This is a genomic window from Nonomuraea sp. NPDC026600, from assembly GCF_040638335.1.
In the GTDB taxonomy this organism is placed as follows: domain Bacteria; phylum Actinomycetota; class Actinomycetes; order Streptosporangiales; family Streptosporangiaceae; genus Nonomuraea.
In genome coordinates, this window is sequence record NZ_JBEZYD010000039.1 from 1 (window position 1) to 57,671 (window position 57,671).

At 69.6% G+C, this 57,671-nt stretch carries 48 protein-coding genes (1 of these 48 running past the window's edge); 25 read left to right on the top strand and 23 right to left on the bottom strand.

Translation table 11 applies throughout. The features are described from left to right. Nucleotides 1-608 precede the first annotated feature (608 nt). The gene (locus AB0F17_RS52475; protein WP_358040285.1) at nt 609-989 is read left to right on the top strand and encodes a hypothetical protein; all 381 of its coding nucleotides are present in this window, start codon (nt 609-611) and stop codon (nt 987-989) included. 116 nt (nt 990-1,105) lie between these two features. Here the strand turns inward: AB0F17_RS52475 and AB0F17_RS52480 are convergent, their stop codons facing one another. Genes AB0F17_RS52480 through AB0F17_RS52495 form a run of 4 tightly spaced genes read right to left on the bottom strand, consistent with a single transcriptional unit; the run spans nt 1,106 to nt 15,838 of the window. Next, on the bottom strand, nt 1,106-6,445 hold the full coding sequence (locus AB0F17_RS52480; RefSeq protein WP_358040287.1) for an amino acid adenylation domain-containing protein: 5,340 nt from the start codon (nt 6,443-6,445) through the stop codon (nt 1,106-1,108). Beyond that, nucleotides 6,442-12,897, bottom strand: a complete 6,456-nt coding sequence (locus AB0F17_RS52485) for an amino acid adenylation domain-containing protein (RefSeq protein WP_358040291.1) — start codon at nt 12,895-12,897, stop codon at nt 6,442-6,444. Before AB0F17_RS52485 ends, AB0F17_RS52480 begins: the two co-directional genes overlap by 4 nt. Next, a complete protein-coding gene (locus AB0F17_RS52490) occupies nt 12,894-14,426 on the bottom strand; it encodes a condensation domain-containing protein (protein ID WP_358040294.1) in 1,533 nt (510 codons plus the stop codon). Before AB0F17_RS52490 ends, AB0F17_RS52485 begins: the two co-directional genes overlap by 4 nt. Before the next feature lie 2 nt (nt 14,427-14,428). Beyond that, nucleotides 14,429-15,838: an AMP-binding protein gene (locus tag AB0F17_RS52495; protein WP_358040296.1), complete on the bottom strand. Its 1,410-nt coding sequence runs from the start codon at nt 15,836-15,838 to the stop codon at nt 14,429-14,431. 145 nt (nt 15,839-15,983) lie between these two features. On the opposite strand from AB0F17_RS52495, the gene AB0F17_RS52500 reads away from it, so the two are divergent. From AB0F17_RS52500 to AB0F17_RS52510, 3 genes are read left to right on the top strand one after another with little or no spacing between them, the layout of a single operon-like run. Next, nucleotides 15,984-16,223, top strand: coding sequence for an acyl carrier protein (locus tag AB0F17_RS52500; RefSeq protein ID WP_308168521.1), 240 nt, complete (start codon nt 15,984-15,986; stop codon nt 16,221-16,223). Further along, nucleotides 16,216-17,460, top strand: coding sequence for a condensation domain-containing protein (locus tag AB0F17_RS52505; protein ID WP_358040299.1), 1,245 nt, complete (start codon nt 16,216-16,218; stop codon nt 17,458-17,460). The genes AB0F17_RS52500 and AB0F17_RS52505 overlap by 8 nt, the downstream gene beginning before the upstream one ends. Beyond that, complete coding sequence (locus AB0F17_RS52510) at nt 17,457-19,478, top strand: N,N-dimethylformamidase beta subunit family domain-containing protein (RefSeq protein ID WP_358040302.1); 2,022 nt, start codon at nt 17,457-17,459, stop codon at nt 19,476-19,478. The genes AB0F17_RS52505 and AB0F17_RS52510 overlap by 4 nt, the downstream gene beginning before the upstream one ends. On the opposite strand, the gene AB0F17_RS52515 is transcribed toward AB0F17_RS52510, so the two are convergent. The 4 genes from AB0F17_RS52515 to AB0F17_RS52530 are packed head-to-tail and all read right to left on the bottom strand — an operon-like array spanning nt 19,457 to nt 23,727. After that, nucleotides 19,457-21,124: a hypothetical protein gene (locus tag AB0F17_RS52515; RefSeq protein WP_358040305.1), complete on the bottom strand. Its 1,668-nt coding sequence runs from the start codon at nt 21,122-21,124 to the stop codon at nt 19,457-19,459. The genes AB0F17_RS52510 and AB0F17_RS52515 overlap by 22 nt on opposite strands. Further along, on the bottom strand, nt 21,109-22,050 hold the full coding sequence (locus tag AB0F17_RS52520) for a methionyl-tRNA formyltransferase (protein WP_358040308.1): 942 nt from the start codon (nt 22,048-22,050) through the stop codon (nt 21,109-21,111). Before AB0F17_RS52520 ends, AB0F17_RS52515 begins: the two co-directional genes overlap by 16 nt. After that, a complete protein-coding gene (locus AB0F17_RS52525) occupies nt 22,047-22,736 on the bottom strand; it encodes a PIG-L family deacetylase (protein ID WP_358040310.1) in 690 nt (229 codons plus the stop codon). The genes AB0F17_RS52520 and AB0F17_RS52525 overlap by 4 nt, the downstream gene beginning before the upstream one ends. Further along, the gene (locus AB0F17_RS52530; protein WP_358040313.1) at nt 22,723-23,727 is read right to left on the bottom strand and encodes an NAD-dependent epimerase/dehydratase family protein; all 1,005 of its coding nucleotides are present in this window, start codon (nt 23,725-23,727) and stop codon (nt 22,723-22,725) included. Before AB0F17_RS52530 ends, AB0F17_RS52525 begins: the two co-directional genes overlap by 14 nt. Before the next feature lie 207 nt (nt 23,728-23,934). Between AB0F17_RS52530 and AB0F17_RS52535 the strand changes: the two genes are divergently transcribed. Then, a complete protein-coding gene (locus AB0F17_RS52535; RefSeq protein ID WP_358040315.1) occupies nt 23,935-24,744 on the top strand; it encodes a lysophospholipase in 810 nt (269 codons plus the stop codon). Between the two features lie 14 nt (nt 24,745-24,758). Here the strand turns inward: AB0F17_RS52535 and AB0F17_RS52540 are convergent, their stop codons facing one another. The 3 genes from AB0F17_RS52540 to AB0F17_RS52550 all read right to left on the bottom strand — a co-directional run bounded on the left by AB0F17_RS52540 (nt 24,759) and on the right by AB0F17_RS52550 (nt 26,482). Then, nucleotides 24,759-25,313, bottom strand: a complete 555-nt coding sequence (locus tag AB0F17_RS52540; RefSeq protein WP_358040318.1) for a hypothetical protein — start codon at nt 25,311-25,313, stop codon at nt 24,759-24,761. Between the two features lie 69 nt (nt 25,314-25,382). Next, entirely contained in the window at nt 25,383-25,751 is a 369-nt protein-coding gene (locus tag AB0F17_RS52545; RefSeq protein ID WP_358040321.1) for a hypothetical protein, read from the bottom strand. Nucleotides 25,752-25,759: 8 nt separating this feature from the next. Next, entirely contained in the window at nt 25,760-26,482 is a 723-nt protein-coding gene (locus AB0F17_RS52550) for an SDR family oxidoreductase (RefSeq protein WP_358040324.1), read from the bottom strand. 102 nt (nt 26,483-26,584) lie between these two features. Here AB0F17_RS52550 and AB0F17_RS52555 point away from each other — a divergent pair, with 102 nt between their 5' ends. Next, a complete protein-coding gene (locus tag AB0F17_RS52555) occupies nt 26,585-27,421 on the top strand; it encodes a helix-turn-helix transcriptional regulator (RefSeq protein WP_358040326.1) in 837 nt (278 codons plus the stop codon). 108 nt (nt 27,422-27,529) lie between these two features. On the opposite strand, the gene AB0F17_RS52560 is transcribed toward AB0F17_RS52555, so the two are convergent. Next, nucleotides 27,530-28,096 carry a hypothetical protein gene (locus tag AB0F17_RS52560; protein WP_358040329.1) on the bottom strand — a complete coding sequence of 189 codons (567 nt, stop codon included), beginning with the start codon at nt 28,094-28,096 and terminating at the stop codon, nt 27,530-27,532. 85 nt (nt 28,097-28,181) lie between these two features. Here AB0F17_RS52560 and AB0F17_RS52565 point away from each other — a divergent pair, with 85 nt between their 5' ends. Together AB0F17_RS52565 and AB0F17_RS52570 are read left to right on the top strand one after the other, a co-directional pair. After that, nucleotides 28,182-28,811: a DUF998 domain-containing protein gene (locus tag AB0F17_RS52565; RefSeq protein WP_358040332.1), complete on the top strand. Its 630-nt coding sequence runs from the start codon at nt 28,182-28,184 to the stop codon at nt 28,809-28,811. A 273-nt stretch (nt 28,812-29,084) separates the two neighbouring features. Further along, nucleotides 29,085-29,363 carry a MarR family transcriptional regulator gene (locus AB0F17_RS52570; RefSeq protein ID WP_358040625.1) on the top strand — a complete coding sequence of 93 codons (279 nt, stop codon included), beginning with the start codon at nt 29,085-29,087 and terminating at the stop codon, nt 29,361-29,363. 47 nt (nt 29,364-29,410) lie between these two features. Here the strand turns inward: AB0F17_RS52570 and AB0F17_RS52575 are convergent, their stop codons facing one another. Both AB0F17_RS52575 and AB0F17_RS52580 read right to left on the bottom strand, forming a co-directional pair. Then, nucleotides 29,411-29,557 carry a hypothetical protein gene (locus AB0F17_RS52575; protein ID WP_358040335.1) on the bottom strand — a complete coding sequence of 49 codons (147 nt, stop codon included), beginning with the start codon at nt 29,555-29,557 and terminating at the stop codon, nt 29,411-29,413. Nucleotides 29,558-29,628: 71 nt separating this feature from the next. Then, on the bottom strand, nt 29,629-31,257 hold the full coding sequence (locus AB0F17_RS52580) for a CocE/NonD family hydrolase (RefSeq protein ID WP_358040338.1): 1,629 nt from the start codon (nt 31,255-31,257) through the stop codon (nt 29,629-29,631). Between the two features lie 126 nt (nt 31,258-31,383). Here AB0F17_RS52580 and AB0F17_RS52585 point away from each other — a divergent pair, with 126 nt between their 5' ends. The 4 genes from AB0F17_RS52585 to AB0F17_RS52600 all read left to right on the top strand — a co-directional run bounded on the left by AB0F17_RS52585 (nt 31,384) and on the right by AB0F17_RS52600 (nt 34,235). Next, complete coding sequence (locus tag AB0F17_RS52585) at nt 31,384-31,779, top strand: GntR family transcriptional regulator (protein WP_358040340.1); 396 nt, start codon at nt 31,384-31,386, stop codon at nt 31,777-31,779. 37 nt (nt 31,780-31,816) lie between these two features. Beyond that, a complete protein-coding gene (locus AB0F17_RS52590) occupies nt 31,817-32,719 on the top strand; it encodes an ABC transporter ATP-binding protein (protein WP_358040343.1) in 903 nt (300 codons plus the stop codon). 154 nt (nt 32,720-32,873) lie between these two features. Further along, nucleotides 32,874-33,602, top strand: coding sequence for a maleylpyruvate isomerase N-terminal domain-containing protein (locus AB0F17_RS52595; RefSeq protein ID WP_358040346.1), 729 nt, complete (start codon nt 32,874-32,876; stop codon nt 33,600-33,602). A gap of 36 nt (nt 33,603-33,638) precedes the next feature. Continuing rightward, nucleotides 33,639-34,235, top strand: coding sequence for a helix-turn-helix domain-containing protein (locus AB0F17_RS52600; protein WP_358040349.1), 597 nt, complete (start codon nt 33,639-33,641; stop codon nt 34,233-34,235). Between the two features lie 209 nt (nt 34,236-34,444). Here AB0F17_RS52600 and recQ read toward each other — a convergent pair whose 3' ends face one another. Continuing rightward, nucleotides 34,445-36,244: a DNA helicase RecQ gene (gene recQ / locus AB0F17_RS52605; RefSeq protein WP_358040352.1), complete on the bottom strand. Its 1,800-nt coding sequence runs from the start codon at nt 36,242-36,244 to the stop codon at nt 34,445-34,447. A gap of 4 nt (nt 36,245-36,248) precedes the next feature. Continuing rightward, nucleotides 36,249-37,442, bottom strand: a complete 1,194-nt coding sequence (locus tag AB0F17_RS52610; protein ID WP_358040355.1) for an MFS transporter — start codon at nt 37,440-37,442, stop codon at nt 36,249-36,251. Nucleotides 37,443-37,546: 104 nt separating this feature from the next. Between AB0F17_RS52610 and AB0F17_RS52615 the strand changes: the two genes are divergently transcribed. Next, nucleotides 37,547-37,792 carry a type B 50S ribosomal protein L31 gene (locus tag AB0F17_RS52615; protein WP_225290234.1) on the top strand — a complete coding sequence of 82 codons (246 nt, stop codon included), beginning with the start codon at nt 37,547-37,549 and terminating at the stop codon, nt 37,790-37,792. A gap of 85 nt (nt 37,793-37,877) precedes the next feature. Then, entirely contained in the window at nt 37,878-38,111 is a 234-nt protein-coding gene (locus AB0F17_RS52620) for a DUF3040 domain-containing protein (RefSeq protein WP_358040358.1), read from the top strand. A 2-nt stretch (nt 38,112-38,113) separates the two neighbouring features. On the opposite strand, the gene AB0F17_RS52625 is transcribed toward AB0F17_RS52620, so the two are convergent. Further along, nucleotides 38,114-38,818 carry a maleylpyruvate isomerase family mycothiol-dependent enzyme gene (locus tag AB0F17_RS52625; RefSeq protein ID WP_358040361.1) on the bottom strand — a complete coding sequence of 235 codons (705 nt, stop codon included), beginning with the start codon at nt 38,816-38,818 and terminating at the stop codon, nt 38,114-38,116. 159 nt (nt 38,819-38,977) lie between these two features. Beyond that, nucleotides 38,978-39,715, bottom strand: a complete 738-nt coding sequence (locus AB0F17_RS52630) for a hypothetical protein (RefSeq protein ID WP_358040364.1) — start codon at nt 39,713-39,715, stop codon at nt 38,978-38,980. Between the two features lie 192 nt (nt 39,716-39,907). Here AB0F17_RS52630 and AB0F17_RS52635 point away from each other — a divergent pair, with 192 nt between their 5' ends. Beyond that, nucleotides 39,908-40,780, top strand: coding sequence for a sugar kinase (locus AB0F17_RS52635; protein ID WP_358040367.1), 873 nt, complete (start codon nt 39,908-39,910; stop codon nt 40,778-40,780). Here the strand turns inward: AB0F17_RS52635 and AB0F17_RS52640 are convergent. Then, on the bottom strand, nt 40,777-44,040 hold the full coding sequence (locus tag AB0F17_RS52640) for a discoidin domain-containing protein (RefSeq protein WP_358040370.1): 3,264 nt from the start codon (nt 44,038-44,040) through the stop codon (nt 40,777-40,779). The genes AB0F17_RS52635 and AB0F17_RS52640 overlap by 4 nt on opposite strands. A 238-nt stretch (nt 44,041-44,278) precedes the next feature. Between AB0F17_RS52640 and AB0F17_RS52645 the strand changes: the two genes are divergently transcribed. From AB0F17_RS52645 to AB0F17_RS52685, 9 genes are all read left to right on the top strand, one after another. After that, complete coding sequence (locus AB0F17_RS52645; protein WP_358040373.1) at nt 44,279-45,265, top strand: LacI family DNA-binding transcriptional regulator; 987 nt, start codon at nt 44,279-44,281, stop codon at nt 45,263-45,265. Nucleotides 45,266-45,359: 94 nt separating this feature from the next. Continuing rightward, the gene (locus AB0F17_RS52650) at nt 45,360-46,709 is read left to right on the top strand and encodes an extracellular solute-binding protein (RefSeq protein WP_358040376.1); all 1,350 of its coding nucleotides are present in this window, start codon (nt 45,360-45,362) and stop codon (nt 46,707-46,709) included. 5 nt (nt 46,710-46,714) lie between these two features. Continuing rightward, on the top strand, nt 46,715-47,581 hold the full coding sequence (locus AB0F17_RS52655) for a sugar ABC transporter permease (RefSeq protein ID WP_358040379.1): 867 nt from the start codon (nt 46,715-46,717) through the stop codon (nt 47,579-47,581). A 125-nt stretch (nt 47,582-47,706) separates the two neighbouring features. Further along, the gene (locus AB0F17_RS52660) at nt 47,707-48,567 is read left to right on the top strand and encodes a carbohydrate ABC transporter permease (protein WP_358040381.1); all 861 of its coding nucleotides are present in this window, start codon (nt 47,707-47,709) and stop codon (nt 48,565-48,567) included. A gap of 3 nt (nt 48,568-48,570) precedes the next feature. Further along, nucleotides 48,571-50,085, top strand: coding sequence for a glycoside hydrolase family 13 protein (locus AB0F17_RS52665; protein ID WP_358040383.1), 1,515 nt, complete (start codon nt 48,571-48,573; stop codon nt 50,083-50,085). Further along, entirely contained in the window at nt 50,082-50,609 is a 528-nt protein-coding gene (locus tag AB0F17_RS52670; protein ID WP_358040386.1) for a carboxymuconolactone decarboxylase family protein, read from the top strand. Before AB0F17_RS52665 ends, AB0F17_RS52670 begins: the two co-directional genes overlap by 4 nt. A 116-nt stretch (nt 50,610-50,725) precedes the next feature. After that, the gene (locus tag AB0F17_RS52675) at nt 50,726-51,079 is read left to right on the top strand and encodes a hypothetical protein (RefSeq protein WP_358040389.1); all 354 of its coding nucleotides are present in this window, start codon (nt 50,726-50,728) and stop codon (nt 51,077-51,079) included. A gap of 223 nt (nt 51,080-51,302) precedes the next feature. Continuing rightward, nucleotides 51,303-52,487, top strand: coding sequence for a right-handed parallel beta-helix repeat-containing protein (locus AB0F17_RS52680; protein WP_358040392.1), 1,185 nt, complete (start codon nt 51,303-51,305; stop codon nt 52,485-52,487). Between the two features lie 303 nt (nt 52,488-52,790). Continuing rightward, nucleotides 52,791-53,567 (top strand): hypothetical protein, encoded by a 777-nt coding sequence (locus AB0F17_RS52685; protein WP_358040395.1) that lies wholly within the window; start codon nt 52,791-52,793, stop codon nt 53,565-53,567. 16 nt (nt 53,568-53,583) lie between these two features. On the opposite strand, the gene AB0F17_RS52690 is transcribed toward AB0F17_RS52685, so the two are convergent. Together AB0F17_RS52690 and sigJ are read right to left on the bottom strand one after the other, a co-directional pair. Further along, nucleotides 53,584-54,408, bottom strand: a complete 825-nt coding sequence (locus tag AB0F17_RS52690) for an NAD(P)H-binding protein (RefSeq protein WP_358040397.1) — start codon at nt 54,406-54,408, stop codon at nt 53,584-53,586. Next, nucleotides 54,405-55,298 (bottom strand): RNA polymerase sigma factor SigJ, encoded by an 894-nt coding sequence (gene sigJ, locus AB0F17_RS52695; RefSeq protein ID WP_358040400.1) that lies wholly within the window; start codon nt 55,296-55,298, stop codon nt 54,405-54,407. Before sigJ ends, AB0F17_RS52690 begins: the two co-directional genes overlap by 4 nt. A gap of 169 nt (nt 55,299-55,467) precedes the next feature. On the opposite strand from sigJ, the gene AB0F17_RS52700 reads away from it, so the two are divergent. Then, the gene (locus AB0F17_RS52700) at nt 55,468-56,067 is read left to right on the top strand and encodes a dihydrofolate reductase family protein (protein WP_358040403.1); all 600 of its coding nucleotides are present in this window, start codon (nt 55,468-55,470) and stop codon (nt 56,065-56,067) included. On the opposite strand, the gene AB0F17_RS52705 is transcribed toward AB0F17_RS52700, so the two are convergent. Next, on the bottom strand, nt 56,057-57,442 hold the full coding sequence (locus AB0F17_RS52705; RefSeq protein ID WP_358040406.1) for a hypothetical protein: 1,386 nt from the start codon (nt 57,440-57,442) through the stop codon (nt 56,057-56,059). The two genes, AB0F17_RS52700 and AB0F17_RS52705, sit on opposite strands and share 11 nt — an antisense overlap. A 153-nt stretch (nt 57,443-57,595) precedes the next feature. Then, nucleotides 57,596-57,671, bottom strand: the end of a protein-coding gene (locus AB0F17_RS52710) for an RloB family protein (protein ID WP_358040409.1). Its footprint extends 566 nt past the window's final position; 76 of the gene's 642 nt are visible here — the last part of the coding sequence; its start codon lies beyond the right edge, outside the window; the stop codon is at nt 57,596-57,598.

Genomic DNA, 57,671 nt, shown 5'->3' on the forward strand with positions numbered 1-57,671 from the left:
CCGTGAACGACCGGATGATGGGAGCCGTGTAAATCGAGAGGTTTACGCACGGTTCTGAGAGAGCCGGGGGCTGAGATGCCCCCGGCTACTCGCCAAGGCCCTGTGGCGCTTGTCTGGATCATCCGACTCCTAATGCGGTTGTCTTTGTCGAGTCCTACGACGAGGCCGTGACGCTCGCTGACTTCGGTAGCCGCCGAGGCGCTGGGGCAATCGACGCCAAGCCCTTGAACACGCCACCCGATACCTGAGCAGGGTGATTGGTCCGCCTACAGAGCGGACGATCAACCTGCTGTACATGTCGAGGGTGGGCGGATATGTGGACACGGACTTGACGTATTGGTCGGGACACTGGGCCGGCAGTTATCGGGGGCGAGGGAGGAGATTCGGGAGGGGGCGGGCCAGGAGTCGCCCGGTGTCTGACCCTGGCACCTCGATAGGCGTGGCGGCGCCGTCCCTCCAGACGGTCCGAGCTTCATTGACCGGCCATCGCGGGGACTCGTGCACCGTGGCGTTGCCGTCGGACTGGACGGTCCGGCGGATGAAGGCTTGGCCGCCGCCGGCGCACAGTTCGTAGAACGTCGCCCTGCACGTGCAGGGGGAGGGGCGGCATGGTCTATCGCCCGATGACACTCGTCGACCTTGCCGCGCGCCTGGTGGTGAACATCGACGACAAGATTCGTTGGAAGCTTGTGTGGGAGTTTCTGGAGGAGTATCGCTGGGAGGCATCCGGTCTGCAGCCCTCGTTGCTCCAGTCCGAGCCGGAATCCGTGGGTGACGAACGGTGGGATGCGTTGCTCGCCGCGCTGGCCGAGCATCTTGCCGCCAAACATGATCTTGCTCCGCCTCCGTGGACGGCGCTACGGATGTTGCGGCGTCCCTGGTTCCCGGCGGAACGGGCCAGTCAGCGTGCGGATGCGCTCGTGTGGGCCCCTGTCGCGTTCCGTAAGCACGGTGTCTACCTTTCGAGTAAGGATCTTGAGGCGGCGTGAGCGAGGCAGACGATGGACTGCTTGGCCGGGCGGAGTTCGAACGAGCTTTCACAGCGCTGGGGTAGCGGCTGACGCGTCGGGGCGTTGTCCTGTTCCTGCAGGCGTTGTAGGAGACCCTAGAGGCTTCGCCCGAGGGCCTGTAGTCCGACCAGGTCGTCCGGGGTCGCGTCGGCGCTCTGGTCGAGCAGTCCCGGTAGCCGTGACCGTAGCGCCATCGCCGCGAGCACTGCCATCGCCATGGCGAACAGCAGGTACATCAGTCCCACCCCGCGTCCGGCGCCGGTCCCGATGAGCGCGCCGACGGTCGGTGCGAGCGGGCCGTCGGGGGCGAGCAGCGGGTCGAAGACCGCCGCGCCGTAGGGTGCCACGAGCCCGAAGCCGAGCGGCAGTGTGGACCAGGCGATCAGCGTGTTCAGCGCGAACACCCGCCCGTGGAACCGTTGCGGCACCTTGACCTGCACGATCGTGGCGTAGATGCCGTTCAGCAGCGTCACCCAGAGCGACATCCCGAACGCCCCGATCCCGATCGTCACCAGATCCGCCCGCAACCCCGTCACCAGGCAGAACCCCGCCAGCGCCAGCGTGCACCACAGCACCGCCCGCATCCGCCCCCGGCCCGGCCCGCCCCAGGCCGTCATGGTCAGACCGCCGAGGAAGACCCCGAGCCCGGACACGAACGAGATCCAGCCCACGTCGTCCAGCGTGCCGAAGGAGAGCACCAGCGGCGAGATCAGCAGGAACAGGGGTGACAGGAAGATGTTCAGCACCGCGAAGTAGAGGAGCATCTGCCGGAACCCCAGGTTCCCCCAGGAGTAGCGGAACCCGGCCGCCATCTCCGCCAGGACCGGCTCCTTCCGGCGCCAGGCCATCGCGGCGGGGAACCGCACGAGCGACGTCACCCCGATCGCGAACACGTAGCTGGCCACGTCGAGCACCAGTATCCCCTCCAGCCCGATCACCGCCATCAGCCCGACGGCCGCGAGGGGGACGAGCAACTGCGTCATGCCACCGGCCATCTGCACGATGCCGTTGGCGTGCCCGAGGTACCGCTTGGGGACGAGCTGCGGCACGGCCGAGGTGTACGCCAGCCGCTGGAACGTCAGCGCCACGGACAACAGCGCGAGCAGGGGGTAGATCTGCCAGGTCTGCAGGTTCCCGGTCCAGAGCAGCGCCCCGAAGACGAGCTGGGTGCCGACGGCGGCGGCGTCACCGCCGAGCATGACGGCCCGCCGGTTCCCCCGGTCGACGATCGCACCCGCCAGCGGCGCCACCACCATCCCCGGGACCAGCCCGACCACGGACAGCAGGGCGAACTGCGCCAGCGAGCCCGTGGCCAGATAGATCCAGAGGGGAATGGCGAACCCGGTCAGCGCCGACCCCAGAATGGACACCAGCTGACCACTGGCGACGGCCATGAACCGCTTCATGCTCGGCTGCGGCCCGGCCGCGACAGCCCGCGTCCCAGGCCGCGACACCTCCCGCACCCGCCAGCTTTCGCCACTGGAAGGGTCCTCAAGGGCGACGTGGGTACGGGTGACGATCTCGGCGAGCTCGGCCGCCCGATATTTCAGGAAGAAGTGTCCGGCCTCGTCCAGCTCCACCACCGCGGCCGTGGCCGTGAGGAAGTGCCACTCGCGATACCGCTCTTCGAAGTACTCGGTCGCCGGATCGTGCTCGCCCGCCACGCTGATGATCGGCGCCCGCAGCCGCTCCACCGAGCCCTCGAACAGCCCGGTGAAATACTCCTCCGCGGCCTCGCTGTCGCGCCGCATGTTCCTGATGATGTGCCGAGCCTGCCCCGGCTCCAGGTCGCCCATGTCCAGGCCCATGGACGTCAGCCAGTTGACATAGCTCCGGTCGCTGCGCAGGAACTCGCGCCTGGCCAGCTTGGACAGCAGCGCCATGGGTCCGTTACCTGGGCGGGCGAAGGGGAAGATCGCCCCGATGTACACCGCTTCGAGCTCGCGCCCCTCCGCCTCCAGCCGCCGGGCGATCTCGACGATCAGGGCGGATCCCACGCCGCAGTGCCCGTACAACGCCACGGGCCCGCGTACCTTCTCCTGGATCTCGCTCACGCACCGGGCAGCCACCTCGTCCAGCGGCAGCCGCTCCTCGTCCAGCCCGACGTCATGCCCGGGGATGGCCAGTGACCAGAGGGCATACGTGCCGGGCAGGGCGTCGGCGAGCGGTTGATAGACCACCGCCGCACCGCCGCCGTACGGGACGCACACGTACGTGAGCTCAGGGGGAGAGGTACGGCGCGGCGTCAGCTCGTGCAGCAGCCCGCGCGACGCGGTGGCGGTGCCGTCGACGAGCGCGGCCAGCTCGCGGATGGTCGGGTGCTTGAACAGGTCCACCACGGCGATGGGCGCCGCACCAGGCGGCAACACCCGGCGCAGCCTGGCCACCACCTTGATCCCCAGCAGGGAGTGCCCGCCGACGTCGAAGAAGTCGTCATCGACCCCGAAGGCCGCGCCAGGGTCGAGCACCTCGGCCCAGGCCGAGGCGACCAGGAGCTCCGCCTCCGTGGCCGGCGGGATGCGTTCACTCGCGCCCTCCGCGGATGGCGTCGGGGCGGGAAGGCGGCGCCGGTCCACCTTGCCGTTGGCGGTCAGGGGCAGGTGGGAGAGGGGGACGAAGCGGGTGGGGATCATGTACGCGGGCAGCGTCTCGGCGAGATGGCCGCGCAGGCGCACCGGATCAACCCGGCCCACCACGTACGCCACGAGCTGGGCCTGGCTGCCCGAGCCATGGGTGGTGACCACGCACTCGGTCACGTCCGGGTGGCGGGCGAGGTGGTTCTCGATCTCGCCCAGTTCGATGCGGTAGCCGCGGATCTTCACCTGCGCGTCGGCGCGGCCGAGGAACTCGATCGTGCCGTCCGGGGCGTAGCGGCCCAGATCCCCCGTTCGGTAGAGGCGCTCGCCGGAGCGGGGGTGGACGATGAAGGCGGCGGCCGTCCGGTCCGGGTCGCGCCAGTAGCCGGTGGCCACGCCCACGCCGCCGATGTACAGGTCGCCGGGCACGCCGATGGGCACGTCGCACCGGCCGCGGTCCAGGATGTGGAAGGACTGGTTGGCCAGCGGACGGCCGTACGGGATCGACGACCAGCCCGGCTCCACCCCGCCGATCGGGTAGCCGATTGGGTGGCAGATGGACCAGATCGAGCCTTCGGTGGCGCCGCCCAGGCTGATGATCTCGGCCTCGGGGGCCAGGGCGCGGATCCGGTCGGGGAGGGTCAGCGGGATCCAGTCGCCGGACATCAGCACCAGGCGCAGCGAGCTCAGGTCGGTGCCCTCGTGTTCGGCGTGGTCGACCAGGAGCTCCATGAGGGCGGGGACGGAGTTCCAGACGGTGACGCGGTGCTCGGTGACCAGGCGGGCCCAGGCGGCGGGGTCCTTGTCGGCCGACGGCTCGCCCATGACGAGGGTGGCGCCGGTGGCCAGGGCGCCATAGATGTCGTACACGGAGAGGTCGAAGCTGAGGGCCGACAGGGCGAGGATCCGGTCGTGCGGGCCGACGTGGAAGCGGTGGTTGAGGTCGCGGATGGTGTTCAGGGCGGCTTGGTGCTCGATCATCACGCCCTTCGGGGTGCCGGTCGAGCCCGAGGTGAAGATCACGTACGCGAGGTCGTCAGGTGCCGCCGGGCACGCGGAGGGCGCCGAGAGGGTCATAGAAGAGGGGGTCACCGACACGCGGGTCACGTCGGCGGGCCAGGTCAGGTCCAGCCACGGCTGGGTCACCGCGACCCGGCACTCACCGCGGGCGATCAGCTCGAAGCGCCGCTGCTCCGGCAGGTCCGCGTCGATCGGCAGGTAAGCCGCTCCGGCCTTGTTGATGGCCAGCACCGCGACGACCTGCTCCCACCCCCGTTCCATCACGACCGCGACCAGCTCGCCGCGCCCCACGCCCGCCGCCGTCAGCTCGGCGGCCAGCAGCGCGGCCCGCCGCTCCAGCTCCGCGTACGTGATCGCGCCGCCGGGGTGGGCGACCGCGACGGCCTCGGGCGAGTACGGCACCCGCTCCTCGAACGGGCGGTGCAACAGATCGGGGTCGCCCAGGTCGAGCCCGGTGTCGTTCCACCGTCTCCGTTCCTCCTGCTCCGGAGCCGTGAGCAGCTCGATCGTGGAGACGGGAGCCGACGGATCGGCCGCGATCCCGTCGAGCAGGGCGCGGAGATGCCCGGCCATGCGCGAGATCCGCTCGGCGGAGAACAGCGCGACGTTGTAGACGAACAGGAACGAACCATCACCACCGGTGTACAGCTCCAGATCGAACCGGGTGGCCCACACCCCCGGCGAGAACCCCTCCACGGTCAGCCCACCGGAAGCCGCGCCGTCGCCGCCGTAGTTCTGCATCGCGAACAGGACCTGGAACAGCGGCGACCGCGACACCTCCCGCGGCACGTTCAGCTCCGACACCAGCCGCTCGAACGAGAGCTCCTGATGCTCGTAGGCGTCCATGGCCAGGTCCCGCACCCGGTGCAGCAACCCCAGGAACGACGGATCGTCCGACAGATCCACCCGCATCGCGAGCATGTTGATGAAGCACCCGACCAGCCCGTCCAGCTCCGGCAGCGACCGCCCGGCCACGGGCGAGCCGACCGCCACGTCCTCCTGCCCGGCGTACCGGCCCAGCAGCGCCGCGAAGGCGGCCAGCAGCACCATGTACGGCGTGGCGCCGTGCTCCCGCCCGAGCCGGTCCAGCCGCGCGACCAGACCGGGGTCGATCGCGAAAGGGTGGGCCGCGCCGAGGTAGGTCAGCTCCGGCGGCCGGGGGAAGTCCGTGGGCAGCTCCAGCGGCGGCAGGCCGGCCAGCCTTTCCCGCCAGTAGGCCACGTCGTCCGCGCCGCCGGGCCGCTCGCGCTGCCAGGCGGCGAAGTCCCCGTAGGTGACGGGCAGCTCGGGCAGGGGGTCCCGGCTCAGGATTTCGTGGAGCAGGACGTTCGCGGACCGGCCGTCGGCCGCGATGTGGTGGACGGCGATGGCCAGCACGTGGTCGTCGGCTGCCAGCCGTACCAGCAGGGCTCTGATCACCGGCCCGGTCACCAGGTCGAACGGCTCGGCGAGGAAGCGGTCGACCAGGACCCGCGCCTCGGCGTCGGTGCCGGCGGAGGCGATGGCCAGTGGGACCGTGATGTCGGCCGAGACCGTCACCGTGGGCTGCCCGTCGTCGCCGACCGGGAAGCGGGTCCGCAACGGCTGGTGCCGTGCGGCCACCCGGTCCAGTGCGTCACCCAGCAGCTCGGCGGAGAGCGGGCCGCGCAGCCGCCGGACGAACGGGATCGTGTGCGCGGGGTTCCCCGGCGCGTACTGCTCCATGAACCACAGCCGCTCCTGCGCATAGGACAGCGGCGGCGCCTGACCGTCCGGCAGCGTCGGAATCGTCGGCACGCTCTTGCGCCGCCGCAACCGCTGGGTCAGCAGCGCCCGCTGGGCCTCGGTCAGCTCGGTCACGACGTGCCCTCCGGGTCCAGCATGCTCAACACCTGTTCGTCGGACAGCCCGGCCACCTCCGCCACCAGCGCCTCCTCGACGGCGCGCGCCAGTTCGGCGACGGTACGGCGGGCGAACAGCGTACGGATCGGCAGATCCACCCCCGCGATCGCCCGCAGCCGGGCCGCCACCCTGATGGCGAGCAGCGAGTGCCCGCCGAGCGCGAAGAAGTCGTCGAACGCGCCGACCTTGTCCGCCCCGAGCACCTCGGCCCAGACGTCGGCGACCAGCTCCTCCGCGTCCGAACGCGGCGGCGTTGCGTCCGTCCCCGCCGCGCGGCCCGGCTCCGGCAGCGCGCCCCGGTCGAGCTTGCCGTTCGCGGTCAGCGGCAGCGCGTCGAGCACCACCCAATGAGCGGGGACCAGGTACGGCGGGAGCCGCCCGGCCACGTGCTCGGCCAGCTCGGCCGCCTCGCCCACGACATAGGCGACGAGCTCGCCGTCCCTGGCGACCACCGCGGCCTGCCGCACATCCGGATGCGTACGCAGGCAGTGCTCGACCTCGCCCGGCTCGATGCGGAAGCCCCGCACCTTGACCTGCTCGTCGGCGCGCCCGAGGAACTCCAGCAGCCCGTCGGGACGCAGCCGCACCCGGTCGCCGGTACGGAAGTACCGGCCGCCGTCGGGCAGCCGGACGAACCGCTGCGCCGTCAGCTCCGGCAGGCCGAGGTAGCCGCGGGCGACGCCGGGGCCGCCGATGTACAGCTCGCCGGGGGCGCCCGGCGGCGTGGGCGCGCTGTGGGGGTCGAGGACGCGGACCGTGGTGGCGTGGATGGGGCGGCCGATGGGCGGGTGCGGGTCCGGGTCGCCCGCCAGGTCGGTGGCGGTCGCGACGATCGTGGTCTCCGTGGGGCCGTACGTGTTGACCAGGCGTACCCGATCCCCGAACCGTCGCCGCCAGCGGGTCAGGGAGGCGGCGTGGACCTGTTCGCCGCCGATGACGACCAGGCGGAGGGCCGGCGGCCAGGCGATCTCGTCGATCAGGTCCACGAGGTGGTGGAAGTAGGCCGTCGGGAGGTCGAGCACGGTGATGTCGGGACGTCCGGCGAGCAGGTCGGGCAGGGTGGCGCCGCCGTCGGGCACCAGCACGACCGTGGCGCCGCAGGTCAGGGCGGGGTAGAGCTCCTCGGCGTGGGTGTCGAAGCTGAGGGAGGCGAGCTGGACGACCCGGTCGCCGGGACGCAGGCCGTACTCGTCGCGCATCCACCGGACCCGGGCGGCCAGGCCGGCGTGCTCGACCGCCACCCCCTTGGGAGTGCCGGTGGAGCCGGAGGTGTAGATGACGTAGGCGAGGCCCGGGTTCTCGCCGTGCGGGCCGTCCACGGTGGTCAGCTGGGCGCCGCTCGCGGTGGTCAGGTCGTCCGAGACGATCAGGCGGGCGCCGCTCGTGGTGATCATGTGCTGCAGGCGGGCGGCGGGGTACGCCGGATCGAGCGGTAGGTAGGCGGCTCCGACGCGCCAGATCGCCAGCATCGCCACCACCGCGTCGATCGACCGGCCGAGCCGGAGGCCGACTATGTCGCCGGGACCCGCGCCGCGCCCGGCCAGCTCGGCGGCCAGCCGGGACACCCGCTCGGCCAGCTCGCCGTAGGTCACGCTCTCGGACCCGCAGACGACGGCCGTCTCACCGGGATGGGCGGCGACGACCTCCGCGATCATCTCCGGCACGCCGACGCCCGGCATGTCGATACCCGGGATGTTTGCCACGCCGACACCCGGGATGCCCGGCACGTCGTCACCCGGCGCGGTGATACCCGGCTTGGTGGTCCCGTCGCCGCTCGCCGAAGTGATCAGCGCGGCGTCGGCCGGGGTGAGCATCGGCAGGGCCGACAGGCGGGCGTGCCGGTTGTCCGGGTCGGCGATCCCGCGTAACAGCACCGCGAACCGTTCCGCCAGCCCCGCCACCGTCCCCGCGTCGAACAGCCCCGCGTCATACCCGAACGCCATCCGCAGCCGCCCCGGCGCCCGCCAGGCCTCCACCACCAGGTCGAACTTGGCCTGCCGATACCCATCATCGAAGTACGACATTTCCAGATCGTCGGCGAGCCGATCCTGCTCCCCGTCGGCCGTCTGGCTGTTCAACGTGAGCATCGTCTGGAACATCGGCTTCCTGCTGATGTCCCGCTCGATATCCAGATCCGCCAGCAGCCGCTCGAACGGCACGTCCTGATGCGCCATCGCGTCCAGCACCGTCCGCCGCGTCCTGGCCATCAGCTCGTCCAGTGTCGGATCCCCGGACAGGTCGCCGCGCAGCACCAGCGTGGTGCTGAGGTAACCGACGATCGGCTCCAGCTCCACCCGGCCCCGCCCGGCGGTGGGCGAGCCGACCAGGATGTCCGTCTGCCCGGTGTGCCGCGCCAGCAGCACCTGATACGCCGCCAGCAGCACCATGAACAACGTGCCGCGCTGCCTCCGCGCCGTCGCGTCCAGCGCCCTGGCCAGCTCGTCGGGGATGTCCAGCAGGTGGAAGTCACCCCGCGCGGGTCCCGGCGTGTGCGGCCGGTCGGTGTGCAGCGCCAGCGTGGGCGGGTCGGCCAGCCGTTCCCGCCAGTACTCCAGCGCCGCGCTCCCGTCCTGCTCCCGCTGCCAGCGCGCGACGTCCCCATGCTGTACGGCCAGCGGCGCGAGGCGCTCTGCCTCGGTGGATGGCGACCCGGTGGATGGTGGCTCGGTGGACAGCGACCTGGCGGACAGCGACCCGCTCGGCCGCGACTCGGCGTACAGCGCGGCCAGGTCGTTCAGGAGAACGGTGATCGACCATCCGTCGGCGATGATGTGGTGGAGCACCACGCACAGCACATGGTCGTCCCCGCCCAGACGGATCAGCGTGATCCGCAGCGGCGGCGCCGTACCGAGATCAAGCGGGGCATTGGTGCGGGCGGCCACCAATGCGCGGGCCTCCGCCTTGTCCCGCGCGTCGAGCCGCTCGACGGAGGCGGGCACGGCGCGCTCGACGACGGCAACCGGCCGGCCGTCCACTTCGGGAAAGCGCGTGCGCAGCGACTCGTGCCTGGCCAGCAGCGTGGTCAGCGCCCGTCCGAGCGCCTCACCGTCGAGGGGACCGCGGAGCCTGCGCACGATGTACATGTTGTACGAGGCATCGCCGGGATCCAGCCGATGCAGGAACCACAGCCGCTCCTGGGCAGCCGAAAGCGGCGGCAGCGAGCCGGGCGGCCGTGGAGCGAGTGGGCGTGGGACGAGCGGACGGCCCGGTCCGCCGGACAGCCCGTCCAGCCCGCCCTCCAACCCCGCCAGCCCGTCCAGCGTCGCCGCGAACCCCGCCACCGTCGGCTGCCCGAACAGCGTCCGCAACAGCACCGTCGTCCCCGCCGCCTCCAACCTGGCGATGACCTGAGTGGCCAGCAGCGAGTGCCCGCCCAGGGCGAAGAAGTCGTCGTCCGCGCCGATGTCGCCGATCCTGAGCACGTCGCCGAAGATCCTTGCCACCTGCCGCTCCCGGGCGGTACGCGGCTTGCCACCCCGTCCCGCCACGGGCCCCTCCGGCTCGGGCAACGACAGCCGATCGACCTTCCCGTTGGGCGTCATCGGCAACGCGTCGAGCGCCACCACGACCCCGGGCAGCATGTAGGCGGGCAACCACCCGGCCGCGTACTCAAGCAGATCCGCCGGGTGGTCCACCGGCCCGGCACTTTGGGCAGGAGACGCGGTCACCGCGGAGGCTGAGGGCGCGGTCACTGCGGGAGCGGAAGGCGTGGTCGCCGCGGAGGCGGAAGGCGTGGTCACCACGTAGGCGACCAGTTCCTCTCCACGGACGGCGACGGCCGCCTGCCGTACGCCCGGATGCGACTCCAGCACGGTCTCGATCTCGCCCGGCTCGACCCGGTGCCCGCGCAGCTTCACCTGGCCGTCGCCCCGGCCGAGGAACTCCATGGTGCCGTCGCGAAGCCACCTGACCCGGTCGCCGGTCCGGTAGAGGCCGTTCGCGAAGCGCTCGGCGGTCAGCTCCGGCCTGCCCAGGTAGCCGAGCGCGAGCCCGGCCCCGCCGATCGCCAGCTCACCGGGCACACCGATCGGCACCGGCGCGCCGGAGCCGTCGAGCACGTGGACGTGGGTGTTGGCGATCGGCCGCCCGATGCTCACCCGGCCGGGCTCGGCGGGGACCTCCCAGGCGGTGGACCAGATCGTGGTCTCCGTCGGCCCGTACATGTTGAACAGCCGAGCCACCCGCCGCCGCAACCGCCTGGCCAGCGCGAGCGGCAGCGCCTCGCCGCCCGCCAGCGCCACCAGCCCGGACGCGTCGAGCCCGGCGGAGAGCAGCATGTTCCAGCCCGAGGGGGTGGCCTGTACGTGCGTGACGCCCGAGGTGGAGACCAGCCCGGCCAGCGCGGCACCGTCACGCACGGTCTCGTCGTCGGCCAGCACCAGCCGCCCACCGGTCACCAGCGGCAGGTACAGCTCCAGTCCCGCGATGTCGAAGGAGAGCGAGGTACCGCCCAGCCAGACGTCCGCCGGCCGGGCACCGAGCAACCGCTCCATCCCGGCCAGCAGGTTGACCAGCGCCGAGTGCGGCACGGCCACCCCTTTCGGGCGGCCGGTCGAACCGGAGGTGTAGAGCACATAGGCGGCCGACCCACCGCCGGGCCCGGAGCCGTCGGGGGCGGAGCCGTCGGGTCCGGGGACGTCGGGCGCGGAGCCGTTGGGCCCGGGGACGTTGGGCCCGGGGACGGCAGCAGAGGGCAGGGAGTCGTCGTCCAGCGTGAACCGGGCTCCGGCGTCCGCCAGCACATACGCCACCCGGTCGGCCGGCAGCGCCGGGTCGATCGGCAGATAGGCGGCTCCCGCCAGCATCACGCCGAGCAGGATCCCGGGCAGCTCCACCGACCGCCGCCGGCGGACGGCCACCACGGATCCGGGTCCAGCCCCCCGCGCCCGCAGCTCACCCGAGACCCGCACCGCCTGGGCGGCGAGGGCCCCGTACCTGAGGTGGTCGTCGCCGCACGAGACGGCGACCGCGTCCGGCCGCAGCCCGGCCTGCCGCATGACCAGGTCCACGACGGTCGCGGCCGGCACCTCCAGGGCGGTGCTGTTCCAGGTCCGGTCGAGCAGTTCGCGTTCGGCGGCGGGCAGCAGGTCCAGCTCCGACAGCCGAGCTCCGGGGGAGGCGAGGATCGAGGCGAGCAACGTCTGGAAGCGGGCCGCGAGCCGGGTCACCGTCTCCCGGTCGAACAGCTCGGTGCTGTAGAACAACGCCCCGTGCCACCCCCCGCCCGACGGCCAGAGATCCATCCGCAGGTCCACCATGGCCGGCGGGGCCCCGTGCGCGAACGGCAGGCTCTCCATCCCGGCGAACGACTCCGCCTCCGCGTACCCGACCGCGGAGTTGTGCAGCGCCAGCATCGCCTGGAACAGCGGCGTACGCGACAGATCGCGCTCGATGTCGAGCGCGGACAGCACCCGCTCGATCGGCACCTCGCGATGGGCCATCGCCTCCAGCACGGTACGGCGGGTACGGCGCAGCAGCTCGGCGAACGGCGGATCGCCCGACAGATCCCCCCGCAGCACCAGCGTGGAGGCGAACAGCCCGACCATCGGCTCCAGCTCCGGCCGGTCGCGACCGGCGGTGGGCGAGCCGACCACGATGTCGTCCTGCCCGGCATGCCTGGCCAGCAGCACCTGGTAGGCGGCCAGCAGCACCATGAACACCGTCGCGCGCTCGGCCCTGGCCAGCCGCGACAGCGCCCCGGCGGTCTCGGGCGACAGGTCGAACCCCACTTCGTCGCCCGCGCTGCTCCGCTGGGCGGGACGCGGCCGGTCCGTGGGCAGTTCCAGCGGCCTCGCCCCGGCGAGCCTGCCCGTCCAGTACTCGACGTCGGCGTCGGAGACCCGCTGGGCGTCGGCGTAGTCGGCGTAGCGGACCGGCAATTCGGGCAGCGAGACCGGTACGCCCTCCGTACGGGCGAGGTAGCAGGCGGCCAGGTCGTCCATCAACACGTTCAGGGACCAGCCGTCGCCGATGATGTGGTGCAGCACCACGCACAGCACGTGATCGTCGTCCGCCAGCCGGACCAGCGTGATCCGCAGGGGCGGGGCGGCGGCGAGGTCGAACGGCGTGTTGGCCCGCACTTCGAGCAGCCGCATGACCTCATCGAGCACAGGCCCGTCCGGTCCCGCCTGCCCAGAGAGCACAGGTGCGTCCGGTCCCGCCCGGTCGAAGACCACGAGCTCCACCGGCACCGCCCTCGGCGGGTCGATCACCGCGACCGGCAGGCCGTCCTGGTCGGGAAACCTCGTACGCAGCGACTCATGCCGCCCCACCACATCCCCGAACGCCCCGGTCAGCGCCTCGACGTCGAGCGCCCCCCGCAGCCGCCGCACCACCGCCACCCGATAGGCCGCGTCCAGCGGATCGAGCCGTTGCAGGAACCAGAGCCGCTCCTGGCCCAAAGAGATCATGGCCGCAGCCCGCCGATGGCCGCGGCCACCCCGGTGATCGTCGGATCGTCGAGGAACACGTCGAACGGCACCTCCACCCCGAGCCGTTTCCTGATCCGCGCGCTGATCTGCGTGATGGTCAGCGAATGCCCGCCGAGGTCGTAGAGGTCCTCGTCCGGCGCGATGTGGTCCATCCGCAGGACCTCCATCCAGATCAGCCGCACCTGCTCGACCAACTCCTCCTCGGCCTCGCCAGGCACCGGCGCGGCATCCGGCCCGGATGCCGGCCCGCCATCCAGCCCGCTATCCAGCCCGGCATTCGGCGCGACCAAGGCGGCGGACGCGGTGGTGATCTGGGAGGCGACCGGGAGCGGCAGGTCGGCGACCCGTACGTCCGGATCGGCGGCGACCGCCCGCAACACCGTCCTGAGGTGCTCGCCGGCCAGCTCGACATCCTGCCGGGAGATGACATCCGGGCTGTAGTGCAGCGTCAGCCGCAGCCCGTCGTCGCCGTCCACCGCCTGAAGGTGGAGGACGTTCCGCACCATGTGGTTGGACATCTTCCACTCCACGGACAGCTCCAGCCCGGGAAAGACCTGTTCGGGCGCGCGCCGCCGGAAGCTGATGGACACCGGCGCCAGCGTCACCCGGGGCTTTATCCCGCCCACCGCCCTGGCCAGGGGCACCTCGCGGAAGGCATTCAGCTCGCGTAGCTCGCTCCTGAGATCCAGGGCCAGCTCCCGGAAGGAGCCCCCGGACATGGACGAGAACACGGGCAGCTCGGTGGCGAACAGCCCGATGTGGTCCCGGGTCTCGGCGGTCCTGGTCGACATGGCCACCGCCACGGACGGGTCCGTGTTGCCGTACCGGTGAAGAAGCGCGTGCACCGCGGCGAGGAAGACCTCGAATCTGGTCACACCGGATAAATCCGGCATGTCATCAGTCAGATTGAAGAGCACGGTCTCGCCCCGCTCGGCCAGCCGCGGTGTCCTGGCCACCCCGTTGATCACCACCTGCGGCACCTCGTGCCAGCGCGCCCGCCAGTACGTCTCCGCCTCCGGCGACGGCTTCTCCGCCGCCCCGTACGGCATGGGCAGCGGCGGTGCGGGCGCCCCGGCGTAGGCGGTGGCGAGATCCCGTACGAGCAGGTCCTTCGACATGCCGTCGAAGACGAGATGATGCCCCACGAACAGCAGCAGGTGCCGCGACGCCGAGACCTCCGCCAGCGTGAACCGGGCCAGCGGCCCGGCGGACAGCGAGAAGGGCCGCGCGATCTCGCGCGCGATCAGCGCCTCAGGGTCCGGCTCCACGACGAACGCGATCGGCGGCTCGGCCTCGGCGGGCACCAGGTGCAGCGAGCCGTCGCGCTCCTCGAAGGCGCGGCTCAGCACCGGATGCCGCGCGAGCACCGCCCGGCACGCCGCCAGCATCGCCTCCCGGTCCAGCGGCCCGTCGAACCACATGGCGAACGGCATGTGGTAGGCCGTGCCGGTGCCGTGCATCACCTCGGTGATCCACATCCCGTGCTGTGCCTGCGATGCCAGGACCATGCTCACTCCTCTGCCATACCGCGCAGTTCTCGCTTGTTCACTTTTCCGGCGGTATTCCTGGGCAGCGCGTCCACGCACAGCAGCCGGGTGGGCAGTTCGTGCTGGGCGAGCCGCTCGGCCAGGAAGGCCCGTACGCCGGCCAGCGTCACCGGCTCGCGGGACACGACCGCCGCCGCCACCGCCATGCCCATGACCGGGTGCGGCACCCCGAACACCGACGCCTCGGACACGGCCGGATGCTCGTGCAGCGCGGCCTCGACCTGGATCGTGGAGACCTTGAAGGCGCCCGACTTGATCACGTCGCTCTCCCGGTCGACGAGGTACAGGTAGCCGTCGTCGTCGAGGTAGCCGAGGTCGCCCATACGTACCCAGCCGTCCTGGAAGGTGTCGTGCCGCTGCTCGCCGTAGTAGGCGCGGGAGTGCGCGGCGGCGCGCAGCCACACCTCGCCGGTCTCGCCCGGCGCGGCCGGGTCGCCGTCGGCGTCGGCGATCTTCAGGCTGCCGGCCGCGTGCCCGAGCGCGCCCGGCCGGTCGGGGTCGTAGATCATGATGGTCTGGGCGGGGGCCGCCTCGGTCGAGGTGTAGTAGTTGGCGACCGTCGCGTTCGGGAACGCCTCGGTCAGCTCGGCCGCGACCTTCGGCGGCAGGGCGGCGGCGGCCGAGCCGAGCAGCAGCACGCTCGACAGGTCGTGGCGGTCCTGGACGCGGGCACCGAGCAGTTCGATGGCCATCGCGGGCACCACGAACACGGTCCCCGCCGCGTACGACTCCACGAGCGCCGCGAAGCGGGCCGGCGTGAACAGCGGCGGCGTGACCACCGTGGGCGCGGCGGTCAGCGCGTGGAGCAGCATCACCTGGCCGGCGTTCGTGCCGATGGGGAAGGCGTGCACGAGATGCCGGGAGTGCGCGAACGGGCGGCGTTTGGGGTGGACGGGCGGGGAGGTGAGGTTCGCGTGGCTGGCCGCCACGCCCTTGGGCTGCCCGGTGGTGCCGGAGGTGTAGAGGATCTGGGCGAGATCGAGCGGATCGACCTCGAACGGGACCGGACCGGCCGGGCCGCTGAGCTTGTCGCCGCTTCGGATGGTTCTCCTCGCGCCGCAGTGCTCGATCAGGTGGGCGAGCTCCGGTGCGGCCAGGCGGTCCGACAGTGGTACCGCGACGGCGCCCGCCTTCAGCACCGCCATCCAGCTCACCGCGTAGTCGAGCCAGTCACGGCCGCCGAACACCAGCGCGACTCTGTCTCCTGGCCGTACGCCCTGGTCGAGCAGGGCGTGGGCGGCGGCGTCAGAGCGTTCGTCCCACTCGGCGAGTGTCAGGGCGCCCGTTCCGGCGACGATGAGGGCTTCGTGGTCGGGGTCCGTGGCGGCTCGTGAACTCAGCAGAGCAGGGACAGGACGGGCCGACTGAACCACCCCCCAAAATTATTATCGGGCTGCCGCAAGACGCTAGAAAAAATGCACAAATGCGTCAACCCCTTACCGGCAGACGCTTGCCGCCGTCTGGCCCCGCGTGACACACTCGCCCCGGATTTCCCTGAAAACGGGAGGGCTTTGCCAGGTGCAGACGGACGGGGAACTACGCGGACGGCTCGCCGACATGGTCGCCAAGGCCACCGACGGCGCGGTCGAGGCAGAAGAGGTGCTGGCCGGGGAGGCCAGGCTGGCCGATCTCGGCGTCACCTCACTCGGCTATCTCAGACTGATCGACGCGGTGGAGGCGGAGTTCGGCGTCGAGCTGGACCTGACCTCGGCCGACAGCCTGGACGAGCTGGTGAACTACTTACGGCTCCATGCTTGAGTCGCCGCTCACCTGGGGGCAGCAGGACATCTGGCGGGCCGTCGTGGCGGCGCGGCCACAGGAGCACTATCTCAACATCGGCCGGATCTTCGCCGCGCCGAAGCGGCCGGTAACCGTCGAGCGCGCCGTCACGGCCCTGGACGGGCTCGTGGCCAGGCACGAGGCGCTGCGCACCCGGCTCAGCGGCCCCCGCGACTGCCCCCGGCAACGGATCTCGCCCATCGCCCGGCCGTACGTCGAAGTGACGGACGAATCCGCTCAGGTGGTGTGCGATCGGCTGTCGGCCGAGCCCTTCGACTACTGGGAGGAGTGGCCGCTGCGGGTGGCGTTCCTCGTGACGGGCGACTATGTCCGGCATGTCGTGCTGGTCCTCTGCCACCTGGCCGCCGACGGGCACGCCGCCGATCTCCTGGTGAAGGACTTCCGGCTGCTCCTGCTGCGCGACTCGCTGCCACCGGTGGAGAGCGCCACGCCGCGTGAGCTCGCCGAGTGGCAGCGCTCGGCCGAGGGCGAGCGTACGTCCGACGAGGCCCTGGCCTTCTGGCTGTCCGAATACCGGCGCATGGATCCCGTGGCCCTGTCGGACGTCCCGCGGTGCCCTCGGTACTGGGAGGCCACGATGACCTCCGCAGCCGTCGCCGCGGCGGCGCAGGCCGTGGCCGCCCGCGAGCGGGTGAGCTCCTCGACGGTGCTGCTCACGGCCGCGGCCCGGCTCGCCGGGCGACTCACGGGCCAGCGGTTCTGCGGCATGCGGGTGATCGTCAACAACCGGTTCGCGGCCGAGCGCCGTGACGTGGTCTCGACGATCTCGCAGGAGGGGCTCGTACTGCTCGACCTCGGTACGCCGGACTTCGGGGAGCTGGTCCGGCAGGGCTGGCAGGTGGCCTTGCGGGCCTATCGGCAGGCCCAGTTCGATCCGTACGCGATGCAGGAGGCGGTGTCGGCCGTGGGTCCGCGGATCAGGTCGTTCGGCTGCTTCAACGACCAGCGGCTGGTGCAGCGCGACGGGGTGACAGGTCTGGACGAACAGGCCGTACGCGCCTCAATGGAGCGGACCGAACTGGTCTGGACGGACACCATGGACCGCAACATCTGCGACTTCCGGCTGCACGTCGGCGGCGAGCCGGGGCGGATGGAGGTGTCGCTGTACGCCGACACCGGGCTGCTCGCGCCGCCGGGGATCGAACGGTTCCTGTTCGACATGGAGTCGACGCTGGTCGAGGCGGCGTTCGCATGAGCCTGTACGCGGCGGCCACGTCGTGCGCGCAGGGGGAGACGCTCCGGTTCCACCTGCTCGGGGGTGGGGGCGCGATCCTTGTCGAGGACGTGCCGACGGGGCGGGTCGTGCTCCGGGACACGGCCGAGGGCGACACCTGGACGCTCAAGGTGGGCGCGGACTGGCCCAGCTCGCTCTATCGCGCCGCCCTGGGCGACGACTCCGCATATTTCGTCGTACGTGCTCAGGTGCCTGCTTCGCCGGTGATGGTGGCGATTCCCTTTCCCACCTGGGAGGCGTACAACCGGCCCGGCGTGCCCGGTGAAGGGCTCTACCAGTCCGAGCAGCCCGATCGCGCGGTCAAGGTCAGCTTCGACCGGCCGGGCGCGGGGCCGCAGGTCGAGGAGTGGGAGCTCGGGCTGCTGCGCTGGCTCGGGCCGTCGGGGCACACCGTCGACTACTGCTCGGGGCTGGACCTGCACGACGGTCTCGACCTGCTGAGCCGTTACCGGCTGCTGGTGATCAACGGGCACGACGAGTACTGGTCGTGGGAGATGCGGGACGCGGTGGAGGCGTTCGCGCGGTCCGGTGGAAATATCGCCATATTCTCCGGAAACACCTGCTGGTGGCAGGTCCGCTTCGAGGACGACCTCCGGACGATGGTCTGCTACCGCGACGCCGTTGCCGACCCCCTCTCACGCACCGACCCCGGCCGTACCACGGTCGAGTGGCCCAGCGACCCCGTCAACCGCCCCGAGAACACCCTCACCGGCCTGACCTTCCGCAACGGCGCCGGCTGCTGGGTAGACTCGCGCGTGATGTCCCAGGAGTCCTACACGGCCCGCTTCACCGACCACTGGGTCTACGCGGGCACCGGCCTGCGGGACGGCGACACGTTCGGCACGGGCGCGCTCGGCTACGAGACGGACGCCGCCGACCTGGAGTGGCTGGACGGCGTCCCCCGGGCCACCGGCCGTGACGGCACCCCGCCGTCGTTCGTCGTCCTCGCCACGGCGGACCTGTCGCACTGGCGCAGGTACGGCAGGGGCGGCGCGGCCACCATGGGCGTGCACCGGCTGGGCGCCGGGACGATCTTCAACGCGGGCACCATCAACTGGGGCAACACCCTGGCCACCGACCCGATCCTGTCCCGCATCACCCGAAACGTCCTGAACCACCTCTCCCGCCCCCCGGGCCCACCCCTGTGGGAGGACATCGGCCCTGGGCGCCCGGCTTCGGAAGTCCCGCTGCTCCCGACCCCGGAATCCCAGCATTCGACGGTCGGGCCTCCCGCGACGGCCGTCTCTCCCACGGCTCCTCCTGCGGAGGGCCCGTCGCAGCCGGTCGCGCTCGTCGTGTGTGAGAACCGGCTGTTCGCGGCCGGGGCCGGTGGGGTGCTGAGCACGCGCGACCTGTCCGGCCAGAACCTGCCCTGGCGCCCGATCGACACCACCGACGCCCTGGCGCTCGCCGCCCCCCGCGAGGCCCACGGCGGCCCGCCGGCGGGCCTGTACGGCCTGGCCCCCGACGGCGCCATCCGCTACCGCGACCCCGTGCTCACCCCCACCCCGTGGGCGGACGTCAGCCGGGCCCCGGAGCACGCCACGGGCTTGGCCGCCGCCGACGAGGCCCTGTTCGCCGTCACATCGGACGACGAGCTCTGGCACCTCCCCATCCGCCGCCTCACGGACGCCACCTGGACCCGCATGGGCGCCGGGGGAGGGGCCACAAGCCTGACGGCGATGAACGGCCGCCTGTACGCCATCGCAGGCGACCGCGTGCTGACGAGACCGGTCGACCGCCACAACACCGACTGGACCGACCTCGGCGAGGCCCAGCCCGCGACCACCCCCGCACCGACCCCCGTCCCGACCTCAACCACGACCACCCCCGCACCGACCCTCGTCGGACGCGGAGGTCCTACGCCGCGCGGAGGCCCTATGCCGCCCACCGGGAGGCGCATCGTGCTGGCCGCCGCCTCAGGGCGGCTCGTCATCGCGGCCCCCGACGGACGGCTCTACTGGCGGTCGCTCTCGTAGGCCAGCCACTGCGCACACGTGTGCAGGCCGTAGTCGAGCTCCACCTCCGGCCGCCACCCCAGCTCACTGAAGGCCCGCTCGACGCCCACCACCGCCCCGGCCACCGCCCCACCGGAGGCGGCGGCCTCGATCGGCACGGGCCGGACCGCCTTGGCCACCGCCTCCGCCAGCTCCCACCCGCTCACCGGCTCCGGGCCGGCGATGTCGAACACCCCGGCCCCACGGGTCAGAGCGGCAATGACGGCAGCGGCGACGTCCCGTACGTGCACAAGCTGCACAACCCCGTCACCGGCCCGCAGCGGCCGGTTCAGCGACGACCGCAGCACCGAGTCCGCCACGATCCCGCCCTGCGGCATCCCCGGCCCGTACGGCTCGCCGAGACGCAACACCACCGCGTCCTCGACCTCCATCCCGCACGACCCGACCAAGATCTTCCGCCCGCCGAAGCCCGTAGAGCCCGAGGAGCCCGAGGAGCCCGAGAAGCCCGAGAAGGCCGCGCGCGCCAGCCGTACCTCCTCATCCGGATCGGCGTCCAGCGCGCAGACGTGCACCACCGCGTCGGGATCACCGGCGGCCAGGTAGCCCCGGTCGGCGAGCGCCCACGTGACCTGCTCGCGCAGCCACGTGTCAGCCCCGGTCACGGCCACCGTCGGCCGTTCCACAGCCTGTGGAGACGCCGCGAGCCCGGCAGCGAGCCCGGCCCGCGCCACGTCGAGGAGTTCGTCCGACAGCCGGGCCAGCTCGCGAGACCCGAGCTCATGACAGAGCCCACCGGGGCCCATGGTCCCCAGTGCCCGATCCATCACCCGAGGATCCCCGGAGCCTTCACCTACCACGCCCATCGTGAAGGTCGTCAGCCAGAGCGGCCACCACCGGCCGTCGAACCGCGCCCGCAGATCACCGACGTCGAAGCCGCGCCCGTCCAGATAGTCCTCGCACCGGATGTCCCGCCACCCCGAAGCGCCGGGCACCGCGCACTGCGCCACCCCTCGCTTGAAGAACGGGATCGCGGCCAAGGACCCGAGCAGCCGATCCTCGCGGGAGAGCGGGTCGTCGGCGAAGAAGCAGGGCGAGCGGCGCAGGCCCTGGAAGTCGTTCTCCACCAGGCTCGCCAGGTCCTCGTGCTCGGCCAGGCTGGGCACCGCGACGTACACCGGCACGCCGGCCTGCCGGAGATAGCGGCCCATCAGCACGTCGTCCGGCCACGTGTCGCCCCGATCGCGGGCCCACTCCACGTACCCCTCGGCGACCCGCCGGGGGAGCAGCAGCGCCGCGACGGGCGTGTACTCCCCGGCCCCGCGCACCCAGCGCGCTCCGGCGAGCGCGCCCAGCCGCACGGCGGCGCCGTTGCGCGAGTTCCAGAACGCGAACAGGGCCAGCGCCGCGTCCGGCATGGCCTGGGCGGCCATCGTCGCCCGCTCGAAGAACGTGCCGGACAGCACCATGTCGTCGTGCAGCAGTACGTGGTGCGTGGCCCCCTCGGGGATGCTCGACCAGGCCAGCAGCGACGTCCGGAACGCCGACGGCCGCCCGGCCGGATCCGGGTCGGTGACCACGTCCAGGACACCGCCCGCCAGGCTGACGGCCGCCTCCCTGCGCTTGGGATGCGCCATCACCGCCCCGGTGAGGGTTACGTCCCCAGGCACGTGCCGACCGCGAGTTCGCCCGCCTCCAAGAGGGACAGCGCGTCACGCCGTCCGGCGCCCTCCCACTGCGCTTCGCGGACGACGAGCAGCCCGGAGCCGCACGCCACGAGCACCCCGGCGCTGCCGGTCGACCAGACCGGCGCCAGCAGGGTGCCCGGCGGCTCCTGATGTTCACCCCACTCGATGAGGTCGGCGCTGTGCACGAACAGCTTGCGTCCGCCGACGAAGGTGAAGGCTCCTGGGTACGGCGCGGCCAGCGCGCGCACCCAGTCGTAGACCTCGCTCGCGGACCTGGTCCAGTCGATCAGGCCGTCCTCCGGCCGCCGCCGTTCCCAGACCGAGCCGCCCGGCGGCTGCGGGCGGGCCACCACCTGGCCGGCGAGCAGCAGCGGGACGTACTTGGCGAGCAGTTCGATGTTGATCTCGGTCACCTTGCGGTAGACCTCGGTGACGTCGTCGCGACGGCTCACCGCGAACTCGCGCTGGGCGATCAGCTCGCCCTCGTCGGCGCCCTCGTTCAGGAAGAACAGGCTGACCGCGCTCGACCGGATGCCCTTGATGATCGTCCAGGGCAGCGGCGCCCGCCCCCGGCCCTCGGGCAGCCGGGTGGGGTGCAGCCCGACCGAGCCGAGCGGGCACGTCGACAGCAGCGGTTCGCGGACCAGTTGTGACCAGCCGGCCACCACGAACAGGTCGATGTCCAGACTGGTGACCAGCTCGTGGGTCCGGCCGTCGTTGATGTCGGCGGTCTCCAGCAGCGGAATGTCGTACTTCTCGGCCGCCTCCTGCAGCGGCGCGTAGCCCGAGCGGTGCTGTAACTGGGGCGGGTAGCCGATGAGCAGCGACGGGGGAGTGCCCTGAGCGGCCAGCACGTCCACGGCCGGGGCCGCGAACTCCATACCGGTGCAGAAGGCGAACTTCTTCACAGGACCTCCCTAAGCACGCCGAACGCTTCGGCGTGGGTGACTCCGATTTCCGCCCCGCGCAGCGTCGCCAGTGCCGTCACCGACTCCTCGCTCCTGATGTGCGGCGAGGGCCGGTGCTGGCTCCGGTAGCCGCGCAGCGCCTCAAGCTTGCGTTCCATATGGGGGCTGATGTCGCAGAAAGCGGTCGAGCGCGGCATCGGCTCGGCCGCCCACTGGATCTTCGACATCTCGTACAGCAGCACGGTCGGCACCAGCCACTTGCCGAACTGCTGGGCGATGGGCCTGGCCGCCGCGAACCCCGCGCCGAACACCGCCAGGTGATCCTGGTCGTAGTCGGCGAAGCTCGGCAGCAGCAGCAGGTCGGGCCGCCGCTCGTTCAGCGCCCGCTCGAACAGGTCGACCAGCTCCCGGCGCGGCAGCGTGTCGAGCCGCTCGGTCAGGTCCATGTCGCCGTACGCGATCTCGTACGTGAAGCCCAGCGTGGCCCGGACGGCCTCGATCTCGTCCAGCCGCTGCCGATAGCTGGTGGCGCCGTCGAGGCCGTAGTGCCGCATCCCGTCGACCGCCAGATACAGGACGTGGACCTCGGCCCCCGCCCCGACCTGGGCGGCGATCAGGCCGCCACAGCCGAGTACCTCGTCGTCGGCGTGGGGAGAGATCACCAGCACCCGGTCAAAGCGGCGCATTCACTGCCCTCCGGTCCTCACGGGCGCTGTAGTACTCGGCGGTGCTCAGGATCAGCTCGTCGAGCGCGATACGCGGCTGCCAGCCGAGCCCCGTCGCCGCCCGCAGCGCCGGGATCTTGTGGAACGACTCGGCCTCGGCGTAGTGCGGCCCGTGGACGCTCCTGCCGTCGACGCTGACGATGGGTGACGGGCTGCCGAGCAGCTCCTTCACCCGGTGGGCCAGCTCCATGATGGTGATCGCGTTCGCCGGGTTGCCGACGTTGATGATGATGTCGTCGCTGTCCAGCGCCGCGTCCATGTAGCCGATGAGGAACCCGGTCAGGTCACTCGCCGCGATGAACGCCCTGACCTGCTCGCCGCCCGCGAACACGGTGATCGGCTTCTCGGCCAGCGCCTGCTGGACGAACGTGGGCATGACGAACCCGCCCGCCCGCGACTGCCGCGCCCCCGCCACGTTGAACGGGCGGATGACGACGCCACGCAGCCCGTGCTGGCGGCTGTTGGAGACCATCGCCTCGGCCAGCGTCTTGGCGATCGCGTACTCGATGCGGGTGTTGTACTGCGTCGGTACGAGGATGTCGTCCTTCTCGTCGAGCACGCCGCTGCGGCCGTACACCTCGGCCGAGCTGAACAGGCACAGCGGCGCACCGGCGCCGATGCAGGCGTCGATGACCGGCGCGGTGCTGCCGATGATGTCGTGGCCGAGCCGGCCGGCCCTGGACAGGATGCTCGCGGGGCCGACGTACGAGGCCGCGTGGATGACGCGGTCGGCACCGGTGAAGTCGCCGCCCGCCGCCAGGTAGTCCTCAACCCGCTGCCGGACGACCGTGCAGCGGGGATCGGCGTCATAGTCCTCGCCGTCGATGACCGCGCCTGCGTTGGAGTCGATGATCGTTACTCGGTGGCCCGCTGCGAGATACGCGTCCACCAGATGTGAGCCGATGAATCCGAGACCGCCCGTGACGATGACTTCGCCACTTGGAGCTCCCACGGGCCTGCCTTTCCCCACGAAGCCGTGATTTCGAGGAAAAAACGGTCACACAGGGCATGTGCCGCCCCGGTGGCACCTAGCGTGGGATTAAAACAGTTTTCGCCACACTTGTCACGCATGGCAGTAATTTTTCATGCTTGATCCAGATGCTGGACCGATGGGCCGGGTGGGGCGTACGCTCGCCGCATTCCGCACACACGGAGTGACATGGCCAGTTCGAGGGAACGCACGTTCACCGGCACGCGCGCCGCCATCACGGTGCGGGAATGGCCGCACGATCAGCCGCGCTACATCGCCGTCCTGGTCCACGGCTATGGCGAGCACATCGGCCGTTATGAGTACGTGGCCGACACCCTGGTCCGGCACGGCGCCGCGGTCTACGGGCTCGACCACGTCGGCCACGGCAAGTCGGCGGGCGACCGGGCACTCGTCGTCGACTTCGAGGACGTGGTGACCGACGTACATGCCGTGGAGGAACAGGCCAGGGCCGACCATCCGCGCGTACCGGTCGTGCTGATCGGCCACTCGATGGGCGGCCTGATCGCGGCCCGCTACGCCCAGCGCTATGGCGACGGGCTGGCCGCGCTCGTCCTGTCCGGCCCGGTGATCGGCGAATGGGAGGTGATCCCCGTCCTGCTGTCCCTCGACGAGATCCCGGACATCCCCATCGACCCGGCCACCCTCTCCCGTGACCCTGCTGTCGGCGTCGCCTACGCCGAGGATCCGCTGGTCTGGCACGGACCGTTCAAGCGGCCCACCCTGGAGGCGTTCGCCACGACGATCGCCTCGATCTCCAAGAGCGGAACGCTCGGCAGCCTGCCCACGCTCTGGATCCACGGCGCCGACGACCAGCTCGTCCCGCTGACCTCCAGCCGTACCGGCATCGAGACGATCCGCGGCGACGACCTGACCGAACGGATCTATCCGGATGCCCGGCACGAGGTGTTCAACGAGACGAACCGGGACGAGGTCCTGACAGACGTCACGACCTTCATCGACCGCGTCCTCGGCCACTGACTTATTGCACCGGCCTATTTCACGGGTGACGGGCCCATTTCACGGGTGACGGGCTCATTCACGGGTAGCCACAGGTGGCCGGATCCGCGGGTCCGCGTCAGGTCCACCCGGTAGCAGCCCGCCTTGGGGAAGACGAACCCCGTGCCCCACTCCTCACCCGGCCGGTTCCACGTCGAGCCGCCATGCTGCTCGGGGCCGAACGTGGGCTTGGCCCGCGTGCCGTCGCCCAGCACGGCCGTGACCTTCAGCGGCCCCTCACCGGTCATCCGCCACACGATCTTGACCTCCTCGCCCCGCTTGAACGGAACCGGCGCGAACAACAACCCCCACACCTCAGCGTCCCGCGAAACCCCCCGCACCTCGGGAAACCCATCGCCCTGGGTGACCACCGACGTCCCATGACACGCCGCCTTGGTGGACGTGGTGGTACCGGGCGTCGGCGTCCCGGCGGGAGCCTGCGACGTAGCCCGGGTAGCGGTGGCGGGCGCCGACCCCGGCTCCGCCATCTGGCCGCCGGTGGTGCACCCGACAGCCACTATGAGCACCGCTCCGATTGTCATCCGCTTCATCGAACCTCCTCCGCTCTCACGACACGTACGCCGTCGAGCGGCAAGAGGTTCCCAGGCCTGGACGGAGGGCTATATCCAACGGCGAATGGCGTCGACCGTCGTCTCAGGTGTGGTGTTGAAGCAGAACCGGATTCCGGGTGTCGTCGTCACCAGCACGTTGATCAGCCGTTCGAACAGGACGGTGTGTTCGGGTGTCATGCGCACACCACCTCCGATCATGGCCAGGCCGAAAGGGCCCTCGGACAACCGTTCACGGATGGTCTTCTCTGCTTCGTCCGGGTCGGTACCGATCAGGCACGACACCGCGTCGAAGCCCGCCGCCCGCAGAGCCGCATCGCCCTGCTCGATCCGTGTGGTGAGTGTCGTCTCATCGAGGCCCGGGTGCTTGGTGTAGTCGATCGAGCTCGGATGCAGCCCGATGGTCAGAATCGTGGTCATCTTCGCTCCTACCAGGGGATGGGGCCGTTGGTGTCGAAGAAGCCTCCGGTCGGCCCGTCAGCGTCCAAGGTGGCCAACTTGATGATCGCAGTGGCCCCCTCGGCGACGGTATGGATACCCGTGTGATGGTTCATATCGGTGGCGGGGTTGCCCGGATCCGCAGAGTTGACCTTGAACCCGGGCAGCGCTCGGGCGTATTGGGACACGATCATGTTGAGTGCCGCCTTCGATGAGGCATAGTCCAGGCTCAGGAAGCCGGACTCGGGGCGGGCAGGGTCGCCGGCGTGTGTCAGTGAGGCGAGAGCGCTGGACACCATGACGATGCGGGGCTGTTCCGACTTCCGAAGCAACGGCAGGAACGCGTGGGTGACCCGCACCTGACCGAACACGTTGACCTCGTACAGCTCCCGTAGCATGTCGGCGTCCATGTCGGCCGGATCCAGCAACGGGCCACCGACGCCGGCGTTGTTGACCAGCACATCCAGGTGATCCACGCGCTCAGCGACGGCCTTCACGGCCGCCGCCACGGATTCGTCCGAGGTCACGTCGAGCTCGACGAACTCGACGTCGAGCCCCTCACTCGCCAGCATGTCCGCAGCGTGCCTGCCCCGTTCCCGGTCCCGAGCGGCCAGGAGGACCAGCCATTCTCTTTCGGCCAGGCGGCGTACGGTCTCCCGGCCCAGCCCTTTGTTCGCTCCGGTGACCAGTGCCACCGTTTTCACGTATGTCATGGAGCCGATCATCGGTGCGCGCGCCCGGGGCCCGCCAGGACCGCTGAGGCATGGGACCTGCGGTACCACCCGGCCGGCCCGGTCTGGCGGCATCATCGAGGAGTGAACCGCGCCGAACTCGCCGAAGTACTCCGCACAGCCCGAGCCCGGGTGCGACCGCAGGACGTCGGGCTGCCGATGGGGATGCGGCGCCAGGTGCCGGGTCTGCGCCGGGAGGAAGTGGCCATGCTCGCGGGTCTGAGCGTCGATTACGTGGTCCGGCTCGAGCAGGGGCGCGGGCCGCGGCCCTCGAGCCAGGTCATCGGCGCGTTGGCCCAGGCCCTGCGGCTCGACGACGATGACCGTGACCTGATATTCCGGCTCGCCGACCACGAGCCGCCTCAGGCCGGACGCATCGCGATGGTCGTACGCCCGAGCGTGTTCCGGCTGCTGGACCGCATGGCGGATCTGCCCGTACTGGTGCTGTCTGCCAAGGGTGACGTACTGGCCTGGAATCCCCTCGCGGCGGCGCTTCAAGGCGACATGTCCGCATGGCCGCAGCGGCAACGCAATCTCATCTGGCAGCGCTTTCTCGGCAGTAGCCGCTGCCAGGTCGCCGCAGGTCCGGACGAAGACGACGCGGCTGCCCGCGCCTCGGTCGGCACGCTACGTGCCGCCCATGCCCGCTACCCCAACGACCCCGACCTGGCACAACTGATCAGGGACCTCCGTCGTGGCAGCCCGCGATTCGACGAGCTCTGGCGGGAGGGGCGATCCTCCCCATGGCGTACCGCGGCCAAGAGCATCAGTCATCCCAGTCTGGGTACGATCACGCTCGACTGCGACACCCTCCTGCTCCCGGACAGCAGCCAGACCATGCTCGTGTACTCGGCCGAGCCGGGATCCCCCGAGGCCACGGCGCTCGACCTGCTCCGGGTGACCGGGCTGCAGCGTTTCTGAGGCGCCACGGACGCGCTACGGTGGCTGTGGTCGCCGATCCCGGCTGCGCTACTTGGCCGCTGGTGGTGCAGTCGACAGCTTTTTCCACTGCCGGGCCGACAATTTCTGTTATCCCTCTCCTGACTCGAAGATACGCCAGCTCTTCCTCGGCGAGTCTCTTTCGAGCCAGTAACCCCAGCTGTAATCATATGGCGCGTCTCGGTCGCGGCTTTTGAGTTCGAGTCTTATCGACACGTTCATTACGGTTGTATACCTACCCGTGCCATCCAGATCAGGATGGCACGGGTAGATGGTTGCTGCCGTAATATCGGTCCAGTCGCAGAATGGACTGTCGATGACGGACTCCTCGCGATCGGCGAATTCTGGGGTGGACAGGCGGCGGGCGGTATCGATGTCTCGCGCCACGACCGCCTTCAGGTAGGTCCTCACGACGTCTTCGGGAGGGGCGTTTTCCGCTGGCGGCTGGACATGGTGAAGCTTGCGTGGAGCGCAGTAGAGGCCGGTGAAGTCGCCAATAGCTGGATAGTACAAGCCCAATAGGGTCGCGAATAGCGAGCCCAAACCAGCGGTGACATAGGCTTTCGGCTTCAAGACCCGCCCCCAGATGCGGACCGGACGTGGATTCTGCCGCTCTGGCCGTATCCCGACCATGACCTTGACCTCTACAATCGTCACGCTGGACGCCGGCTCCAACCTCAGCTCGCGTCACGAAGGGGTTCCGCATGTCGAAATCTGGCCGTGAAGCGCTGACGACGGTGCGATGACCGACGTCTGGGCGGCTTTGAGCATCGCCAGCGTGGCACTGTGTGTCGCGGCGTTCGGCGTCTTACATCTGGTGGCCGCGAACATGAGCCCCATCGAAAGGACTTTGTCGGAGTATGCGCTCACCGCCTACCGATGGCTCTACTCTCTCGCAGTCGGCTCAGTCGTGCTGGCCGTGGTCCTTCTCGCCGTTGGGCTGTACACCGCTTCACCGGGCACCGTCCCGACCGCCGCGACGGTACTGCTGGGCGTCTTCGCAGTCGCGATGCTCGTAGCCGCGGTCTTTCGCACCGACTTCATGGATCCACACGCAGGCGAGTTCGCCATGACGCACTCGGGAGTCGTGCACGCGATCGCGGGATTCATCGCCGGCCTCGCTCTGTGCGCCGCCGCCCCACTGCTGGACGGTTCGCTTACCCGCCTTGGCGCCTCGCACGAATGGACCGCCGTAATGTCCTGGACACCCACGGCCGGTCTGGCGATCTTCCTCGTCACCATTGTGGCGCGCGGGCCGCTGCATCGACTAACCGGCCGCGTGTCGGTACACGGCATCGGCGAACGACTCGGGTTCGCAGCCTGCCTCGCCTGGCTCGGCTACGCCGCCATCAGCCTGGTGCTCGCCACCTGAGCACCGCACGTCGCCGCGTCGAAGTCCGCCGCAAGCAAGGGGGCCTGCTGCTAGGGGCGTTCCGTCTGGGGCTGCGGTGAGACGGATCGCACGGCAGGCGCGGTCAGGCGGTTGCTGAAGCGGGCGAGCATGGCGGTGTGGGACGTTTCCGGGAACAGTCGGCCGATCAGCGGGGGAATGCGCCAGTTGGCGGGATTGCGCCTGGCTATCCGGGAGACCAGAGAGATGCGCGGGTAGCGGGCCTTTTCATAGGCGCGCAGCCGAACCGCCGGGCTGCCGTCCGCGTCGACGACGCGGCTGATCGACAGACTGGAGAAGGCGGGCTACGTACGACGGGTGCGCGGCGAACGCGATCGGCGCATGGTCACCGTAGAACTGGTCGAGGGCGGCCTGGACGATTACCGGGCTGCCTGTGAGTCGTCCAGGCGGCACCTGGACGAGATCGCCCCTGCACTACGGGCCCGAACAGGTGCCACTACTGCTGGACATGTTCGGGCGCGTCGCCACCGCCTACCGATCAGCCCCCAAAGAACTACGCGAGGACGCGCCTGAACCTATGGGTGCCGAAAACTTTGCGTGGTGATCGCCCGCGTCCTACTTTATGATCGTAAAAAGAAATACCAGATCACGCCCAGAGCAATCAGCCAGATAATCGCGCCGATGCCGCAGACCACCAGGCAGCCTGCGATGACTGTGCGTTTTCTACCTCGATCGCCCCATTCGTGACGACCGCGATCCGGATCCATCTTCAGAGGCTACGACGTCCCCTCCGCCACTGCTAATTGACCATGTTCGCGATAAGCGGCATTTGTTCCTTTTATGCATTTCCAAGGAGCGGAAGGATCAATGCCGACGGATATTCGGGACCATGGAAGATTTCGAACGAGGTACGCCGCGTCCGCACGGCTCCGGCCGCCGGCTCGCCGGTCCCGTGGTTACGCGCGAACCTCGGAAACGCACCCCCCGCCACCTGTACCCGCAGCCGGTGGCCCTTCCGGAAGCGGTACCCGGTCGGGTGTAGCTCGACCTCAGCCCGGGTCACGCCCTGCGAGCCTGAGGGCAGGCGCACGATGCCGTCAGTGACGTTCCGGGAGACGCCCGAGGGGTCGACGTCGCAGAGCCGTACGAACAGGTCGGCATGCCCCGTGTCGGTGCGTACGTGCACGACGGCCGAGACCGGTCCGACCAGGTCGAGATCCCGGGTGAGCGGCGCGGCGGTGTGGACGAGCACGTCGGAGCGGCGCTCCACCTCCTGGTTGTCGCGCTGGCCGAGCTCCTGGGCGGACAACATCGGGCCACCCGGCGACCGTGTGGGGTGCGCCGGATCGTAGACGAACGTGCCGGAATCGTTCTTGTCCGGCACCTCCCAGCCGAGCCCCTGACCGTCGCGCAGGTACAGCGGCGTCGGAGTGGACTCCGCGGGCGGCCACCGGTCGAAGTCCAGCCAGCGGTTGGCCTTCTGCAGGTAGAGGCGTACCGGTGCCTGATGGAGCTGGGCGGTGTCGCCGAGCAGGTGCGCGGACAGCCATGACACCTGGTCGATCATCAGGGCGCGGATCGCGCCCAGGTCGTGCCCCCACGGGCCGATCGTGATCCGGCTGCGCCGCCCGGCCTCGCGCAGCGCGGTGAAGTCACGTAGCTGCGCGGGCAGGAACAGGTCCCACCAGCCGGTCACCATGCTGGTCGGCGTGGTCATCTTGGCCGCGGCCGCGCTGTGGTCGGTGGCCGCCCAGAAGTCGTCGCCCGGCTCCGCGTGCGCCGCCACCTCGCGCAGGAACGGCTCCGGCCTGCCGATCGCCGCCATGTCGGACGTGCCGATGGGGACGTGCGCCATGGCCCGCCGTACGCGCCGCTCCTTGCGGGGGTCGGGCAGCAGCCCGCCCAGGAGCGCCTCCTCCTGGGTGCCGATCAGCGACGACCAGGTCAGCATGTTGTGCAGGCCCATCACGCCACCCGGATAGAACGTGCTGACGAACTCGCTGGCCGTGACCCCCAGCCCCATCGCCTCCAGCGGCGGATCCAGGTAGGGCCCGACCGCCCATTGCGTGTACCCGAGATAGCTGGCCCCCGCCATGGCCAGCCGCCCGTCACACCACGGCTGCGCCCGCAGCCACGCCGCCGTGGCCAGGCCGTCGCCCTTCTCCTGATGAAAGGCGTGGAACCGGCCGCCGGAGCCGAAGACGCCCCGGGTGTTCTGGACGACGACCTGCATCCCGCGCCTGGCCAGCACGCCCGCGAACGCCTTCGCGTCGATCCGGTGCTTTCCGTACGGCGTGCGCATCAACACCACGGGTAACGGCCCGGCGCCACGAGGCTGATAGCGGTCGGCGAGCAGCACCGCGCCGTCGGGCATCGCGACCCGCAGATCACGCGCGACCGCGACATCACCGGCCACCGCCTCCGGCAGCCCGAGGAACCTGTCGAACAGTCTGTCGAGCACACTCATGAGGGATCCTCTCGCTCGCCGCCCAGCGTAGAGCTCCAAGGCCGAGGAGCGCGGGAGACCTCGGTTCTGCCGAGTCGCCTACCCCAAGGTCTAAAGTGCTATATAAATAGATAAATGGAGGAATGCGTGATCGAGTTCCATCTGGACGTCCGGTCCGGTGTCTCGCCGTACCTGCAGGTGGTCCAGCAGGTACGGCAGGCGCTGAGGCTGGGTCTGCTGCGAGAGGGTGACCAGCTTCCGACGGTCAAGGACGTGGTGGCGCGGTTGGCGATCAACCCCAACACCGTGCTCAAGGCCTACCGGGAACTCGAACACAACGGGCTCGTAGCCGCCCGCCCAGGTGTCGGCACGTTCGTGACCCGGACGCTGGCCGACGCCTCGCTGCTGGCCGCGCACGGCCCGCTGCGACAGGACCTGCGGCGCTGGCTGGCCAAGGCCCGTCTGGCCGGGCTCGACGACGAGAGCATCGAGGCCCTGTTCATGACCACCTTCCGGACTGTCGCTCAGGAGAACATAGCGTGACCGAGCGCAGCGATATGGGGGGTCCAGGGGAGACCTTATGACTGCGGTCCTGCGGACCCGGGCTCTGGGCAAGAAATACCAACGACACTGGGCGCTGACCGACTGCACCCTGGAGATCCCGGCCGGGCACGTGACCGGCCTGGTCGGCCCCAACGGCGCCGGGAAGTCGACGCTGCTGAACCTGGCCGCCGGGATGCTGACGCCGACGGTGGGCACGATCGAGGTGTGCGGCGGCCGCCCCGGCAGCGGCCCGGCGCAACTGGCGAAGGTCGGCTTCGTCGCCCAGGACACCCCCACCTATGCCAGGCTGACCGTCTCCGACCATCTACGCCTCGGGGCCCGGCTCAATCCGAGCTGGGACGGCGCCCTGGCACGTCGGCGGATCGAGCGGCTCGGCCTGGACCCGAAGCAGCGGGCCAGGAAGCTGTCGGGCGGTCAGCGCGCCCAGCTCGCCCTAACCTTGGGCCTCGCCAAACGGCCCGAGTTACTGATCCTCGACGAGCCGGTGGCCGCCCTCGACCCGCTCGCCCGGCGGGAGGTCCTTCAGGACCTCATGGAGGCCGTCGCCGAACACGGACTCAGCGTCATACTCTCCTCCCACCTGGTCGCCGACCTGGAACGCGTCTGTGACCACCTCATCGTGCTGGTCGCCTCCCAGCTCGAGATCATCGGGGAGATCGACGAACTCCTGGCCACCCACCACCGGCTGGTCGGACCCCGCCGCGACATCGCCACCCTCCCCGCGGACCAGCACGTCATCTCCGCCAGCCACACCGACCGGCAGACCACGCTGGTCATCCACACCGAGGCACCGATCCTCGATCCCGCCTGGACCGTCAGCACGATCGGCCTGGAAGACCTCGTCCTGGCCTACATGGGCCGGACCGCCGGCGTCGGCTCCGGCTCGGGCCGTCGCCCCGCCCTGGAGGTGCTTCGATGATCTGGCTGACCTGGCGGCAGTTCCGCGCACACGAGTCCTTCACCGACATCGCGGTGCTGGCTGACGAGACCCGCCTCCGCCCCCGATCCTTTCCTCGCCGGACCGGTGACTTTCCCCCCGCCGCCTTGTCTGCACAGGAGAGAGGGAGGCAAAGATGCGAGAGTCCCCACCCACGACCAACGCCGGCACCACCGCTGATCCCCGGATGGGCGGTGTCGCTCTGCTGGGGCGGGCCATCGACTACGCGCTGGGCTGCCTGCGTCTGGTCACGCCCGGCGACCTGGACCGTCCCACCCCATGTGACGACTGGGACCTGCGGGCGTTGCTGGCGCACGCGAACGACTCGTTCACGGCACTGGCGGAAGCCGCAGCCTTCGGCCACGTCGCCCTCATCCCGCCGATCAGCGACGGCCACAACAAGCCCAACGCCATCACTACGGCGGAGACCACCGTCACCGCCACCCATGGCCCGCCGGTGGCAGGCGACTGGACCTTGGGAGGTCCGGTGGTGGACGGTGGCGAGCTCGATCATGTGCTCTCGTTGCGGGACCGCGCCACCAGCCTGCTCCACGCCTGGGCGAACGCCCGGGACGCCATCGTCTCCGTCGGCGGCTGCCCGTTGACGGCCGCGATGGTGTGCGGCGTCGGCGCCGTCGAGGTGACCGTGCACGCCTGGGACGTGGCCCGATCCTGCGGTCATCACACCCCGATCCCGGCGCCCATGGCGGCCGAGCTCCTGCCGCTGGCCCGCCTCTTCGCCACGGACGCCGACCGCCCGGCCCGCTTCGCCTTACCGTTGGACACCGCCCCCCAAGCCTCCGCGCAGGACCGGCTGCTCGCCTACCTGGGCCGCGACCCCCACTGGACTGACAACAGCAGATAGCTTGACAGCATTAATTGTCGGTGTCAGCGTGGAGCCATGTACGAAGTCGCGGTGATTGAGGACCCGGCCGCCGCCGAGGTGTCGCTGGATCCGGTGCGCGCCCGGCTGCTGGCCGAGCTCGCCGAGCCGGGCTCGGCCACGATGCTGGCCGCCAAGGTCGGTCTGGCCAGGCAGAAGGTCAACTACCACCTCAGAGCCCTGGAACGCCACGGCCTCGTGGAGCTCGTCGAAGAGCGGCGCAAGGGCAACTGCACCGAACGCGTCATGCAGGCATCGGCCGCCTCGTACGTCATCTCGCCGACGGCCCTGTCGGCGGTCGAACCTGACCCGTCCCGAGCCCCCGACCAGCTCTCGGCCCGCTGGCTGCTGGCCGTGGCCGCTCGCCTGGTGCGTGACGTGGGCACCCTCGTCACCGGCGCGGCGAAGGCCAGGAAGCGGGTCGCGACGTTCGCCATCGACGGCGAGGTCCGCTTCGCTTCGGCCGCCGACCGGGCGGCCTTCGCCGAAGAGCTGTCCGGGGTGGTGGCTTCGCTGGTCAGCAAGTATCACGACGAGCAGGCCGAGGACGGACGACCCCACCGCCTGATCATCGCTATCCACCCTTCCGTGGGGAAACAGCCCACTGATAGGTAATTGGGGTTCCGGCGACGGATGATCCGCCCGAGATGCGGGTACGGATAGCGGCGCATGAGTGAGAGGGCGGCCCCTTACCCCGGGCCGTACCAGACGATGAGTGCATGTGCGGCCCTGTCGACGCGGCGGTGAACCCCAACGCCGAGCCCAGGGCGAGCAACGTGGTGGCGACGGCCGATCTTCGTGCGGCCGTCGCCCCCACTAACACCTCAAGAGGCGAGCGTCTCCAGGACCTGGTCGCCGTACTTGGCCAGTTTGTTCTCGCCCACCCCGCTGACCGTCCCGAGCTCGGCCAGCGTGGACGGCGACAGCGTCGCGATCTCCCGCAGCGTCGCGTCATGGAAGATCACGTAAGCGGGCACCCCCTGCTCCTTGGCCGTAGCCGCCCGCCACGCCCGCAGTCGTTCGAACACCGGCTCAGCCGCCGCCGGCAGCTCCACCACGGGACGGTCCTTGGTAGCGGTCTTGGCCCGGGCGGTCCGAGGGGCGTCGCGGCGCAGGCGCACCTCGCGCTGCCCGCGCAGCACGTCGGCGCTGGCGTCGGTGAGGACCAGCGCGCCGTAGTCGGACTCGACGGCCAGCAGTCCCTGGGCCAGCAACTGGCGCACCACCCCGTGCCACTCGGTGTTGCCCAGATCGGCACCCACCCCGAACACGCTCAGCGAGTCGTGGCCGTGCTGCAGCACCTTGGCCGTCTTCTTGCCGAGCAGGATGTCGGCGATCTGCCCGACGCCGAACTTCTGGCCCCGCTCGCGGCGCAGCCGCAGCACCGTGGACAGGACCTTCTGAGCGGGGACGGTGCCGTCCCAGGACTCGGGCGGTGCCTGGCAGGTGTCGCAGTTGCCGCACGGCTTGGAGTCCTCCTGCCCGAAGTAGTCGAGCAACATCACCCGGCGGCACTCGACCGTCTCGCACAGCGCCAGCATCGCGTCGAGGTGGAGCACCTGGCGGCGGCGGTGGGCGTCGTCGCCCTCCATGGCCAGGCGCCGGTGCTGGACCACGTCGTGCAGGCCGTAGGCCATCCAGGCGGTCGCGCGCAGCCCGTCGCGGCCGGCCCGGCCGGTCTCCTGGTAGTAGCCCTCGACGGACTTGGGCAGGTCGAGGTGGGCGACGAAGCGTACGTCGGGTTTGTCGATGCCCATGCCGAACGCGATCGTCGCCACCACGATCAGCCCGTCCTCGCGCAGGAAGCGCGCCTGGTGCGCGGCGCGGGTGCGGTTGTCGAGGCCCGCGTGGTAGGGCACGGCGGCGATGCCGTTGTCGACGAGGAAGGCCGCGATCTTCTCGACCGAGGAGCGCGACAGGCAGTAGACGATGCCCGCGTCGCCCGGGTGCTCCGCGCGCAGGAAGTCGAGGAGCTGGCGCTTCGGCTCGTTCTTGGTGGTGATGCGGTAGTGGATGTTGGGCCGGTCGAAGCTGGCCACGAAGTGCCGGGCCTTCTCCAGCCGCAGCCGGGAGGCGATCTCGGCATGGGTGGCGGGGGTGGCGGTCGCGGTCAGCGCGATGCGCGGCACCTCCGGCCAGCGCTCGTGCAGCTCGGACAGCGCCAGGTAGTCGGGGCGGAAGTCGTGCCCCCACTGCGACACGCAGTGCGCCTCGTCGATGGCGAACAGCGAGATCTCGCCCTTGGCCAGCAGCCGCAGCGTCGTCTCGACCCGCAGCCGCTCCGGCGCGAGGTAGAGCAGGTCGAGCTCGCCCGCCAGGAAGGCCGCCTCGACCCGTTGTCGTTCATCGAAGTCCTGGGTGGAGTTGAGGAACCCCGCGCGCACGCCGAGCGCGGTCAGCGCGTCGACCTGGTCCTGCATCAGCGCGATCAGCGGCGAGACGACCACCCCGACGCCCGGACGGACCAGCGCGGGGATCTGGTAACACAGAGACTTGCCGCCGCCGGTCGGCATGAGCACCAGCGCGTCGCCGCCCTCGACGACGTGATCGATGATCTCCTGCTGCCCTGCCCGGAACGAGTCGTAGCCGAACACGCGGTGGAGAGCCTCGGTGGGGGTATCCATGCGGCTACCTTACGTGTTCGCCGGAGGTCGCTCGCTCTGTTCGCCCACGGCGATCGTAGGCCACCAGGGACAGGGCGCCGAGCCCACAGGCCGCCGCCACCGCGATCATCACCGTGGGGTATCCGGCGAACTGCGCCACACCGGCCGCGAGCAGGGGGGCGACGGCCTTGGCCACGGTGATCGGCAGGGCCAGGGCGCCGCTCAGCGTCGCGTAGGCGGCGGTGCCGTACCGGTCGGCGAGCAGCGCGGGACGGGCGATGGTGCTCACCCCGAACCCCAGCCCGAACAGCACCACCGCGCAGATCGCGCCCGCCACGCTCCGCCCGGCCACCGGCAGCAGCAGCGCGGCCGCGCCCTGCAGCGCGAACACGGCCGCTGTGATCAGCGCCACCGGCCACCGCCCCTGCAGGCCGGTGGTCACCAGCCGGCCGGTCACCGACAGCACGCCGAGCAGGCCCGCCACGGTCGCCGCGAAGATGGGGGAGTGGCCGAGCGTGATCAGGTACGTCACGAGCAGCACGCCCATGACCGCCACGGCGCCCGTCTGCGTCAGGAACGCCGCCGCCAGCAGCCAGAACGGCCGTTCCCGCAGCGCCGCCCCGACGACGCGCCGGTCCGTGTGCGCGGAGAAGGGACGGCTCCGCACGGCCAGGAAGTGCAGGGGTACGGCCGTCACGGCGTATCCGGCGGCCAGGATGACCAGCGCCTGCCGCCACCCGTACCGATCGACGAGGAAGCCCGTCAGAGGCAGGAAGACGCTGGACGCGAAGCCGGCGACGACGGTCACGGCGAGCAGGGCCCGCGCCCGCCGCGCCGCGTCGAACCGGGCGACGATGACCGCGAACGCGGCCTCGTACAGCACCATCGCGGAGGCGACGCCGAGCACCGCGCACACCAGGTAGAGCTGGATCAGGTTGTGCACCTGCGACCAGGCGAGCACGGCCGCCGCGCCGAGCGCCGAGCCCGCCGTCATCAGGCCGCGCCCGCCATGCCGGTCGAGCCATCGGCCGATGGGCGGCGCCACGACCGCCGAGACGAGTACGGCCAGCGTTATCGCGCCGGTGAGTTCGGCGACACCCGCGTGCATATCGTGGGCCATCGGGGTGATGAAGACGGAGAAGGCGTAGTAGAGAATGCCGTATCCGGCGGTCTGCGTGATCGCCAGTGCACCGATCAGGCGAGCAGACGAGGCGATCACGAATGGTTTCGTTCCCCTTCATCCCGCTGTGGACACTGTGACATGACTCCCACACACCTTCGAATCCAGGGAATGAAAACCATTGTCGTACGGTTGCAGGGGGCATGAGAAAGAACCTGCACCCCTCGTACCAGCCCGTCGTCTTCCGCGACCCGAGCGTCGGGTTCGCCTTCCTCACCCGCTCGACCCTGACGAGTGACAGGACCGTCGAGTGGGCGGACGGCCACACCTACCCGGTCGTCGACGTCGACGTCTCCTCCGCGAGTCACCCCTTCTACACGGGACGCGGGCGGGTCCTCGACACCGCCGGTCGCGTGGAGCGCTTCAAGCAGCGCTACGGCAAGGTCTGATCTCCACTTCCGCCCGGTGGAAGCGGTATGTGCCGGTTACTTCCGGGTACATGGCTTTCACCGGCGCGGAGTGATGGTGGTCACAATGAGTCTATCTGGAAGGGAACGCCGCATCCTCGGGGAAATCGAGCAGGCACTTGAGCTGGAGGACCCCGACCTGGCGCGGCGTGTAGCCGCAATCAACAAGATCGAGACAGGATCCGACGCGGGTTTTTACCGCGCGCGGATGCAGTCGTGGGCTACGGCGCACATCTGGCTGATCGTACTGCTCGGAGTGGTCGTCGTGCTGTTGCTCCTGCTGGCGGTCATCACCGCCTGAGCTCAGGCCAGACACCTCAGAGCAGAGGCGACCCGCGGGTCGAGCTCGTCGTCGGGCGTCAGACGCCCCACCGTCGCCTCGACGAACTCCGGGAAGGACAGCGTCGTGGTCAATCCGGCCGTGTTCACCCGGATCTGCTCGGCCGTCTGCTCGATCCGGACCTCGGCCTCCTGCTCCGACAGGGCGAACCGGCCCACCGCCACCCGCCAGAGCGTCCGGGCGTCGGCCTCCTCCTTCGGCACCGGGGCGCCGACGTCGTCGGCGTGCGTGGCGTACTCGGAGTCGTAGTGGAAGGCCTGCATCCCCACCGGGTACAGGCCGGCCATCGTGTCGAGCAACGCGTCCCGCCCGAGCTCCCGCATGCGGCGCCGGGTGTCGGCGTTCTCGGTCCGCCACTCCTGGAGCACCCGTTCCACGGGCATGGTCCGGCGCTGGCGTACGCACCACTCGTTGAAGTCGTGGAAGCCGTTGACCCCTTCCCTGGCGAGGCGGGCCAGCAGGTCCTGCACGTTGCCGTCGAGACAGGCGTGGTTGTAGAGCTCCTCGCCCGCCAGGTGGCCCAGGACGTCGCGGACCGACCACCCCTCGCAGCGCGACGGCCGCGCCCATCCGGCGTCGTCGAGTCCGGTGAAGAAACGGTCTAGCCGGGCCGCCTCGGCGTCGAAGACGTCGAACGGATCGAACTCTTTCAACAGGTCCTCAGCCATACCTCGAAGCTACCCCTCGGGTCGTGACTCTCACGGACGGCGCGGCGAAGGCCGGTCAAGACAAGGCCGTCGGGCTCAGGCAAAGCAGCGGCCCGGCCCCCGTACGGGGACCGGGCCGCTACCTCGGTGTGACTGGCGGTACCAGCTACCTGGATGTGACTAGCGGGACCAGCGCGGGACGACCCGCACGTAGTCCGTGTCGCTCGTCGCGCCCTCGAGCTCGTCGTCACCCGCGTACACGGCCTTGAACAGGCCGCTCTTGTACGCGCGGGTGTCGGCCTCGAACCGGCCGTTCCAGCCGGTGCGGTCGGAGGCGACCCACTTCCAGCCGCTGGAGCCGTTGGCCTTGTAGAAGATGCTGACCCGCTCGCCGCGGACGCCCTTCCAGCGGTCGTCGTCGTTGACCTGGAGACGACCGGAGAACTCGATGCTCCTGCCCTTGCGGACCTTCGACGGGTCGGCGCTGAAGCGCGAGATGCGCGTCTCCGCCTTGCCCTTCTGGATCTCTACGGCGAAGAACGCGGTGTCGGTGTCGACGACCTTGCCGTCCTTGTCGTAGGCCTGGGCGGTGGCCTTCCACTTGCCGTCCTGGTCGTTCTCGTTGAACGGGACGGAGAAGCGCCAGCTCTCGACCTTGTTGACGTCCTTGGCCCGCAGGGTGCGGAGGCGCGGGTCGACCGGCTCCACACTGAGCTGGACCTTCTCCACGTCCGAGCTGGCGTCGACCTTGAAGAAGGCCTCCGTCTCGCTACCGGCCTTGACCACGACCGGGTTCGGTGAGATGTCCCTGATGTCGACGGTCGGAGCCTTCGTCGTGGCCGACGCGGCACCGGCGCCTGAGATCAGGAGCGTCCCGCCCACAAGGGCTGAGACGATTCCTACAGCGATGTTCTTCATGAGGGTGCTGATTCCTCTCATTCCCCGTTTTTGCTGAGGCCGGCTCGGGATCGCCGACCTCCTCTACTACTTTGATGCATTTGATGGGGACAATGTTCGTTAAAGTTACAGAAAATATTTGATCACGGCCGTGACCAGGAACGTTACCGAAAAATCCGATTTGTTATGTCGTGACCGACTACAGTCGGCCGCATGACCGACGTCTACACGCTCGGCGAGGCGCTGGGGGTCGTGTCCAGTGGCCGGGTACGTCATGAGACCGAAGCCCGGTTGGACGTCACCGGCCCGGAGTTCAACCTCGCCATAGCCCTGTCCCGGCTCGGACATCGGGCTGCCTACCTGGGCAAGGTCGGCAACGACGAGCTGGGCGCCAGGATCCTCACCGTGCTGAAGGGCGAGGGTGTCGACGCGGCAGACGTTCGGGTCATCGAGGGCGCGCACACCGGGCTGCTGCTCAGGGAGTCACGCGTGGGCCGCGAGCAGCGCCTCACGCACTACCGCAGCGGATCGGCCGGAACGACCCTGACGCCGGGCAACGTGCCCATCGACAGGATCGGGTCCTCGAAGATGCTGCACGTCACCGGCCTGACGGCGGGCCTCGGCAGGGACGCCCTGGAGGCGGTCCGCACGGCCGTGAGCGCGGCCAAGACCGCCGAGGTGGTCATCTCCTTCGCCGTCGAGTACGTACCCGCCCTCTGGCCGTCGGTGCGCGAGGCCGAGGAGGTGCTGGGCGAGCTGGCCTGCGCCTCCCACCTGCTCTTCCTCGGCCAGGACGAGCTCGACCTGGTCAAGCCCGCGCTCACGCCCGAGCGCGAGGTCGTGGTGAACCGCGGCGCCAAGGGCGCGAGCGTACGGGCGGACCGCATGCGGTACGACGCGCCCGCCCTGCAGGTGCCGATCGTCGACACCGCCGGCTCGGGCGACGCGTTCGTGGCCGGTTACATCAGCGCCGCCCTGGACGGGCTGACCCCGCCGGAGCGTCTGCACCGCGGGACGCTGTTGAGCGCCGCCGCGGTGACCAGCGCGAGCGACTGGCAGGGCCTGCCCATCAGGGCTGATATTTAGGGATTTACCGTGATGGCAAAGGTCGACGTCGTGTTCTTGATGTTCTGAGCGTTGTTGCTGAACCTCAGGTTGTTGAACGTGACGGAGCCGACGGCCGGGCCCTGACCCGGCTCGGGCAGCTCGTTGGCCCAGAGGCCGAAGCCGGACTTGGCGTCGAGGGCGTCACCGCTCTTCTGGGCGCCGCTGATCGACACGTTCGTGAAGATCGTGTCCGTGACCGGGTTCTGCGGCTGCTGACCCACGTAGTTCGTCTGGAACATGATGCCGTGGTAGGTCGGATCGACGATGTCCAGGTTGCTGACCCTGATCCCCTGGAACACCTTGGAAGCGGAGAACACCCACATCGCCGGGAAGGTCTGCTGGCCCCAGAAGTGGCCGCCGGTCCTGACCAGCGAGATGTTCTCGAAGCTCGTGGGCGGGCTGGCCCCGAAACCGAGCATCTGGATGCCGAAGTCCAGCGAGCTGATCGTGACGCCCGAGTAGACCAGCGTGTCGGCGATGTAGATGTTCCGGAAGGTGTTGGCGTACCCGCCGTAGACCGCGACGCCCGCCGCCCGCCAGGTGAGCAGCGACGTCAGGTTCTCGAAGACGTTGTCCCGCTGCTCGCCGTTGTTGATGTCGATGGCGGAGAACAGCGCGAAGCTGTCGTCACCGGTCGAGCGGGCCTCGATGTTCGTGACCAGGTTGCCGGTGCTGCCGTTGGTCATGTTGATGCCGTCCGCGAAGGTGTCGCGGATGCGTGAGTTCTTGATCGTCATGTTGTCGGTGTTGGTGCCCCAGAGCAGGCACATCTGGTGCTCCACCCAGATGTTGTCGATCACCATGCTCGCCACGCCCGTGAGGTCGAACACCTTGCCGGGCCCGTCGTTGCGTGAGGTGTAGTTGCCGAAGGAGGCGAAGTTCGCGAACGTCGACCCGTTGGCCGTGGCGTCCGCGCGGAAGCCGGTGTCGGTGTTGTCCTGGCCCGAGGGTGAGATGAACCTGGTGAACCACGGCCCGGCCCCGACGACCTTGACCGCCTTGCCGTACACCTGGAACTTACTGGCGGTCTGGTAGTCGCCCGCGGGCAGGTAGACGCCGACGAGCGTGCTGTCCTGGCGCACCTTGTCGAGCGCGTTCTGCACGTCCAGATGGGTGAATCCAGCCGGTACGGCATAGTGCGCCGGGTCCGGGTTGGCGATCTGTGTCACCTGCTCCAGGTCGACGAAGTCGATCGTGTACGTCGAGCCGTTGGCCGTGTCCTTCTGCAGCTTGATCTTGTGGCCCGCCTGGACCGTGGTGCCGAGCAGCAGGTTGGCCTCGTCGTAGATGTGCCGCGGCGCCCCGGAGTCGGGGGAGTTGCCGGGGCTCGCCTCGGCGCCGTAGAGCCAGGCGTAGCGGGAGGTCAGGTCGATCGTCTTGAGGAAGGTGCCGTCGACGTAGACGTTCAGCGTCGAACTGTTCCCGCCGCCGCCCGCCGCGTCCGGAATGGAGAACCTGGTGACCAGCGTGTTCGTGGACGCCCTGGTGGTGAACTCGACGTACGAGCCGTTCGTGCCCAGCGTCACCGCCCGGCGCCCGGACGCCTCCCCGGCGAGGTCGCCGATGGTCCGGTTCGGGCCGATCCGGGTGGCGCCGCCGCCGATGGCCGCGTCCTCCGCCTCGTAGGTGTCGTACGGCATATGGGCGCCCCGCCCGACGAACAACTGCTGCGTGCTGGTGTTGTTGGCCCGCTTGACCGGCAGTTCGTTGGCGTCGTCCGCGAGCACCACCTTGACCGTGTACTTGCCGTTGGCGGCGGCCCAGGTGCCGAGCCCGGCCGGTCCGGCGGTCGCGCCGGGGGCGATCGCGCCGCTGGTGGCGCCGGTCAGTGTCTTGACGACCGTGCCGGACTCGTCGGCGATGGTCAGCGTGATGCCGTGGGAGCCGCCGCTGGAGGCGATGGTGCCCTGGTTCTTGATCCCCACCGAGAACGTCACGGTGTCACCCTGAGCGGGATTGCCCGGCGTCCAGGCCACCGGCGCGGCGATCAGGTCGGCGGTGTCGACGGGTTTCACGGTCAGCGACGCGGTGGCGGTGTTGTTGCCCTCGTTCAGCTCGACAACCTTGTTGTCCTCGTCGGCCTTGGCGCTCACCTGGTAGGTGCCCGCGTCACGCGTGCCGATGGTGCTCGACACGGTGGCCGAGGCCCCGGCGGCCAGCGCGCCCACGTTCGCGCTGCCTGCCTTGACGGTGCCCAGGTAGAAGGTGACGGAGGTCGCGGCGGAGGGTGCGGTGCCGGAGTTCTTCACGGTGGCCGACAGCGTGACCGCGTCGGTCTCGACCGGAGCCGCCGGCGAGGCGGTCAGCCCGCTGACCGTGAGGTCGGGGTTGGCCGACGGGGTGCCGAAGACCTGGAACTCGGCGACCTGCCCGCCGGGCGCCCCCGAGTTGGCGGTGATCTTGAGCTGCACGTCCGCGACCCTGGCCGTCACCGGGATCGTCACCGAGTTGCCGGTGGCCGGGTTGAAGGTGTAAACAGCCTGCGCCACCAGGCTGGTCAGGCCGGTGGCGCTCTGCTCGCGACCGAGCACCTGGATGGTCTGCGTACGCGTGGCCCAGGCGGGGTCGGGGTTGAGCTTGAGCACGATGGAGGTCAGGTCGGCGTCCGCGCCGAGCTGCACGGTCAGCGTGCCGGGGTAGGCGGCGCCCTCCCAGTACGTCTGGACGTTGCCGTCGTTGGCGTTCGCCGCCACGTAGGTGTGGGTGTGCGACGACTCGATGATCGGCTTGCCGGTCGCCAGGTTCGTCCCGTCGCCTGGATTCCCGGGGTCCGCCTGGCCGTACACCTCGAACTCGGCGAGCTGCCCGGCCGGCCAGCCGCTGTTCGCGGTGATCTGGAGCCGGACATAGCGCGTGCCGGTCGCGCTGACGGCGATCGTCGCCGTGGGGTTGAAGGTGTAGGTGGCGGCGTCCTTGATCGTGCTGAAGCTCGTCCCGTTCGCGCTGCCCAGCACGGTGAGCGTCTGCGTACGGCTGGGCCAGCCGCTGGGCAGCTTGAGCGTGAGCTGGTTCACGGTGGCGGCCGAGCCGAGGTCCACCTGCACCCACTGCGGGAAGGCGTTGTTGGCCGACTCCCAGTAGGTCGCCTGGTTGCCGTCGGTGACGTTGGGCGCGGGGTAGACGTCGGTGTGGCTGCTGGCGGTGGCGGTCTTGCCCGCGGCGAGGTTGGTGTCGGCCGCCCACGCGGGGGCGGCCAGGAATCCGATGACTAACGCAAGGGCGGCTAGGACAGCTCTCATGGGGGATGGCCCTTCGAGGAAGACGTTGGGCGAACCATAAGATGGCGAGCAGATACCAGCAATATTTCGACGAGATTTCGCAAACAATTGACTGACAGATGATGGCCGGCAAGCGTCTCCCTGGCTGGTCAGAAGTGTGAAGTGCGCTGAACATCCGCAAGAACCACCCGCAAGAGGGCGACGTCTGATCCCCGTAAGCGGTTGCAAGTATTTGCGTGATCAGCCTTATAGTTTGCGCATGACACGACGACTCGCAGAGGTGGCCAAGAAGGTCGGGGTGAGCGAGGCGACGGTGAGCCGCGTGCTCAACGGCAAGCCCGGGGTGTCGGAGGCGACCCGTGAGGCCGTGCTCACCGCGCTCGACGTCCTCGGCTACGAGCGCCCCACCCAGCTGCGCGGCGACCGGGCCCGGCTGGTCGGCCTGGTGCTGCCCGAGCTGCAGAACCCGATCTTCCCCGCGTTCGCCGAGGTGGTCGGCGGCGCGCTCGCCCAGCAGGGCTTCACCTCGGTGCTCTGCACCAGGACGGTCGGCGGCGTCTCCGAGGCCGACTACGTCGATCTGCTGCTCCAGCAGCAGGTCAGCGGTGTGGTCTTCGCCGGCGGCCAGTACGCGCAGGCCGACGCGTCGCACGCCCATTACGCGCTGCTGCACGAGCGCAAGCTGCCCACGGTCCTGGTCAACGCGGCCGTCGCCCACCTCGACTTCCCGCAGGTGTCGTGCGACGACATCGTGGCCGCCGAGATGGCCCTGGCCCACCTGCGGGCGCTCGGTCATGAGCGCGTCGGCATGGTGCTCGGCCCCAAGGACCACATGCCGTCGCGGCGCAAGCTGGAGACGTTCCTGACGGGTGGGGGCGACCCTGAGCTGGTCGAGCACACGATGTTCTCGCTGGAAGGCGGGCACGCGGCCGCCGCGCGGCTGGTCAGGCGGGGGGTGAGCGGCGTCATCTGCGCCAGCGACCTGCTCGCGCTCGGCACGGTCAGGGCGGCCCGGCGCGCGGGGCTGTCCGTGCCGGCCGACGTGTCGGTCATCGGCTTCGACGACTCGGCGCTGATGAACTGCACCGATCCGCCGCTGACCACGGTCCGCCAGCCGATAGACGCGATGGGCCGGGCGGCCGTGGACCTGCTGGTCGCCCAGATCGACAAGGCCGTGGTCCCCGCCGACGAGCTGCTGTTCGAGCCGGAACTGGTCGTACGGGCCTCAACAGCGAGAAAGACGTGATGTAGTCGTTATATTGCAATCCGCTGTCGCAATATTGCGGACATCGGTCGGCGAACCTATGGTGTGGGCACCTCGCATTTAGAAGGGTCAGCCCATGCAGAGATCCACAGGACTGTTAGTCGTCACCGTTCTCGGCCTGTCCGCCACGGCCTGTGGTTCGGGCGAGCCCGCCAAGTCCACGGCGGGCGGAGCCGCCCCGGTGTCGATCACGGTGGCCTGCCAGCCGGCGAAGTCCGCGCCCAAGGAGCGGCAGGCTTGGGACGACGACGTGGCCACGTTCGTGAAGGCGCACCCCGGCGTGACGGTGAAGAGCACGGACCAGCAGCCGTGTTACGACCCCAAGACGTTCGGCCCCAAGCTGGCGGGCGGCCAGATGGAGACCGTCTTCGTGGTGCCCGTGACCAACTACAACGACGTGATCGGCCAGGGCCAGGCGCTCGACATCACCCCGTACACCAGCGAGATCAAGAACTGGAACGACCTGCGCTCCGACGTCAGGGAGCTGGTCACCAAGGACGGCAAGGTGTACGGCGTCCCGAACGTGCACTACGGCGTGGGCCTGGTCTACAACCGCGCGCTGTTCACCAAGGCCGGGCTCGACCCCAGCACCCCGCCCAAGACGTGGGCCGAGGTCCGCGAGGCGGCCAAGAAGATCGCCGGACTCGGCGCCGGGTACGTCGGCTACGGCGAGTACTCCGGCGGCAACACCGGCGGCTGGCACTTCACCCAGGCCATCTACGGCCGCGGTGGCAGCATGGTGACCGACGACGGCAAGAAGGCCGCGTTCAACTCGCCCGAGGGCAAGGCCGTGCTGCAGAACCTGCACGACATGCGCTGGGTGGACAACAGCATGGGCAACAAGCTCCTGGTCGGCTGGGAGTCGCTGATGATGGCGATGGGCAGCGGCAAGGTCGGCATGATGCTCGGCGCTCCCGACGTGGTCACCGACGTCGTCAACAAGTTCAAGGGCAGCGTCGCCGACTACGGCATCACCGGCTTCCCCGAGGCCAAGGCGTCGCTGAGCGGCGGCGAGGCGTTCATGGTCAACCCGAAGGCCACGCCCGCCGAGGCCAAGGCGGCACTGGAGTGGATCGACTTCCGCTTCGACACCGCCGGCAAGGGCCGGTTCGACTTCGCCCGCGGCAAGACGCTCGGCAACCCCGTCGGCGTACCCGACAACGACGTCTTCGGGGACTCGGCCACCGGCAAGGCGATCCAGCAGGACCGCACGGCGAACGCCACGCTGCCGGTCACGAACTACCAGCCGTACGTGGACGCCGCGGCCACGGTCCCGCCGAAGGCCGAGCCGGTACACGCCCAGGAGCTCTACGCCATCCTCGACGTGGCCATGTCGGGTGTGCTGAGCCGCCAGGACGCCACCATCGACAGCCTGCTCTCCGACGCCGAGACCAAGGCCAACTCGATGCTGGCGACCAAGGGCTGACCTGCATGCGTGTTCTCAGGCGCAATCTGACGGCCTACGGGTTCCTGTGCGCGGCGCTGGCGTGCTTCGCGGTGTTCGCGTGGTATCCGATGATCAGGGAGTTCGTCCTCAGCTTCCAGAAGACCACCCTGGTCAACTCGCCCACCTGGGTGGGGCTGGACAACTTCCTGACCGTCATCCGGAACCCGTCGTTCGGCAAGGCGTGGCTGAACACCGTGGAGTTCACGGCACTCGCCCTGCTCTGCGGCTACGCCGTGCCGTTCGTCATGGCACTGGTGCTCAACGAGTTGCGCCACGCCCGGGCCTACCTGCGGTTCGTGGTCTACCTGCCGGTCATGCTGCCGCCGATCGTCGCGGTGCTGCTGTTCAGGTGGTTCTTCGATCCCGGGCCCGGGATGTTCAACCAGTTGCTCGACTTCTTCCACCTGCCCGCGCTGGCCTGGCTCGACTCCTCGTCGACCGCGCTGATCTCCCTGGTCATCGTGGCCACCTGGATGAACATGGGCAGCGCGACGCTGATCTACCTGGCCGCGCTGCAGAACATCCCGCCCGAGCTGTACGAGGCGGCCGAGCTCGACGGGGCCGGAATCTTCAAGCGGATCAGGCACGTCACCATCCCGCAGACCCGGCTGATCCTGCTGCTCATGCTGATGCTGCAGGTCGTGGCCACCATGCAGGTGTTCATCGAGCCGTACATGCTGACCGGCGGCGGCCCGGAGGACGCCACGATGACCGTGGCCTTCCAGATGTACCAGTTCGCGTTCACGCTCCAGGACTACGGCGCGGGCGGCGCGCTCGGCATGATGCTCATGATCGTGCTGCTCGCCTTCGCCGCCATCCAACTGCGGCTGACCAGGGAGGACAAAGCATGATTTCCCGGCGAGGGAGCGCCGTCGCCTGGAGGAGGAGCGCCGGGAGCGAAGCGACCAGAGCGACGGGGGAAGGCGGCGGCATTGGGCGACCGAGCCCGCCGCACGAAGTGCGGCAAATAAGCAGGGTGCAGTTTCGTACCATCGTCTCGCCGCACCAGCTCAACAGCAGGTGGGGGCGGCGCATCTACTGGACCGTGCTGATCGCGGTCGTCACCGGCTCCACCCTGGTCTTCGTCTTCCCGCTCTACTGGATGATCACCGGCGCCATGAAGACGGGCGAGGAGATCGCCCAGATGCCGCCGACCCTCTTCCCTGCCCATCCCACGTTCGACGCCTTCATCGAGGCGTGGGACCTGTTCGACATCGGCGTCCTGCTGAAGAACACCGCGTTCTACGCGCTGGGCGCCTGGGTGTTCTCCATGGCCGTGGACGTCGCGGCGGCGTACGCGCTGTCGAAGCTCCGGCCGATGTTCGGGAACGTGGTGCTGGGCGCGATGCTGGCCACGCTGATGATCCCGCCGATGGTGGTGATCATCCCGCTGTACGTCACGATCGTCGACCTGCACCTGCTGAACAACGCCTGGGGGCTGTGGTTCCCGGCGGCGGCGAACGGCTTCAACATCTTCCTGCTCAAGCGCTTCTTCGACTCCATCCCGCGGGAACTGGTCGAGGCGGCCCAGATCGACGGCGCCGGACCGCTGCGGGTGCTGTGGTCGGTGATCCTGCCGATCTCCCGGCCGATCCTCGGCGTGGTCTCCATCTTCACCGTCGTCACGGCCTTCAAGGACTTCCTGCTCCCGCTGCTGGTCATGACCGACAGCGAGAACATGACGGTCAGCGTGGGCCTGTCGCAGACCGCCGGCGCGGTGTCCCAGAACCAGATCATGGGCGGTCTGGTCATCTCCAGTATCCCGATGATCATCGTTTTCTTCATCTTCCAACGACACATCATGGCGGGCCTCACCGCCGGGAGCATTAAGGGATAGCGCATGTCGCAAACGTGGTGGCGGGGGGCCGCGATCTATCAGGTCTACCTGCGCAGCTTCGCCGACGGCAATGGTGACGGCATCGGCGATCTCGCCGGGCTGCGCTCGCGCCTGCCGTACCTGAAGGATCTCGGCATCGACGCCATCTGGCTGAACCCGTGGTACCCGTCGCCGATGGCCGACGGCGGCTACGACGTGGCCGACTACCGGGGCATCGAGCCGGTGTTCGGCACGCTGGCCGAGGCGGAGAAGTTCATCGAGGAGGCGCACGAGCTCGACATCAAGGTCATCATCGACGTGGTGCCGAACCACAGCTCCACCGAGAACACCTGGTTCCAGGAGGCGCTGGCCGACCGCGGGGCCAGGGACCGGTTCTGGTTCCGCGACGAGCCGAACGACTGGCAGTCGATCTTCGGCGGGCCCGCCTGGACGCGGGTCGCCGACGGGCAGTGGTACCTGCACCTGTTCGCCCCCGAACAGCCGGACTTCAACTGGGACGACCCCGAGGTCCATCGCGAGTTCGAGGACGTGCTGCGCTTCTGGTTCGAGCGGGGCGTCGACGGGTTCCGGATCGACTCGGCGGCTCTGCTGGTCAAGTCGGAGACCTCGTACGAGGACCTCGACGAGGTGCACGAGGTCTACCGGCGCTGGCGCGAGATCGCCGACGAATACGGCGAGCGGGTGCTGATCGGCGAGGTGTGGCTGCCCGACCAGGAACGTTTCACCCGCTACCTGCGCCCCGACGAACTGCACACCGCCTTCAACTTCGACTTCCTGTCCTGCCCCTGGGAGCCCGCCGAGCTGCGCCGGGTCATCGACCTCACGCTCACCACACACGCGCCGGTCGGCGCCCCGCCGACCTGGGTCCTGTCCAACCACGACGTCACCCGCCCGGTGACCAGGTACGGCCGGGCGGACACGACGTTCGCGCACGGCGGCCGCCTGCACGGCGTGCCCTCCGACCCGGAGCTCGGCCACCGCCGGGCCAGGGCGGCGGCCCTGCTGGCCATGGCGCTCCCCGGCAGCGTCTACGTCTACCAGGGCGAGGAGCTCGGCCTGCCGGAGGTCGAGGACCTGCCCGACGACCAGCGCCAGGACCCCATGTACCACCGCTCCGGGGGCACCAATCGGGGCAGGGACGGCTGCCGCGTGCCGCTGCCTTGGGCGGGCGACGAGCCGCCGTTCGGCTTCGGCGGGACCCGCACCTGGCTGCCGCAGCCCGAGAGCTGGCGCAAGGTCACGGCCGAGGCCCAGGCGGCCGACCTCGGCTCGATGCTCAACCTCTACCGCACCGCGCTCGCCCATCGCCACGACCTGCTCGGCGACGGCACGCTCACGTGGCTGACAATGGGCCCCGACGTGCTGGCCTTCACCCGGGAGTCCGGCCTGACCTGCGTGTCCAACCTCGGCGCCGCTCCCGTACGGCTGCCGGCGGGCCGGGTACTGCTGGCCAGCGGCCCCCTGGAGGACGGCGCCCTGCCGTCCGACACGACCGTCTGGCTAGCATCGCTGGAATGAAGCGCCTGCCATCCATGCCACCGGCCCACCTCGACGCCGACGCCAGGGCCCTCCATGAGAAGATCACCGCGGGCCCACGCGGCACCTCGATGCTCGACGACGAGGGCGGGCTGGTGGGCCCGTTCAACGCCATGCTGCTCAGCCCGCCGGTGGGCGACGCGCTGCAGGAGCTCGGGGCGGCGATCCGTTACCGCTCCGGGCTGAGCGCCCGGGCCAGGGAGATCGCGATCCTGGTCGTGGCCGGTCACTGGGACAGCGCCTTCGAGCTGCGGGTGCACGAGGAGATCGGGCGCGGGCTCGGGCTGACCGAGGACGAGCTCGCGGCCCTGCGTACCGGGGCCGCGCTGGAGCTGGCCGATCCGGACGAGGACGCGGTGCTCCGCGTCACCAGGGCGCTGGTGACGCGGGCCGACCTGGACGACTCGGAGTACGCGGAGCTGGGGGAGAGCGTGGTGTTCGAGCTGACCACGCTGGTCGGCTACTACGCCACGCTCGCGCTCCAACTACGCGTCTTCCGCGTTTAGCCAGCGCTGTCCCCTCTCTTGAAGTGTCGTTCGGGAGCCCTCCCGAGTGGCGCTCCTAGACTCCATCGCAGGGTCTGGTCGTACGGAGAGAACAAGAGAGGGACAACATGCATCGGATGGCTACAACCTGCTTGGCAATCGCCTTCGCCGCCGTTGCCGCCGTGCCCGTCGCCGCGGTTCCGGTCTCGGCCTCGGCTGTGAAGACGCCGGACGTCAAGGCGTGCTTCGACGGGAAGTGCAAGATCACCATCACCACGGCGGTGAAATTCCGCGTCTCCGGCCAGCTCGGCTTCACCTGGCTGTCGATCGCCCGAGTCGATTCCAGCGCGGTGAAGGTACAGGGGACGGGACCCGGCGTCTCCTCGGCCACGACGCTCGGCGTGGGCGGCAGCGGGTCGGTCGGCAAGCTGTCCGTGAAGGTGTCGTCGATCACCGACGCGTCGGCGACCGTCCACCTCGCACCACGCTGACCCGCGCTTACCCCCTTCCATCCGCCGCTCAAGCCGGCGGCGGGCCGCTCCCGCCTGGAACGCTTCGGGTTGACACCAAGTTTCGGGCAGGGACGGGGAGTCCCTCCGGGCGGATCGGCATCCTTCCAAGAGGCTCGGCACCGGTGACCGCAGGGGGCGTCGTGGGACGTCCACACGCCGCGGTCCCCAGGTCGTTTCCGGCCTATCCGGAAGGGGATAGCACGTGCCTCAACCATGCCCACGCCAGATCGGGGGCGCCCTGGTCCTGACACTGGCCGCGTCCGGCAGCGCGGCGGTGATCATGCCGGTGCTCCCGGCCACGGCCACCCGGGTGGACGCCACCTGCGCCAACACGACCAGCGACGCCAGGATCATCCAGACCGCCATCGACTCCTCCAGAGAGGGTGGCGAGGTCGTCTTCAAAGGCCCGTGCCTGATCAACAAGACCATCACCCTGCGCGGGCGCCGGACGTACCGGGGCGATGCCAAGGCCGGGACGGTGATCAAGCAGGCCGACGGCGCGAACCTGCCCGCCATGCTGGCCTCCGAGTCCTGGGTCACCAACCAGCCGTACAGCTCCGACCCCGTACGCATCGAGCGGCTCACTCTCGACGGCAACCGCGACCACAACACCGGCACCGTGGGCCTGATGCTGCGTTCGTGGGACAGCCGCGTCTATGACGTGGACATCCTCGGCGCGCCCGCCGACGGCATCCGCATCAGCAACCCGTCCAAGAACGGCACCACGCTACGCAACACCATGGTCAACAGCGTGATCAGCGACGTCTACATCGAGCGGTCGGGCGGCTCCGGGCTCAGGGTGGTCGATCCCGGCAACGCCGTGAGCGACTGGACGTTCCAGCGCTCCTGGATCGGCTTCAGCGGTGCGAGCGCCATCGAAACGGACAACGCGGCCGGATGGACGTTCAGCGACCTGCACGTGTACGCGACGCCGAAGAACGCGATCGACGCCCACCGCTGCTTCGGCACCTCCATCCGGAACAACTACATCGAGGACTTCGGTACGAAGGCCACCGGCAAACAGACCTATTACGGCATCCGCTGCGACCTTCAGGGCGAGGCCGGCACCACGATCTCCAACAACCGGATCCACAAGTTCGGCGCCGACACGCTGACCCAGTCCAAGAAGACGCACCAGGCACCCACCGGCCAGCAGCCGGACACCCGCTTCGTCTACCTGGCCCTCGACGCCGTGAACTACGGCACCGGTCACGCCACCGTGACGGGCAACACCATCCTCGGCCACGGCACCAGGCAGGAGACCGGCCTGCTGTTCAGGAAGGGCAAGGGCGACAGGATGTCCATCGTCTCGACCGGCAACCTGGTCGATGACGTCGGCATCCCCCGTACGACCGGCCCCGGCGTGCGGCTCAGCAGCGGCTACTGATCCGTGCGTCAACACCAGGTTGACGCAGCTCTATCGTCAACCTATGGTTGACGCATGACATCCGCCAGTCGTTTACGTTCCGGAAGAATGCCCTGGCCGGGCCCCTCATGAGAGGTACACGCCCGGCGTTCTGCCTCGCCCTCGCAACCCTGATCCTGGTCGCCGTGGTGATCGGAGCGCTGTGACCGACGACCACCAGCGCGAGGACTCGGAAGGTTCCAGGCATTTCGAAGTGGGCCGATCGCGGACCGTGTCTGGATAGCGTCCTTCTCGCTTGATCATCCACACCTATGGGGGAGCAGAATGAGAAGGACGTTGGGATACGTCGGTGCGTTGGCGCTGGCGAGCGTGGTGGCCTCGGCCTCGGTCCCATCAGCGGTCTGGGCGGAGGCGACGCACTCCACGGCGGTGGTGAGCGCCGACCGTACCGTGTGGCTGAACCCCGGTCAGACACTGAAGGCCGGCGACTCCGTACGTTCGACCAACGGCGCCTATGTCCTGCAGCAGCAGGAGGACGGCAACCTGGTGCTCTACCGGGGGACCACGCCGCTGTGGAGCAGCCAGACCGGCGACAGCCCTGGCGCGTTCGCCGCCATGCAGAGCGACGGCAACCTGGTCGTCTACCGGGGAAGGACGCCCCTGTGGGCGTCCAACACCGGCGACAGCCCAGGCGCCCGCCTCGCGGTGCAGGACGACGGCAACCTGGTGATCTACGACGGCAAGACGCCGCTGTGGAACCGCCATGCCACGATCAGTGTGCTCGCCCCCGGCTACCCGCTCAAGCCCAACCAGTACGTCCGCTCCCGCAACGGCGACTACCAGCTCGTCCAGCAGGAGGACGGCAACCTGGTGCTCTACCGCGCCCGCCGGGCCCTGTGGAGTTCCAAGACCGGCGGCCACCCCGGCGCCGTCACCCAGATGCAGAAGGACGGCAACCTGGTCGTCTACCTGGGCACGACGCCGCTGTGGGACTCCGAGACCGGCAAGAACCCGGGAGCCCGGCTCGAAGTGCAGGACGACGGCAACGTCGTCATCTACGACGGCCGCCGCCCGCTCTGGTCCACGAAGACGGGCTCGTAGCCGGGTCCTTGGACGGTCAGTTCCGGAAGGCGCCGGCGTGGTCGGTGACCCACTCGGCGTAGGTGCGCGGGGGGCGGCCGAGGATCCGCTCCACCTCGTCGGTGATCGGGGCGGGCTTCCCGACGCTGTCCGCGAAATAGCGCAGCATGGAGTCGAACTGCTCGCCGCGCACCCCCGGGCTGTGCGCCATCATGGCCTGCTTCGCCAGGTCCGCGCTGATCTCCTCGTACCGCAGCGACCGGCCCAGCACCGAGCCGATGATCTCCACCTGCTCGGCGAAGGTCAGCCCCTGCGGCCCGGTCAGCGCGGGCGCCTGCCCCAGCAGTTCGTCCCCGAGCAGCGCCCGCACGCCGACGGCGGCGATGTCCGCCTCGTGGATCGGCGAGGTACGGGCCTCGGCGTACGGTCCGCGGATGACGTCTCCGGCCCGGAGCTGTGGCACCCAGCGCAGGGAGTTCGCGGCGAAGGCGCCGGGGCGCAGATGCGTCCATTCCGGGACGGCGGCCTCCACCGCCTCCTCCAGCGCCCGGTGGACCGCGGCGTTGCCGCCCTCCTCCGGGTCCGCCTCCTCGGCGACGACCAGGGCCGAGACGGTGACGACCCGCCGCACCCCCGCCGCCTTGGCCGCCTCCAGCAGGGCGAGGGAGCCGCCCGTGCTGTTCAGCACGAGGGCGGACACGCCGTCGAAGTCGGGACGGGCGCTGTCACACGCCTCGACCCCTTCGGGGAAACGGGCCGCATCGGGGGTACGGGTCAGCGCGCGTACCTTCACACCCTTGGCGGCCAGCTCGGCGATGAGCGGCCGGCCGATGTTGCCGGTGGCTCCGGATACCAGAATCATGCGGTGCCTCTTTCCAAGTGGGAGAGTTTGTCGGGGTTCGTCACGGCGTAGATGCCGCGTACCTGATCGCCGTCGGGGACGAGATCGAGGACGATGACCGCGAACGGCGTGTCACCGGACAGCAGCAGCGCCGACGGATCGCCGTTGACGGTACGGAAACGGATGTTGAGATCAGAGACAGGCCGCCGGGTCGCGTTGCCGACGATGATGCGGGCGATCTTGTCCCGCCCGTGGACCGGCCGCAGACCGGCCGCCCGCGCCTTGCCCCCGCCATCGGCCCACATGACCACGTCCGGCGCCAGCACCCGCATGAGCGCGTCGAGGTCGCCACCGGCGACGGCCGCGATGAACCGCTCGGTCACCTCCTGCCGAACCCGCGGGTCGGCCTGGTAACGCGGGCGCCGGGCGTGCACGTGCTCGCGGGCGCGATGAGCGAGCTGCCGGATCGCCGACGGGCTGCGGTCCAGGATGCCGGCGATCTCGGTGTGGGCGTACCCGAAGACCTCGTTCAGCACGAACACCGCCCGCTCCAGCGGCGTGAGCGTCTCCAGCACCACCAGCAGCGCCATCGACAGCGATTCGGTCCGCACCGCCGGATCCACGGCGTCGGGCACCTCGGTGATGAGCGGCTCGGGCAGCCAGGGACCGACGTAGTCCTCCCGGCGGCGGCTGATGCTCTGCTGCCGGGCCAGCGCCCGGTTGACCGCGATCCGCACCAGGTACGCGCGCGGGTTGACGATCTCCTCACCCGCCGCGCTCCTGGGCGCCCAGGCCAGCCAGGTCTCCTGCAGGACGTCCTCGGTGTCGGCGACGCTGCCCAGCATGTTGTAGACGATAGAGAACAGCAGCTCCCGATAACCGGTGAAGACGCTCGTCGTCTGCTCGCTCATCGTGTGCCCCTCCTTCCAGAGTCACTATCTGAGAGCGGCACCGCACCCCGGAGTGTGACCAGATCCCGGCAAATGTGACCCGCATCTCACCGATGTACAGAATGAGAAGACGGCTCCGACTCTTCCGTGAGCGGCGCGAGACGAGCGCCGGAACGTGGGAGGCAGTGAGATGAGCAAGGTCACCTGTGACATCGCGATGTCCGTCGACGGCTTCGTGGCGGGACCGAACCAGAGCCTGGCGAACCCGCTCGGCGAGGGCGCGGAGGAGTGCCTGCACCGCTGGATGTTCGACGAGCCCGAGGCGCACGCGGCGGTGATCGAGGGCATCACCGCGGCCGGGGCCTTCATCATGGGCCGCAACATGTTCGGCCCCGGCCGCGACGCCTGGGACCTGGACTGGAGCGGCTGGTGGGGCGACGAGCCGCCGTACCACGCGCCGGTCTTCGTCCTCACCCACCACCCGCGCGAGCCGCTGCCGATGAAGGGCGGCACGACGTTCACCTTCGTCACCGAGGGGATCGAGGCGGCCCTGGCCCAGGCGCGCGAGACTGCCGGCGACCGCGACGTCGCCATCGCGGGCGGCGCGAGCACGGTGAACCAGTACCTGGCGGCGGGGCTGATCGACGAGCTGCGCCTGCACGTCGCGCCGGTGATCCTGGGCAGGGGCGAGCGGCTGTTCGACGGCATCGGGGACACCACCCTCGAACCCGTCGGCGACGTGTCGGGCACCGGCCTGGTCACGCACCTGACATACCGCGTCATCCGGTAGCCAGGCCTGGCGGACTCCTGTTGGTCGTGCTTGCGTTGGGGCAGATGTTCATGCCGGCGAAGGTGCGGTCGCGGAGGGAGAGCAGCGCGCGGCGAACGCCGAGCGACGCGCGGCCAAAGCGATGAGCCAGTTCAACGCTCCCCGTCTCGCAGCCGAAGAAGAAGCCGCCAAGGTGCTGGCTGATGCCCGCAGACAGGCTGATGAGATCGTCTCGGCTGCCAGAGCCGGGGCTGACCAAGCGGTCGGCCGTAGGCCCGCTAGGGGACACGTCTCGATCCTCGGCCTGAATGTTGTAGAGCATCTCGCAGGCCTCAGTGATCAGCTTCCGCTGGTTGTCCAGACTGGCGTCTCTGGCGAACGCCTTGAAGTACGTCTGGTCCTCGGCGCTCTGGGTCACCAGGGTGAAGTCCGTCAGGTTCACCACGGCCAAGGCCAAGGTGCGAAGGCGGTTAAGGTCCCGTGCGGACCTGCCGCTGACTCTTCCGGTGACATAACCTCCCACCTGCCGCTGGGTCTCGTCGAGGAACAGCTTGACGAAAATCTCGCTGGTGGCCAGGAACACATGAGCCATCTGGACGCACGCGAACATTCGCGCGATCTGATCAGCAGGCGACTCGGCCGGAACCCAGCCATATAGCGTCTTGGGCTCGAGAACGCAGGTCGCCCAGTCGTAATGCAGCTTGCCGTGATATTCGAATTCGATGGCTTTTCCGGCGTCAATTCCCCTGGCGGCCAGCAGCTCTACGAGCAACCGGTCGTCGCCCTCATCGATACACGCGATCACGTCGGTGAAGCTGGTGAAAAGGGTCGACTCCGTGTATCCGTCCGCGTCCGTCTCCGTTCTCGGCGGGGGCCGCCGAGACAGCTCCGCCAGCAGGTTGTCCTGATCCACCGCCGCTGTCGCGTGATCGCGGGCCATGCCGAGCAGCGCGAGTGAAATCGACGGGACATAGGCAGCGAACTCAAAGCATTGCGACATCCCCTTCAAGAAGAGCCGGGGGATACCCGGTTCGAACTCCAGGTGGGCCAAGACCGTGCCGACGGCATAGATCGTCAGTTCGCAGCGCGAAACAGGATGCGTGGAGATGTGGTGGGCCAGGCCACGGTGAAACTCGTCCCTGGACATGCCCAGGTTGACGTCCCAGTCCGTCTCCATCTCCGGACGTAGGAGTTGCCGCCGAGCCGCCGCCCGCCAGCGACCGATGAGCGCGGGCTCCTGCGTAAGGAGTTCGACCACCAGCCCTTGACCTAGCGGGTACCGCAGTCCAACCATCCCGATATCAGGCTGCGCGGCTGCCCGCTCGCTCCGGAAAGCGGCGTCCTCCACACCCCACGACACCCCGACGTCAAAATAGCCGAGCAGTGCGAGTCTCATACGTTGCTCCGCTGGGCGTCGCGCGAGTCCCCTATGGGACGGAGTATGCGACAGCCAGGCGCGGCTGGCCAGATCGGGACGCGGCAGATGTGAGGCCGGTGACACAGCGCCAGAAAGGCAAATGTGACCGGCATCTCGCCGGAGTATCACAGTTCAGCAGACCACGATGCCGAGCTCGACCAGCAGCCTCCAGACATCCGTCGAAGGAACACGGTCAAGCACCTTACAG

Coding starts and splice junctions, on each gene's coding strand:
- AB0F17_RS52485 (WP_358040291.1), bottom strand. CDS start 12,897: ATGATCTCTTTGGGCCAGGAGCGGCTCTGGTTCCTGCAACGGCTCGAT.
- AB0F17_RS52600 (WP_358040349.1), top strand. CDS start 33,639: ATGTACGAAGTCGCGGTGATTGAGGACCCGGCCGCCGCCGAGGTGTCG.
- AB0F17_RS52685 (WP_358040395.1), top strand. CDS start 52,791: ATGAGAAGGACGTTGGGATACGTCGGTGCGTTGGCGCTGGCGAGCGTG.
- AB0F17_RS52545 (WP_358040321.1), bottom strand. CDS start 25,751: ATGACCACGATTCTGACCATCGGGCTGCATCCGAGCTCGATCGACTAC.
- AB0F17_RS52550 (WP_358040324.1), bottom strand. CDS start 26,482: ATGACATACGTGAAAACGGTGGCACTGGTCACCGGAGCGAACAAAGGG.
- AB0F17_RS52505 (WP_358040299.1), top strand. CDS start 16,216: ATGCTTGAGTCGCCGCTCACCTGGGGGCAGCAGGACATCTGGCGGGCC.
- AB0F17_RS52675 (WP_358040389.1), top strand. CDS start 50,726: ATGGCTACAACCTGCTTGGCAATCGCCTTCGCCGCCGTTGCCGCCGTG.
- AB0F17_RS52650 (WP_358040376.1), top strand. CDS start 45,360: ATGCAGAGATCCACAGGACTGTTAGTCGTCACCGTTCTCGGCCTGTCC.
- AB0F17_RS52510 (WP_358040302.1), top strand. CDS start 17,457: ATGAGCCTGTACGCGGCGGCCACGTCGTGCGCGCAGGGGGAGACGCTC.
- AB0F17_RS52620 (WP_358040358.1), top strand. CDS start 37,878: ATGAGTCTATCTGGAAGGGAACGCCGCATCCTCGGGGAAATCGAGCAG.
- AB0F17_RS52595 (WP_358040346.1), top strand. CDS start 32,874: ATGCGAGAGTCCCCACCCACGACCAACGCCGGCACCACCGCTGATCCC.
- AB0F17_RS52540 (WP_358040318.1), bottom strand. CDS start 25,313: ATGAAGCGGATGACAATCGGAGCGGTGCTCATAGTGGCTGTCGGGTGC.
- AB0F17_RS52490 (WP_358040294.1), bottom strand. CDS start 14,426: ATGGTCCTGGCATCGCAGGCACAGCACGGGATGTGGATCACCGAGGTG.
- AB0F17_RS52700 (WP_358040403.1), top strand. CDS start 55,468: ATGAGCAAGGTCACCTGTGACATCGCGATGTCCGTCGACGGCTTCGTG.
- AB0F17_RS52630 (WP_358040364.1), bottom strand. CDS start 39,715: ATGAAGAACATCGCTGTAGGAATCGTCTCAGCCCTTGTGGGCGGGACG.
- AB0F17_RS52580 (WP_358040338.1), bottom strand. CDS start 31,257: ATGAGTGTGCTCGACAGACTGTTCGACAGGTTCCTCGGGCTGCCGGAG.
- AB0F17_RS52565 (WP_358040332.1), top strand. CDS start 28,182: ATGACCGACGTCTGGGCGGCTTTGAGCATCGCCAGCGTGGCACTGTGT.
- AB0F17_RS52475 (WP_358040285.1), top strand. CDS start 609: ATGGTCTATCGCCCGATGACACTCGTCGACCTTGCCGCGCGCCTGGTG.
- AB0F17_RS52615 (WP_225290234.1), top strand. CDS start 37,547: ATGAGAAAGAACCTGCACCCCTCGTACCAGCCCGTCGTCTTCCGCGAC.
- AB0F17_RS52645 (WP_358040373.1), top strand. CDS start 44,279: ATGACACGACGACTCGCAGAGGTGGCCAAGAAGGTCGGGGTGAGCGAG.
- AB0F17_RS52535 (WP_358040315.1), top strand. CDS start 23,935: ATGGCCAGTTCGAGGGAACGCACGTTCACCGGCACGCGCGCCGCCATC.
- AB0F17_RS52590 (WP_358040343.1), top strand. CDS start 31,817: ATGACTGCGGTCCTGCGGACCCGGGCTCTGGGCAAGAAATACCAACGA.
- AB0F17_RS52625 (WP_358040361.1), bottom strand. CDS start 38,818: ATGGCTGAGGACCTGTTGAAAGAGTTCGATCCGTTCGACGTCTTCGAC.
- AB0F17_RS52705 (WP_358040406.1), bottom strand. CDS start 57,442: ATGAGACTCGCACTGCTCGGCTATTTTGACGTCGGGGTGTCGTGGGGT.
- AB0F17_RS52640 (WP_358040370.1), bottom strand. CDS start 44,040: ATGAGAGCTGTCCTAGCCGCCCTTGCGTTAGTCATCGGATTCCTGGCC.
- AB0F17_RS52575 (WP_358040335.1), bottom strand. CDS start 29,557: ATGGATCCGGATCGCGGTCGTCACGAATGGGGCGATCGAGGTAGAAAA.
- AB0F17_RS52525 (WP_358040310.1), bottom strand. CDS start 22,736: ATGCGCCGCTTTGACCGGGTGCTGGTGATCTCTCCCCACGCCGACGAC.
- sigJ (WP_358040400.1), bottom strand. CDS start 55,298: ATGAGCGAGCAGACGACGAGCGTCTTCACCGGTTATCGGGAGCTGCTG.
- AB0F17_RS52690 (WP_358040397.1), bottom strand. CDS start 54,408: ATGATTCTGGTATCCGGAGCCACCGGCAACATCGGCCGGCCGCTCATC.
- recQ (WP_358040352.1), bottom strand. CDS start 36,244: ATGGATACCCCCACCGAGGCTCTCCACCGCGTGTTCGGCTACGACTCG.
- AB0F17_RS52635 (WP_358040367.1), top strand. CDS start 39,908: ATGACCGACGTCTACACGCTCGGCGAGGCGCTGGGGGTCGTGTCCAGT.
- AB0F17_RS52670 (WP_358040386.1), top strand. CDS start 50,082: ATGAAGCGCCTGCCATCCATGCCACCGGCCCACCTCGACGCCGACGCC.
- AB0F17_RS52665 (WP_358040383.1), top strand. CDS start 48,571: ATGTCGCAAACGTGGTGGCGGGGGGCCGCGATCTATCAGGTCTACCTG.
- AB0F17_RS52655 (WP_358040379.1), top strand. CDS start 46,715: ATGCGTGTTCTCAGGCGCAATCTGACGGCCTACGGGTTCCTGTGCGCG.